36 protein-coding genes, 2 tRNA genes and 2 pseudogenes (2 of these 40 running past the window's edge) are annotated in these 57,671 nt (G+C 66.4%); 18 read left to right on the forward strand and 22 right to left on the reverse strand.

The features are described from left to right. From HXX10_RS06055 to HXX10_RS06070, 4 genes are all read right to left on the reverse strand, one after another. Positions 1-2,011: the 5' end (the start) of a filamentous haemagglutinin family protein gene (locus tag HXX10_RS06055; protein ID WP_296520704.1), read on the reverse strand. It extends 11,456 nt beyond the left edge of the window; only the first 2,011 of its 13,467 coding nucleotides appear in the window; the start codon lies at positions 2,009-2,011; its stop codon lies off the left edge, out of view. 196 nt (positions 2,012-2,207) lie between these two features. After that, positions 2,208-3,203: a FecR domain-containing protein gene (locus tag HXX10_RS06060; protein ID WP_296520706.1), complete on the reverse strand. Its 996-nt coding sequence runs from the start codon at positions 3,201-3,203 to the stop codon at positions 2,208-2,210. Between the two features lie 55 nt (positions 3,204-3,258). Continuing rightward, positions 3,259-3,786, reverse strand: a complete 528-nt coding sequence (locus HXX10_RS06065; RefSeq protein WP_296520708.1) for an RNA polymerase sigma factor — start codon at positions 3,784-3,786, stop codon at positions 3,259-3,261. Further along, positions 3,783-4,415, reverse strand: coding sequence for an STN domain-containing protein (locus HXX10_RS06070; RefSeq protein ID WP_296520709.1), 633 nt, complete (start codon positions 4,413-4,415; stop codon positions 3,783-3,785). Before HXX10_RS06070 ends, HXX10_RS06065 begins: the two co-directional genes overlap by 4 nt. Before the next feature lie 1,648 nt (positions 4,416-6,063). Here HXX10_RS06070 and HXX10_RS06075 point away from each other — a divergent pair. From HXX10_RS06075 to HXX10_RS06090, 4 genes are all read left to right on the forward strand, one after another. Beyond that, complete coding sequence (locus HXX10_RS06075) at positions 6,064-6,801, forward strand: STN domain-containing protein (RefSeq protein WP_296520711.1); 738 nt, start codon at positions 6,064-6,066, stop codon at positions 6,799-6,801. Beyond that, on the forward strand, positions 6,792-7,313 hold the full coding sequence (locus HXX10_RS06080; RefSeq protein WP_296520713.1) for an RNA polymerase sigma factor: 522 nt from the start codon (positions 6,792-6,794) through the stop codon (positions 7,311-7,313). The genes HXX10_RS06075 and HXX10_RS06080 overlap by 10 nt, the downstream gene beginning before the upstream one ends. A gap of 99 nt (positions 7,314-7,412) precedes the next feature. Then, on the forward strand, positions 7,413-8,414 hold the full coding sequence (locus tag HXX10_RS06085) for a FecR domain-containing protein (protein ID WP_296520715.1): 1,002 nt from the start codon (positions 7,413-7,415) through the stop codon (positions 8,412-8,414). Positions 8,415-8,580: 166 nt separating this feature from the next. Next, positions 8,581-20,784, forward strand: coding sequence for a filamentous haemagglutinin family protein (locus HXX10_RS06090; protein ID WP_296520718.1), 12,204 nt, complete (start codon positions 8,581-8,583; stop codon positions 20,782-20,784). A gap of 22 nt (positions 20,785-20,806) precedes the next feature. On the opposite strand, the pseudogene HXX10_RS06095 reads toward HXX10_RS06090, so the two are convergent. Together HXX10_RS06095 and HXX10_RS06100 are read right to left on the reverse strand one after the other, a co-directional pair. Further along, positions 20,807-21,154 (reverse strand): annotated as a pseudogene (locus HXX10_RS06095) (IS481 family transposase); the annotation flags it as partial. A 251-nt stretch (positions 21,155-21,405) separates the two neighbouring features. Beyond that, positions 21,406-22,323 carry an NUDIX domain-containing protein gene (locus HXX10_RS06100; protein WP_296520720.1) on the reverse strand — a complete coding sequence of 306 codons (918 nt, stop codon included), beginning with the start codon at positions 22,321-22,323 and terminating at the stop codon, positions 21,406-21,408. Here HXX10_RS06100 and HXX10_RS06105 point away from each other — a divergent pair. Together HXX10_RS06105 and HXX10_RS06110 are read left to right on the forward strand one after the other, a co-directional pair. After that, positions 22,289-23,305: a radical SAM protein gene (locus HXX10_RS06105; protein WP_296520722.1), complete on the forward strand. Its 1,017-nt coding sequence runs from the start codon at positions 22,289-22,291 to the stop codon at positions 23,303-23,305. The genes HXX10_RS06100 and HXX10_RS06105 overlap by 35 nt on opposite strands. Positions 23,306-24,261: 956 nt before the next feature. Next, positions 24,262-25,950, forward strand: a complete 1,689-nt coding sequence (locus HXX10_RS06110; RefSeq protein WP_296520723.1) for a recombinase family protein — start codon at positions 24,262-24,264, stop codon at positions 25,948-25,950. 280 nt (positions 25,951-26,230) lie between these two features. On the opposite strand, the gene HXX10_RS06115 is transcribed toward HXX10_RS06110, so the two are convergent. Continuing rightward, positions 26,231-26,988, reverse strand: a protein-coding gene (locus HXX10_RS06115) for an IS5 family transposase (protein WP_367141933.1) whose coding sequence is annotated in 2 segments (ribosomal slippage) — positions 26,231-26,649 and positions 26,649-26,988 — 759 coding nt in all. Because the reading frame shifts where the segments join, the coding sequence is not laid out codon by codon here. A gap of 141 nt (positions 26,989-27,129) precedes the next feature. Between HXX10_RS06115 and HXX10_RS06125 the strand changes: the two genes are divergently transcribed. After that, positions 27,130-27,945: a TAXI family TRAP transporter solute-binding subunit gene (locus tag HXX10_RS06125; RefSeq protein WP_296520727.1), complete on the forward strand. Its 816-nt coding sequence runs from the start codon at positions 27,130-27,132 to the stop codon at positions 27,943-27,945. A gap of 61 nt (positions 27,946-28,006) precedes the next feature. Continuing rightward, complete coding sequence (locus tag HXX10_RS06130; protein WP_296520729.1) at positions 28,007-28,405, forward strand: hypothetical protein; 399 nt, start codon at positions 28,007-28,009, stop codon at positions 28,403-28,405. 132 nt (positions 28,406-28,537) lie between these two features. Here the strand turns inward: HXX10_RS06130 and HXX10_RS06135 are convergent, their stop codons facing one another. From HXX10_RS06135 to HXX10_RS06150, 4 genes are all read right to left on the reverse strand, one after another. Further along, positions 28,538-39,601, reverse strand: coding sequence for a filamentous haemagglutinin family protein (locus HXX10_RS06135; RefSeq protein ID WP_296520732.1), 11,064 nt, complete (start codon positions 39,599-39,601; stop codon positions 28,538-28,540). Between the two features lie 168 nt (positions 39,602-39,769). Further along, positions 39,770-40,759 carry a FecR domain-containing protein gene (locus HXX10_RS06140; protein WP_296520734.1) on the reverse strand — a complete coding sequence of 330 codons (990 nt, stop codon included), beginning with the start codon at positions 40,757-40,759 and terminating at the stop codon, positions 39,770-39,772. 62 nt (positions 40,760-40,821) lie between these two features. Further along, complete coding sequence (locus HXX10_RS06145; protein WP_296520736.1) at positions 40,822-41,379, reverse strand: RNA polymerase sigma factor; 558 nt, start codon at positions 41,377-41,379, stop codon at positions 40,822-40,824. After that, the gene (locus HXX10_RS06150) at positions 41,376-42,230 is read right to left on the reverse strand and encodes an STN domain-containing protein (RefSeq protein WP_296520737.1); all 855 of its coding nucleotides are present in this window, start codon (positions 42,228-42,230) and stop codon (positions 41,376-41,378) included. The genes HXX10_RS06145 and HXX10_RS06150 overlap by 4 nt, the downstream gene beginning before the upstream one ends. A gap of 429 nt (positions 42,231-42,659) precedes the next feature. Between HXX10_RS06150 and HXX10_RS06155 the strand changes: the two genes are divergently transcribed. Together HXX10_RS06155 and HXX10_RS06160 are read left to right on the forward strand one after the other, a co-directional pair. Beyond that, positions 42,660-43,598, forward strand: coding sequence for a vWA domain-containing protein (locus tag HXX10_RS06155; RefSeq protein ID WP_296520739.1), 939 nt, complete (start codon positions 42,660-42,662; stop codon positions 43,596-43,598). A 17-nt stretch (positions 43,599-43,615) separates the two neighbouring features. Continuing rightward, positions 43,616-44,155, forward strand: coding sequence for a hypothetical protein (locus tag HXX10_RS06160; protein WP_296520741.1), 540 nt, complete (start codon positions 43,616-43,618; stop codon positions 44,153-44,155). Positions 44,156-44,298: 143 nt separating this feature from the next. Here the strand turns inward: HXX10_RS06160 and HXX10_RS06165 are convergent. The 7 genes from HXX10_RS06165 to HXX10_RS06200 all read right to left on the reverse strand — a co-directional run bounded on the left by HXX10_RS06165 (position 44,299) and on the right by HXX10_RS06200 (position 50,399). Beyond that, positions 44,299-45,056, reverse strand: a protein-coding gene (locus tag HXX10_RS06165) for an IS5 family transposase (RefSeq protein ID WP_367141934.1) whose coding sequence is annotated in 2 segments (ribosomal slippage) — positions 44,299-44,717 and positions 44,717-45,056 — 759 coding nt in all. Because the reading frame shifts where the segments join, the coding sequence is not laid out codon by codon here. 298 nt (positions 45,057-45,354) lie between these two features. Further along, positions 45,355-45,750 carry an ISAs1 family transposase gene (locus HXX10_RS06175; RefSeq protein WP_296520745.1) on the reverse strand — a complete coding sequence of 132 codons (396 nt, stop codon included), beginning with the start codon at positions 45,748-45,750 and terminating at the stop codon, positions 45,355-45,357. A 241-nt stretch (positions 45,751-45,991) separates the two neighbouring features. Continuing rightward, positions 45,992-46,270, reverse strand: coding sequence for an ISAs1 family transposase (locus HXX10_RS06180; protein ID WP_367141935.1), 279 nt, complete (start codon positions 46,268-46,270; stop codon positions 45,992-45,994). Between the two features lie 16 nt (positions 46,271-46,286). Further along, on the reverse strand, positions 46,287-47,333 hold the full coding sequence (locus HXX10_RS06185) for a tyrosine-type recombinase/integrase (protein ID WP_296520748.1): 1,047 nt from the start codon (positions 47,331-47,333) through the stop codon (positions 46,287-46,289). Positions 47,334-47,388: 55 nt separating this feature from the next. Continuing rightward, positions 47,389-49,074, reverse strand: coding sequence for a site-specific integrase (locus tag HXX10_RS06190; RefSeq protein ID WP_296520751.1), 1,686 nt, complete (start codon positions 49,072-49,074; stop codon positions 47,389-47,391). A gap of 223 nt (positions 49,075-49,297) precedes the next feature. Next, positions 49,298-49,489 carry a helix-turn-helix domain-containing protein gene (locus HXX10_RS06195; protein ID WP_296520754.1) on the reverse strand — a complete coding sequence of 64 codons (192 nt, stop codon included), beginning with the start codon at positions 49,487-49,489 and terminating at the stop codon, positions 49,298-49,300. Between the two features lie 112 nt (positions 49,490-49,601). Continuing rightward, the gene (locus HXX10_RS06200; protein ID WP_296520755.1) at positions 49,602-50,399 is read right to left on the reverse strand and encodes a hypothetical protein; all 798 of its coding nucleotides are present in this window, start codon (positions 50,397-50,399) and stop codon (positions 49,602-49,604) included. 155 nt (positions 50,400-50,554) lie between these two features. Between HXX10_RS06200 and HXX10_RS06205 the strand changes: the two genes are divergently transcribed. After that, positions 50,555-50,947, forward strand: coding sequence for a hypothetical protein (locus HXX10_RS06205; protein WP_296520757.1), 393 nt, complete (start codon positions 50,555-50,557; stop codon positions 50,945-50,947). 77 nt (positions 50,948-51,024) lie between these two features. Beyond that, positions 51,025-52,086 (forward strand): annotated as a pseudogene (locus tag HXX10_RS06210) (recombinase family protein); the annotation flags it as partial. A 54-nt stretch (positions 52,087-52,140) separates the two neighbouring features. On the opposite strand, the gene HXX10_RS06215 reads toward HXX10_RS06210, so the two are convergent. The 3 genes from HXX10_RS06215 to HXX10_RS06225 all read right to left on the reverse strand — a co-directional run bounded on the left by HXX10_RS06215 (position 52,141) and on the right by HXX10_RS06225 (position 53,305). Next, the gene (locus HXX10_RS06215; RefSeq protein WP_296520759.1) at positions 52,141-52,503 is read right to left on the reverse strand and encodes a hypothetical protein; all 363 of its coding nucleotides are present in this window, start codon (positions 52,501-52,503) and stop codon (positions 52,141-52,143) included. A 93-nt stretch (positions 52,504-52,596) separates the two neighbouring features. Beyond that, positions 52,597-52,672, reverse strand: a tRNA-Glu gene (locus HXX10_RS06220). A gap of 174 nt (positions 52,673-52,846) precedes the next feature. Then, on the reverse strand, positions 52,847-53,305 hold the full coding sequence (locus tag HXX10_RS06225; protein ID WP_296520761.1) for a VOC family protein: 459 nt from the start codon (positions 53,303-53,305) through the stop codon (positions 52,847-52,849). Between the two features lie 63 nt (positions 53,306-53,368). Between HXX10_RS06225 and HXX10_RS06230 the strand changes: the two genes are divergently transcribed. From HXX10_RS06230 to HXX10_RS06255, 6 genes are all read left to right on the forward strand, one after another. Continuing rightward, positions 53,369-54,130 carry a Sir2 family NAD-dependent protein deacetylase gene (locus HXX10_RS06230; protein WP_296520763.1) on the forward strand — a complete coding sequence of 254 codons (762 nt, stop codon included), beginning with the start codon at positions 53,369-53,371 and terminating at the stop codon, positions 54,128-54,130. A gap of 216 nt (positions 54,131-54,346) precedes the next feature. Beyond that, positions 54,347-54,904, forward strand: a complete 558-nt coding sequence (locus tag HXX10_RS06235; RefSeq protein WP_296520764.1) for a cold-shock protein — start codon at positions 54,347-54,349, stop codon at positions 54,902-54,904. Between the two features lie 189 nt (positions 54,905-55,093). Then, the gene (locus tag HXX10_RS06240; RefSeq protein WP_296520766.1) at positions 55,094-55,564 is read left to right on the forward strand and encodes a DUF192 domain-containing protein; all 471 of its coding nucleotides are present in this window, start codon (positions 55,094-55,096) and stop codon (positions 55,562-55,564) included. Between the two features lie 71 nt (positions 55,565-55,635). Further along, positions 55,636-55,712 (forward strand) — tRNA-Pro (locus HXX10_RS06245). A gap of 30 nt (positions 55,713-55,742) precedes the next feature. Continuing rightward, positions 55,743-56,048 (forward strand): ETC complex I subunit, encoded by a 306-nt coding sequence (locus HXX10_RS06250; RefSeq protein ID WP_296520767.1) that lies wholly within the window; start codon positions 55,743-55,745, stop codon positions 56,046-56,048. 163 nt (positions 56,049-56,211) lie between these two features. Further along, positions 56,212-57,171, forward strand: a complete 960-nt coding sequence (locus HXX10_RS06255) for a zinc ABC transporter substrate-binding protein (RefSeq protein ID WP_296520769.1) — start codon at positions 56,212-56,214, stop codon at positions 57,169-57,171. A gap of 79 nt (positions 57,172-57,250) precedes the next feature. Here the strand turns inward: HXX10_RS06255 and HXX10_RS06260 are convergent, their stop codons facing one another. Beyond that, on the reverse strand, positions 57,251-57,671 hold the 3' portion of the coding sequence (locus HXX10_RS06260) for an HIT family protein (protein ID WP_296520771.1). The gene runs 5 nt beyond the window's last position; 421 of the gene's 426 nt are visible here — the last part of the coding sequence; its start codon lies off the right edge, out of view; it ends in the stop codon at positions 57,251-57,253.

Genomic DNA, 57,671 nt, shown 5'->3' on the forward strand with positions numbered 1-57,671 from the left:
AACCGCCGGCGACGTTGATCAGCGAACCCGGCAGCAGGACGACGTCTCGCAGGGTCGTTCCGGTGATTTCCGTGCCCAGGCTGACCGTGCCCCCCTTGGTCATCAGCACGTCGATGCCCTGCGGGACGGCGTTGACGAAGCCATTGGCGTTGCCGAGCGGCGTGCCGAGCCAGGTGGTTCCGTCGCCGCGCGTGCCCGACTGGCGGACGTCGATATACAGGGTCTTTCCGACCAGCACGCCGTCCCGCTGCAGCGGGGTGTCGGCGAACTCGGTCCCGCGCGGCGTGTATGCGATGAAATTATCGCTCGCCGGCCGCACGACGTTCTGCAACCCGGCCACGTCGATGACGGCGCCTGGCTGCATCAGCACCCGTTGCGGGACGGTGTTGATATCGAGATTGGGGGCCGCGGTGCCGAGATGCGCGCTGTTCGAGATTATGACGCCGCCGTCGCTCGTGTTGTAGGTGCGGTCGGTCCTGAGCGACACCGTGGCGCTCGGCGCCGAGATCAGCCCAGTCGAGGCCATCGTCACGTCATAGGCGCCCATAAAGACGAAGGCCGGGATGAACGCCTGCACATTGCTGGCCGTGGCGGCCGCGGCGGCGCCGTTGAGGAACGGTAGGCTTTCGCCGTTGAAGTACGGCTGGACGCTGATGGTGCCGCTGAGGTCGATGCCGGTGGCCGCGTCCATCAGAACGCTGCTGTTGCGCGTGACGCTGGTGTCGGCCGAGATCACGCCGCTCATGACGATCTTGTCGCCGGACAGGAGCGCCGTGCCGCGCGGAGTCTCGATCAGGCCGGCCTGCGTCACCACGCCGGTGACCAGCCCCGGGGTCTGAAGATATGACGAATTGGCTGTCGGGCTCCCGCTCGCCTGGTAGCTCGCTGCGTAATGCGTGATGGTGAAGCCGGTGCCGCGGAACGTGATGTCGTTGGCGCTGTTCAACGGGTCCTTGGGCAGGGTGTTGCCGATATACGCGCCCGGGTTCAAGGTGACGGTGCGCGCCGCCACCATCGCGACCTCGCCGGCCGGCGACGTGATCGTGCCCGCGTTGAACACGTTGGAACCGAACAGATAGACGAAGCCGGGCGAGTCCTGCGCGTTGAGCGCCGTGGTGATGCTTGCACCGGCTTCGACGCGGATTTCGCCGCCGACCACGGCCGTATTGGCGTCGCCGCCGTCCGCCGTGCTGCTGATCGAGAAGCCACCGGTGGTCGTGATTCCGTTGTTGATAAAGAACTGGTCCCGCTGCAGGCGCGTCGAGCCGAGTGGGCCGACGTCGAGACTGGACGCCACCAGAGCCGTGACGTTGACCTGGCTGCCGGCGCCGAACACGATCCCGTTGCGATTGATGATGTAGATCGCGCCGGGTGCGGTGATCTGGCCGAGGATCTGACTGGGCCGGCCAGTCGGGTCGTCGATCCGGTTGAGGGCGGTCCAGTCGGTGTGGACGCCGTTCGCGTCCTCCTGGTGGAAATTGACTGCGGTGTTGCTGCCGACGTTGAAGGTCTTCCAGTTGAGGATCGCCTTGGGCTGCGTCTGCGCGATATCGACGGTGATCTTTCCGCCGACCTGGCGCTGCCCCGGCGTGAGGGCGCCGGTCCAGCTCGTGACGGTGTTGGCCTGGCCGTTGCCCGAAAGCCCTGAATCGGGTTCCAATCCGCCGATAGCCAAACCGTTCGGGATCGCGCCCGGCGCCAGGGCCGCAGCGTTGCGCGCCTGCAATTGGTTCAGTCGGATATCCCGGATCGCCTGGCTCGCGCGATTGATCGACGTGGTCGCCTGCTGCGCGGCCTGCAAGGCCGCGGCCTGCGCCGCCGCCACGGCCGCCGCCGGGGCCGAACTCACCGAAGCAGAGGCACTGTCTCTGAGCGATCCCGCCTCGAGCCGCGGCATCGCCGCCATGACGGCCAAGACGCTGACGCCGGCCAGCATGAACGCCCTGCCTTTCGGCCTCGGACCGATGGCGCGGACAATTTCGGTGACCCGGACCGGCGAGCGCTTCGGCATGACAGCTCCCTGAAGGTGATCGCGGGGATTGCAGTCGATGCAAGCCGCGAACGAGAGCGTGCGACGTCCGCAAATTGCCCTCATCGTACTAGTCGGGAGGTCGCGGCAAAAACCCGCAAGAATTTTTGAAAATTGAAATGTGCTGGTGGTCTGAAGAGTTTTCGGCGATCGAGGCGCCGCTTCGCCGCCGTGCCGCTCAGGTCAGCAGCACCACCCCGCCGGGCAGCGACCGGGCCCGTGCGCCGATCGCCCGGCTGAGATAGTCGACGGCTTCGCCGATCTGATCGAGGCGGAAGCCGGCCACGACGGTCCGGTCCGCCAGGGCCTTGTTCAGCAGAACGATCCGTCCGGGCCGGTAACGGTTGATCTCTGCGATCACTTGGGCAAGCGGCACGTCGCGGAAAATGATCATGCCGCGTTTCCATGCCGTCACGACCGTCGGATCGATCGCGACCACCCGCGCCTGGGCGTCGCCGTCATAGGTCTGCTGCTGGCCAGCCGTCAGCACCGTGACAGACGAGGAGCGGGTCACCCGCACGACCCCTTCGGTGCAGGTCACGCAGACGAACGAACCATCACGCCGAACATCGAAATCCGCTCGATCGGCTTCGATCTGGACCTGCGCTGCCGCCACGCGCAGCGGTTGGGCGTCTGGCGCCTGGACCGAGACTGCGATCTGGCCGGAAACCAGCTCCAAGGCATGGCGCGTCCCGCCTGTGGCCGGTGCGACGAGGCTGGTCTGGGTATTCATGTCGACCGTGAGCCCCGGCCTGATTGCGAGTTGCCTCTGCTCTCCCGTCGCCGTCCGATAGTCGGCCCCGAGCTCGGCCAAAGACGGCCACAGCCCGAGCGGCGGCTGCACCACGACATACGCGATCGTCGCGGCCGCCGCCCCGGCCAGGAACGCCCGGCGTCCGATCCTGGTCCCGAACGCAAGCCGAGACGGCTCACCGGCATGACCGCGCGCTTTTGCCTCCCGCGCGACCTGTCCCAGTACATCCCAAAACAGGTTTGCTTCTGCAAACGCCCGCCGATGTCCCTCGCTCGCCATTCGCCAGCGATCCAACGCGTCAAGGTCCGCCCGGGTCATTTCGCCGGAACCGAGCCGCCGCATCCAAGTCAAGGCCTCGCGTTTGACGCGATCCAGCTCGGCGTCCCCGTCGGCGGACTCGTGATGGGGAGCGCTCACCATTCGCTGACTATTCCGTTTGGACGACGCAGCCCCATATCGCGGCTCCCCTCAACCCTCAAGACGGTTCACGAGAGCGATTTCCGCGGCGGGACGTAAGCGATTTCCCGAAACGCTCGGCAAGGAATTCAAAGGCCTGCTTCAACTCGCGGTCCACGGTATCGATGGAGATGCCGAACCGACTTGCGATCTCGCGATGGCGGAGCTCCTCCAGACGGGCGGCCAGAAAGATCGCCCGCCGCCGCGCCGGAAGCTGCTCGAGGGCCACGAGCAAGGCTTTCCATTCTTGCCGCGCCAGAACGATCTCCTCCGGATCGAGCTCATGGTCATCGCGGTGGCGCAGCGCTTCGATCGACACCTTGTCAACCCAACGGCGATCCGCCTCCCGGGAATCGGCCGCGACGTTCAGCGCTGCCCTGTAGAGATACGCATCCGGATTGTGGATTGTGGCCGCCGAGTCGGAGACGCCCAGGCGCAAATAGACTTCGTGCAAGACTTCGGTTGCGGCATCGGTCGACCCCAATCGCCGCACCAGCCGACTTTTCAGCTTGACATAATCCCGGATGAGAAGGTCGCGCAGCTTCACGGTACGCCGGGGGAGCTGTTGATGCGTCGGCTCCGAGCGGACGCATGGTCGGGGAAGCAGATGGTGTCGTCCGTCGTACGCGGGGTAATGGCCAACTTGATCGGCTGCGGAAGATTGGCCGGCACCGGCGTGTCGATCTCGATGCGCTGGAGCATGTCGGCGATGGCGATATCGCGGCCTGGACTGCCGGTCGAGACCGCAAGCTCCACCCGTTGCACGGTGCCCTCCGGTCGGAGCCAAAGACGTATCACGGTTCGGTAGTTCGTCGGGCGGGTGTCGTCCCGCCGGCATAGCGAGGCGACCGCGGCCCGCTGGACGGCGGCGGCGTAGTCCATGAAGCGTGGCAGCCGTTGCGCTTCGGCCGCGTGCGGCACCGGCACCAGCATGTAGGCGCTCGGGCCGATGGGCAGGCTGTTGAGCCCCGTTCCGGCCAGTAAGGATCTCAGCGCGTCATTTGGTGGAAATGCACCGCGGATGGCGTTGGACTTTCGGCTTCCGACGGTGACACTGTCGACCACGACCATGACATTGCTGAGAGTCATAAACCGTTCGAGCGCTGCGCCGAGAGGCTGTTCGGGAATGTCGAAATCGGTCGCAGCGGGCGATGCACTGTCCGAGTCTTTCGCCAATCCCGGCCTCGGCAGGGCGACAAGGGCTCCGTGTAGAAGCAGGAAGAGCAGGACTTTCGCGGCGTACAAGCCAGCCGGACTATGGCCCCTTCCAGCCCACGTCACGTCTCGACCCCTGGTCAAACAGAAAGTCACCGGGCCTGTGGGCAACTGCCTCCGCAGGTCGGCTCGAAATGCCTCGGTTTCCGGCCCAAACCCTCGCACGGTCAAGGTAGGTCGGTCGCATGACAATGATATGTCTGCGCGGCGATGCGTGGCGTCTGCTGCTTGGCCGATAACTCAACCCGGTTCGGCTGGCCCTTGCGGTCGAGCAGGAGATCGTCGAGGACTTTGAGTGAGGCGCTCAGGCGCGGAGGCTCAGTCGCGCAACATCCATGAGGTCGAGTCTTCGTCGGACCGCATCAGCACACCCTGCGGTTATTTGACGTACTGTATCGCTAAGCAAGGTTGTGGCGATTGCAGGCAAGGTGGGGCCGGTATTGGTACGTCAGCCGGCACGCGTCGCGGTGTCCGGATGGTCACGCAACCGGTCTATCCAGCAACGTAGGCTTGATCGTTACGCTTAAACGGCGAGTAAGCTGTCGTGATACGTCTGGTCGGCGGGCGCGCGGAAGATCTGGTCGACGCGGAGGGCTGGTCGGATCGGCCTTGGAGCCTCGGCGTCGTTCTCTGATCGAGCTCGTCGCGCGATCGCACGCCGCGGTGGAGTGCGCTTCGGTGGCACGTCACAGCGGTGTGCGGCACGGTGGCGCGCCAGCCCGAACAAAACTGCGAACACGTATATCATTGAAATTACAATATAAAATCCAGGTGCTGCACGGCGGGAGGGCTCGATTTACCGAGGCGGCTTTCGGGCGGAGCCATTTCTGAGTTTGTTCAAAGTCCTGGTGGCAGGGACGCCCGGCTGCCGACCGAAGCTGTGCGGTTGAAGAACGGGTGCTGGCTCGCCGTGCGGCATGGTCCCGTGGGATAAACTTTTCCGCCTCGGAAGGGTGCCCTCCGTGCCGTGGGTGCCTGAGCGAGCGCCACGGCTTTCTCTATTGTTGATGGGGGGCGGCGGAAGGTCATCCAGGGCTCCAGATTGCGTGTTCTCGCTGCAAGACGCCCAACGACATTCCAACTGGCCGCGCTGCGCCGTCTGCCAACGACGCTTTGGCTGGCTAGACCGCATCGACCGCAATATTCAGCGGCCGGGGCGCGATCTCGGCACCTATAACGACGAAGCCTTCGCTATTCATCCGCTTGTGGCTGACCTCGACTGCCCCCTTGCGCGAGGCCGCGTATGCCTCGGCCCGCGCCAAGAGCGGCGAACGCTGCGACAGGTCCCTCGCAGCGCCGGGGCGGCGGCTCAACTTAGGACCATAGCTCAGGCAGGAAATCAGCAAGGATGTTCAAGCGTCTGCCCAACACGAATGAGCAATGAGCCGCCACGAAGCGCCACGAAGCGCCATGAAGCGCATGCGTGCTGCAGTACGGGCAGGGCGAGCGACGGCGCCGGTTGTCGTCAAACCGTAATGTTGCCTCAATAGCCTAAGATCAGCGTTGGCTTGAGAGGTGCGCTGGCGCGTAATTCGGGTCGGCGGTGGGCAGATCGTGGCGCTTGGAGGCTGAACCCTGTCCTGATCTGCGTGCGCGGGCAGAGTGGTAAATGCTTCGAGCGGCTGGAGCCGACTTCAAACCAGATCGCGCCTGGTTCATTGTGCCTGAACCAGTCATTCGGCGGTGGGCGTCTCTATTGATTTCATGGACATGCGCCTTTGCCGCGACAGGCCTGGTAACTTCGACCCATCTGGCCACGGCTCAAACAGCGCCGACCAGCGCGCCGATCGCGTTCAACATCCCCTCGCAGCCGCTCGGTGACGCGCTCAATCGCTACGTCGAAGCGACCGGTCTTGACGCCCTCTATGACACGAGCCTTGCGGCGGGCCGGGTTTCCGGTGATGTCCGGGGCGTGTTTGCAGCGGACGAAGCGCTCAAGAAGCTGCTGTCCGGCACCGGTCTGACGGTCGAGTTCGTCGCCGCGACGACCTTTGTTCTGCTGCCGGCTCCGGCCGATCAGCAGGCCGTCCAGCAAGCACGCTCCCCGGAGCACCGGCGTTACTACGGACTGATCCAGGCCGGGATTACGGACGCCCTTTGCCGGTCCCGCGGCGCGCGGCCGGGACGCTATCGCTTCACCGCCGTGCTATGGATCGCTTCGGACGGCGCCGTCCGCAGGTCGCGGCGCATCGGGTCCACCGGCACGCCGGACGCCGATCAGCGGATTGACGCGGCCTTGCGCAACGTGAGGTTCAACGAGCCGCCGCCGACAGGTTTCTTGCAGCCGGTCCTGATCTTGATCGTGCCGCAAGGGCCCGAGGTGGTGCGAGGGTGCGAATGGCCATGACCGAGAACGCCCTTGCCATCATCCGCCGACTGTTTGTCGATCGCTATGACGACCTGAAAGCGCGATTAACCAGACGGCTCGGCTCGGCCGATCTCGCCGGCGATGCCATGCAGGAAACGTGGTTGCGCCTGGCGCGCACGGAATCGGTGGGTGTCGTCCAAAGCCCCAACAGCTATCTGTTCAGGATTGCTTTGAACGCTGCGGAGGATCGCTCCCGGACCGAGCGGCGGCAGCGTTTATTGCCCGTCGAGATCGAAAGCCTGCTTGAGCTGCCCGATCCCGCTCCTTCACCTGAGCGGATCATGTCGGCACGATCCGAGCTCGAGGCGTTCAATGCGATCGTCCGCGAACTGCCCGAACGGCGGCGGGAGATATTTTTGGCGGCGCGGGTCGGCAATGTCCCCCGCCAGGAAATCGCCGAGCGGCTCGGCATCTCCCGGCAGCTCGTCACGAAAGAGCTCCGGTTGGCCCTCGAACACTGCCTGGCGCGCTTCAAAGAATTGAAGGATTGAGCGTGTTCTTTGGGTCGCCGAAAACCGTCTTAGAAGTGAAACTCCTGCAATCGCCGTCTGTCTCCTCACGGAAGCGGCGGCGAAGGGTAAAATATTGAGATGAGGAACGCACATCCTGTCCTGGACCCCGTCGAGCGCGAAGCGGTCGACTGGCTGGAGAGGCTTACATCCGGAGAGATGACGCCAGAGGACGTTGCGACGCTGAAGCGCTGGCTGGCACGGAGTCGCCAGCATGAAGCCGCATTCTTGGACGCGAAGCGTCTCTGGCATACGGCCGGCGTCGCGGGCCATGCCTTGTTCGAACCGGATGCAAGCTTCGCGGGCAGGCTTGATGTGTTGGGACGGCGCCGTAAAAGGACGAGCCGTCGTGCGGTGTTATGCGGCGGCGGCGCGGTTCTTACTTCCGCATGCGTCTACGGCATGCTCGATCCGCCGTTTAGACTTTGGTCGTCTCTATCGGAACTCAGGGCCGATTACCGCACCGGCACGGGCGAGCAGCGCAACGTCATCTTCGTCGGCGACGTGACGATCAACCTGAACACGCAGACGAGCCTGGCCGTTCGGCCAACGGAAGGCGCGGAAGACCGGATTGAGTTGATCGCAGGCGAGGCGTCGTTCGCGACGCCGGCGCGCGCGGCGCGATCGCTCGTGGTGCTGGCGGCGGACGGCAGGACGATCGTCCAATCCGGCCGGTTCGATGTGCGCTTTACAGCAGGCGTTGCGCGCTCGCCCGTCAGCGTGACCTGCTTCGAGGGCGCGGTGCGGATCGAACGTGGACCCGACGTGACGGATCTGCAGCCCGGACAACGCGTGCGCTACGATCGCTCCGGACTAAGTGAGATTGCGGCGGTCGATCCGCAGGTCGCCTCCGAATGGCAGCGCGGCATCGTAGAGTTCCGTGGGACGCCACTCGGTGAAGCCGTGGACGAGATCAACCGGTATCGGCCTGGTCGCATCATTCTCATGAATGCGACCCTTGGCCAGAAGCAGCTCAGCGGGCGCTTTCGCATCGACCAGATGAACGAAGCCTTGTTGGGATTGGAGCGCGCATTCGGCGCCAAACTCCAGCGTTTGCCGGGCGGAATCGTGCTGCTGAGCTGATTCGAAACGCAGCACCAGAGAATCTCTTAAAATGCACTTGCGAATGTGTAGTCATCCGCCCCTCTGGATTCCGTCTTAGCGGTGAGACCTCTCTTGACCCCGAGGCGGCGGCGACATCTGGCCGCAACTTGGGGGAGGGGGGACCGTCGCTTGAAGGATCCACCCGATGCCCACCGATCTTCCCTCGCCGACCACTGGTTCAACGCGACGCATAGTGCGTCATGTGGCGCTGCTGGCCGGCGTCAGCTTGGCTGCGTTGTTGACGGCCACGCCGGACGCCTCTGCGGGATCGCTGCGTGTATCGGCGCCATCGCCACCGCAAGCCGCAATCAATGCATTGCAGTCAGCTGCTGCTGGTGCGGCGCAAGCCGGGCTCCAGGCGCAAATCTCCATGAGCCGCGCCGCCAGCTCCGTTCAGGCCCTGCAGGCCCTGCAATCGGCCGCGCGCAATGCCGCCGCGTCCTCGCTGCAAGCGGCCCCGAGCGGCATTCCGAATGGATTGCAGACCGGCGGACTGGACCGGGCGACCGACGCCAGCGCGGCCTGGATCGGCGCCGACTTGCCGACGCAGTTGCTGCAGGGCATCCGCACCCAGGTTAACATCGTTCAAACGCAGAAAAACGCGGTGCTGACCTGGCGCACCTTCAATATCAGCGAGACGACCGATCTGAGCTACAATCAGCAGGGCAACCGCGACTGGGTCGTTCTCAACCGCGTGATTGATCCGAACGCGGCGCCGAGCAAAATACTCGGCACCATCAAGGCCGACGGCACCGTGCTGGTGATCAACCAGAACGGGATCATCTTCGGTGGCACGGCGCAGGTGAACGTCGGCACGCTGGTGGCATCCGCGCTACCGATCAACGATGCCCTGTTGAACGCCAATATCCTCTATGGCAACCCGGACTACAAGTTCACCTTTTCTGCCTATAGCGAGGCGGCAGGCGAGAAGGGACCAACCGGCGCCTTCGATGCGCCGGCGGCGACCGAGCAATCCCAGAGAAGCAAGGTTGTCGTGGAAGCCGGGGCCCTGATCTCCACACCGACGACGTCTAACCATTACGGCGGACGTGTCGCGCTGATCGGTCCGGAAGTGATCAACCGGGGCACGATTCTCACGCCGGATGGTCAGACAATTCTGGCCGCCGGCCAGCAGGTGCAGCTTCGGTCGCATGATTCCAGCGATCCGAGCCTACGCGGGCTCGATGTCTATATCGGCTCGATCAATGCGCCGCGCCTCAAGGTCGCATCACCGTCGCTCGCGGCCCAGGATGGCGACGTCGTCACCGGCGTAGCGACCAACTCCGGATTGATCGAGGCGGAGCGGGGCAACATCACGATTGCCGGCCAATCCGTCAACCAACTCGGAGTGCTGGTGGCGACCACCTCCGCCTCGCTCAACGGTCGGATCGATCTACAGGCGGTCTACAATGTCGAGTTCGACAAGTCCGGCAACAAATATCCGCGCAGTACCGGGCTGGTCACGCTCGGGGCCGGAAGCCTCACTCGAATTATGCCCGAGTATCTCAACACCGAGAAAGTGATAGGAACCAAACTCGCACTGAACTCGCAGGTCAACATCACCGGGCTTGCCGCCTATCTCGGCGAGAATGCGCAAATCCTGGCGCCGAGTGGCGACGTGAAGATCCAGGCAGGAACCTACGACAGCCTCGGAAGGCTGCAATACACCGACGGGCAGATCTACCTCGACACCAACGCTGCGATCGACGTGTTCGGCTCGATCGTGAAGGGCAACGTCTCCGACAATATCATCGCCGTCGAGCTTCTCGGTGCCCAGCTTGCGGACTCTCCCCTTCAGCGTAACGGCTTTTTGCGCACCAAGACGATTTATGTCGATATTCGCCAGACCGGCGTCCGCGCGGATGGCTTGGCCTGGATCGGCACGCCGCTCGCGGATGTCTCGGGCCACGTAGGCCTCATCCAGCGCAATGTTGGCGAGCTGACCACCGCCGGTGGCTCCGTCACGCTGAATGCAGGCGCCTCAGTGGTTATGCAGCGAGGCTCGACACTCAACGTCTCGAACGGCTGGATCGACTATCAGGGCGGTGTCGTTCGGACGACGCGTCTTCTCGGCGCCGACGGTCGCACGTATGATATCAGCGAGGCGACGCCCGATCGTGTCTATATCGGCTTCGCCGGTGAAAGGACGCGCTTCCACGAGCGCTGGGGCGTCACCGAGACCTGGACATCGCCGTTCGCCAAGCGCGCCACTTATCAGGAGGGATATCTATACGGCGCTGCCGGCGGCAAGGTCGCCATGCAGACGCGTAGTGCCGCGCTCGATGGCCAATTCTTGGGGAACGTCATTTCCGGGATACGCCAGCGGACGGTACGGCCCGGCGCAAGCACGTTCTCGCTCGACGGCGTTCTCCCCATCAGCAGCGCCGAAATGCCCGCTCCCCTGTCTCAGGACGTGATTTTCCAGGCGGATTTCGTCCATCAGCCGGTGGCGCCGTTCGATCCAAAGGGACCGTTGCTGCTCTCCTCAGAGCCAATCCATCTCACGCCCGATCTGTTCCGCGAGAGGGGCTTCGGCAATGTGTCGATCAACAGCGGCAACGGCGACATCAAGGTGTTGTCGAAAATTTCGGGGCAGCCTGGAGGCTCGCTCACGCTCGCGGGCAGGAACATCGACATCGCCGCCAACATCGCGTTACCGGGCGGCAGCCTGAAATTCACAACCACCAATGTCGATCCCGGCGTCATTTCTCGCCCCGGTGAGGCTAAAGTCGCCGACGTCGCCGAACGGGGACGCTTAATCATCCGAGCGAACGTCGCGCTCGACACCGCCGGCCTGATCGTCGATCAAACCTTTCCAGATAGCCTCGCGCTACCGTTGGTGCTCAACGGCGGCTCGATCACCCTCGACGCGCTGCATCTCGACTTGCACCAGGGGAGCATCATCGACGTCTCGGGTGGTGCTGCCTTAGGCCGCGTCAGCAAGCTGATTAAGGGCAATGGCGGTAGCCTGACACTGCGCGGTGGTGTGGATCCCCTCATTCTCAGCGTCGCGGTCGGCCAGCTCAATCTCGGCGCAACTCTCAAGGGCTATGCGTTGGGCAAAGGCGGCGCGCTGGCCATCGAGGTTTTCCGGCGCATCCAGATCGGCGGAAGCGCCGCCGATGCCGACACGCTTCTGCTCTCGCCGGACTTCTTCAATACTGGCGGATTTGCAGGCTTCTCGCTGACCGGCAGCCTCGGCGTCGAGGTCGCTTCCGGCACGCTCATCGCGCCGCAGGTGGAAAGCTACACGCCCGTATTTGCTGATGGGGGGGTCATGCTCATGCCCACACTCCTCGATCCGGCCTTGCGCTCGGCGGTCTCGCTGTCGCTCAGCGCAGGAAAGCTCGAGCTCCAGCACACGGACGTCGTGATCGCGGAAGGGGCGACGATCCGGCTCGATCCGACGCTTTCCGGGGGCAGTGGCGTCAGCATCAAGGCGCCGTTCGGCTCGGCCAATATCTATGGATCGATCCTGGCGCCCGGCAGCAAGGTCACGATCATTGGCTCGCCCGGCTTGGATTTTCCTGGCCGCATATCGGTCGTTCTGGGTGCAGGCAGCGTGGTCTCGACGGCAGGCACAACAGTCCTTGCACCCGACGTGCTGGGCCTGCGCCAGGGCCGGGTCCTGAACGGCGGCTCCATTTCGGTTTCCGGCAATATCGACGCGCGCTTCGATGCGCACGCCACCACTCTTCTCGACGTGTCGGGGACGAGCGGCATCCTCGATGTTCCGTCCGGCGGCGCGCCGCTCTCCGGCCGTCGCTACGCACCACAGCAGATCGACAGCGACGCTGGCGCAATCGTCCTCGACGTTGGCGAGCAGTTCTCGATGTCTGGCATTGCCCTGCGCGGCGCCGCCGGTGGCCCGGCAGCCAATGGCGGTGCCCTTACAGTAAGGAGCACGAAGATAGGCGGAGTCGCGGTCAGTCAGGCTCCGTCCGGCAGCGGCATCTTCGCCGTCGGTGCCTTCCGCGATGGTGGGTTCGATGATCTGACGCTCGAAGGCAATATCAGTTTCCGGGGACCGCTCGTCGAGATTGCTACGCTCCGCAGCCTCACCATCGGCACGACGGGTCTCATCACGGCCGAGGGCGAGGTCCGCCTCGATGCGCCCCATGTCGCGATGGGATGGACCTACGAGACACAGCCGAAGGGGACCGATCCGAACACGGGCAAGCCTGCCCTCCTTCCCACGCTGATCCCCAAAACGGATTCCGGAGAAATGTCATTGGCGGAACCGACGTTCGGCGCGGGCTCGCTGAACGTCACCGCGTCGGTGATCGATATCGGCGGCCTGGCGCTGCGCGGCATCGGGCGGGTGAACCTGGACGCTTCGCGCGGCGACATCCGCGGCTACGGCACCTTCGCGGCGGTTGGCGACATCATGCTGACGGCGGGGCAGATTCATCCGGCGACGGCGACGATATTCACCGTCGCGGCGCTCGATCACGGCGGCACGCCGGGACGGGTCACCATCAATCCAGGCACCGTCGAGCGCACGCTGCCGCTTTCGGCCGGCGGCACACTGAACGTCTTTGCGAGTGAGATCCATCAAAACGGCGTGCTGCTCGCGCCGCTCGGGATCATCAATCTCGGCAGCACCACACCCCAGGTCGGCAAATTTGGGAATGCCCCGAACGTCCTCACGCAGACCTACGACACGACCAAGACCCTGACCCTTGGCGCGAGCAGCGTCACCTCGGTCTCGGCGGTCGATCCGCACACGGGGGTGGCGCTGACGCTCCCCTACGGCACCATGGTCAACGCCACCGCCTGGATCGATCCGAGCGGCAAAGACATCACCGCCGGCGGGGTGTCGGCCAAGGCCGTCACACTCGCGGGAAAGAGCGTCGAGATCGGTGCAGGAGCCACCATCGACCTGCGCGGCGGCGGCGATCTTTTCGCCTACAATTGGGTGAAGGGTCTGGGCGGCACCCGGGACATCCTGGCCACGTCCTCGAGCTTTGCCATCCTGCCCGGCTACGGCGCCGACTATGCGCCGCTCGCCTCGATCGCGGCTTCCGACAGCGGCTGGAGCACCGCGTCGCTATCCATCGGCGAGCGGGTCTGGTTGCCCGCGAGCAATGGCTTGGCGGCCGGCTACTACACGCTGCTACCGGCGCGCTATGCGCTGCTGGCGGGCGCCTTCCTCGTCACGCCCAAGGACGCGCCGATGACCAAGGCCGGCATCAGCGTCCGGCAGCTCGATGGGTCGAGCATCGTGACGGGCTATCTGGGCAACGCGCTGACGCAAACGCGCGCCTCGCTTCCGACCGCCTTCGAGGTGGTGCCGGCCGCCGTCGTGCACGAGCGTGCGCAATACGACCTCTATTCGGCCAATGTCGCGCTGCGCGATGGCGCTCTTGCGCGCGATGCGGTCGTGCCGCGCCTGCCGATCGACGCGGGCCAACTCGTCCTGTCGGCGACGCGATCCCTGAACATCCGAGGGCAGGCTTTGATGAGCGCTCCCGCCGGCGGCCTGGGTGGCATTGTGGACATCTCGACCACCGGCAACATCGTCGTCAACAGCACCGGAGAAGGCGCCGCGACCAACACGCTTTACATCGTTGGCGCCGGTCTCAACACCTTCGGCGCGGAAAGCCTGCTCATCGGCGGCATCCGCAGCAGCACGAAGGTGGGTACCACCGTCACGGTCGAGGCATCGAATATCGAGATCGACAATGGCGACGCAGATCCACTCTCCGGTCCGGACATCATCCTTGTCGCGAAAGGCGGTGTGATGCTGCGCGACGGCGCCGCCATAGCCCAGGCGGGTACGCTCTCCACTCGGGCCCAAACGCTCCGGATAGACGGCAACGGCGCCCTGCTGCGGGTCAGCAGCGACGCCTCGGCCGAGGTGATCCGCTCCGGCGTCAATCCGGTAGCGTCCGGCAGCCTGACGGTCGCGGCGAACGCCCGCATCTCCGGCGTCAGCGTTATCCTCGATTCGACGAACGTCACCACCTTGGATCGCTCAGCGAGCCTCACCGCCAACACCCTGACGCTGGGCGGCGGCCAAATCAGCCTTCTGTTCGACGGCGCCGGCACGCCGCCGAGGACCGGCCTCGTCCTGCCGAGCACATTGCTCGATGGCCTGCAGAACACGATTAACCGGCTGGCGCTGCTCAGCTATTCTTCGATCGACTTCTACGGGACGGGCGCAGTGGGCGCCCTGGACGCCGCCGGGCGTCCCACGCTCGACCGCCTGGCGCTGCATGCGCCGGCGCTGCGCGGCTTCAACGCAGGCAGCGGCGGCATGACCTTCAACGCCCGAAACGTGGTCATCGACAACAACTCAAATATCGCCGCGCCGGCGGCCGGCACGAGCGGTCCTTTGGGCGGCGCGCTGATCTTTAACTCTGAAACCCTCACCATCGGCGCGAACGCGGTTCGCGTGGATGGCTACGCCCGCCTCGACCTCCGGGCTACCGGCGGCGTGCTGCTGGACCGGACAGGCGGACTCACTGCGTCAGGCGATATCACCGTCACCGCGCCGGTCATCACCGCCAGCTCCGCCGCGAAGCAGGGGCTGACCGCCAGCGGCATACTGAGCATCTTCGCAGTGGCTGGTGAGACGGCCGTCACCGGCGGTCTCGGTGCCGACGTGACGCTGGCCGGCGCGCGCATCGACATGAACGGCGCTGTGCGCCTGCCGAGCGGTCGACTGACGCTGCACGCCACCGGCACGGCGGTTGGCTCGGATGTCGTGGTCGGCGGCACGCTCGATGCCGGCGGCAGCGAAAAAGCCATCAACGACAAGGTCCAGTATACGAGCGGAGGCGAGATTACGCTGAGGTCCGATTTCGGCTCGGTCGTTGTTGCGGAAACGGGCCGCATCGACGTCTCGGCGCGGCCGCAGGCCGGCAACGCCGGCGTCCTGACCATCGTCGCGACGAAGGGAACCTTCGCGGTGCTGGGCATGCTTAGCGGACGGGCCGGAAATGGCGGGCTCGGCGGCGCGCTCGGGCTCGACGTTGGCAGCTTGCCGACGCTCGGCAGCCTCAACGCGGCGCTCGATCGCGGCGGCTTCGATGAGAGCGGCATCCGCGTGCGCGGCGGCGACGTGCTGATCGACGGCAGCGCGCGGGCGCGGCGCTACCTCGCCGCAGCCGATAGCGGCGCTATCATTGTTGCGAGCGGCACGACCCTCGACGCCTCCGGCGAGACCGGCGGCTATATCGGGCTATACGGCTATAATGGGGTCACGCTGCAGGGCGGCTCGAATCTCACAGTCGCGGCGCAGAAGTTCAACGCCGCCGGCAAGGGGGGCGTCATCGCCCTCGAGGTCGGACAGGCCAAGGATGTCGGCGGCGTCTTGACACCGGGCGTCGGCTGGCTCGACGTGCAAGCGGGCGCGCTCATCGACCTGTCGGTGGCGGGCGGACCGGGCGGCACGCTGCAATTGCGCGCACCGCGCATCAGCGGCCTCGACGCGGCGGGCAAACCGATCCCGATCCCGGTGAACAGCGCCTCGGGCGGCAGCGATCTCGCCATCAAGCCGCTGGCGGGCACCATCCGCAGCGCCGGAAGCGTGGTCGCGGAAGGCTTCCAGGCGTTCGACCTCACCAGCACCGGCACGCTCACCGCGGCCCTACAGACCAGCGCCGATGCGCTCGCGCAGCAGTTCGCGGCCAACACCGCCGCCATCAGGGCCAGACTGCTCGCCGGCACGCCCAGCGCCGGGCTGGGCTCCGCCTTCCATCTGCGGCCGGGCGTCGAGTTCGTCAGCCGCGGCGATCTGCAATGGGGCAGCGGCAGCGGCGCGACGGCAGCGCTGGTGTGGGAATTGTCCAAACTGCGCTACGGCCCCGGCGTCGTCGCCGGCGTCGCCGGCTCGGGCGAACCCGGCATCCTGACGATGCGCGCGGCCGGCAACCTGATCTTCCAGGGTTCGCTCAGCGACGGCTTCATGCCGGGCGCGAGCAACACCACGATCACCAACACGCTGCTGCCAGCCGGGAGCCAATCCTGGTCCTATCGCTTGGTCGCGGGCGCCGATCTCGGCGGCGCGGAGTTCCGGCAGGTTCTGCCGCTGGACAAGCTCGGCGGCGATTCCGGTTCGTCGGGCTCGCTGCTTCTGGGGCGGCCAAACGGCAGCGGCGTTGCTCCGGACGCCACCCTCACCACCGCGGCGGCCAAGCTGGGCTACGACCAGTTGATCCGGACCGGCACCGGCGACATCGACATTGCGGCTGGCCGCGACGTGCAGATCCGCAGCCTTTTCTCCACCATCTACACGGCGGGCAGCCGGGTCATACCAGGCTACACCTCGACCGCGACCCTCAATCCGGGCGGCAGCGTCAGCATGAGGTCCGATGTGCCGCTGCTGTTTCCGAACGGCACGGGAACGGGGACCGTGACCGCCAATGTGGACAGCCTCGTCACCTATCTGAGCCCATCGGGCACCAACGTCACCCTCACGAACCCCGCAGGCACGATCTACGGTTTCTCTGAAGGCTACAGCACCGACGCTCTCACGGGCGGGATCAATTATGGGACGAACTATGTCAAGCTGTCCGGCCTGAGGGCGGTGATCGACACGAGATTCGTTGGGGCTGCCGTGTATGTGCCGTCGGGCGGCGAAATCGCCGGCTTCACGCCCGGCTCGCGAATCTACATCGGACACAGCGGCAACAACAGCAGTCTCGCTGCGGGCCGCGACATCCCCGCGGGTGGTCTGACCACCTCCGGTCCAGGCATAGCCTATATTCCGAGCGGCGGGGCTTACGAGGCGGTTGCCTTCAACGCCGGGGAGGCCTTGCCGCTTCTGACGGGCGACTTCAACGGCCGGGGCGCGTATATCGTTTTGACCGAGGGCGGTTCGGTGCGGACCACCGGCACGCTGATCCTACCTGCCGGCTCCCTGACGCTGACGGCACCGAACGCCAGCGCCTCTTTCCAGCTCCGCTATCTGCCGGCCGAAACCACTTTGAGGCTCGAGGATTCCGCCGGCGGGGGGATCAGCTATCGCGTCCCCACGAGTACTCAGGGGGCCGCCCTCAAGATGCCGACGCCGAGCTTTGTCGTTACCGAGCCGCTGCACGCGGGCCAGTCGGTGACGCTGCGGGCCGGAAGCTCCGTGACCGCGGCGGCAAACTGCACCGCAGCGGCGAACTGCACCCTGTCTCTGTCTCCGACCAGCACGGCCGCCACGGTGACCCTGCCGATCGCCGACGCGTCGGGCAACACCTACGTCTTCGACGTACCGAAACCGGGCAGCGACGGGCTGCGGTTGCAGGGCGGAGCATCGGACACGGCCAGTCAATTGCAGTTGTACACGCTTCCATTCACGACGCCCCAATACAGCTCCGGAGGCGGTGATGTCACCATCGCGGCCGGGCGCGACATCGTCCATCAGCAGGTATTGGGCTCCGGCCAGCTGGCTTCGTCGCAGCAGATGCCGATCAACTGGCTCTACCGCCGCAGCAGCGCCGAGAACGGCATCTTCGCGCAAGGCTATTACGGCGATATCGGCTCGACGACCTGGTGGATCGACTACAGCAACTTCTTCCAGGGCGTCGGAGCCCTCGGCGGCGGCAATCTCACCCTGGCCGCCGGCCGCGACGTCATCAACACGAGCGCCGTGATTCCGACCAATGCCTGGATGCCCTACAAGACCGTCCGGGCCGACGGCACCGTCGACAAGCTCGTCGCCAACCAGCCGTTGTTCGAATTTGGCGGCGGCGATCTGACGGTTCAGGCCGGCCGCAACATCGACGCCGGCGTCTACTATGTCGAGAAGGGCCACGGCGTATTGCAGGCAGGCGGCAACATCCAGACCAATGCGACGCGACGGACCATCATCGGCGACACCTCCGTGAGCCCGATCGAATGGCTGCCGACCACGCTGTTCCTCGGCAAAGGCGGGTTCGACGTCGCCGCGCGCGGCAACCTTCTGATGGGCCCGGTGGCCAATCCCTTTCTGTTGCCGCAGGGCGAATTGAACGGAACCTGGGCGCGGTCCTATTTCTCCACCTATGCGCCGGACAGCTACGTCTCGGCGTCCTCGCTCACCGGCGATGTCACCCTGAAAGGCGCGGGGGAAGCCGGGCTCGAACCCGGCACGCTCGCCCAGTGGTTCACCAACATCCTGGCCTGGGACAACAAACAGGGCATCGTCAGCAACAGCCACACGCGGCCCTGGCTCAGATTGACCGAGGCAGGACAAATCACAAATCTGCTCGAGTACCCGGTAAAGGTTTCCGGCCTTGCTTCAGACATAGTTGGGCAGGCCGTCGGCTCCGTCTATCGTGGACAGATCGGGTTGATGGCGCCGAACCTCGGGGTTGCCGCCTTCTCCGGCGACATCAACATCGTCAATAGGCTGGTCCTCGCGCCTTCCCCGAGCGGGACCGTCAGCCTGTTCGCCGACGGAACGATCGACGGTTTCCAGGCTTACGACTACCAATCCTACGGGTCGCGAACCTACTACAAGACCGGTACGATCAATCTCTCCGACGTCGATCCCAACCTCGTCCCGGGCATCCGCACGCCGATGACACTGCGCTACTCCGATTCATCACTGCCGATGTCGAGCTTCCACGTCTCTGCAAGGAGCCCGACCGTGTCGACGGAATTTTTCAACACTCTGTTCGACGAGACCGGCGCGACCAAGGGCACGCCCACTTTCGTGCGTCAGTCGCTGCACGATGCCGATGGGCTGCACCTGAACGATCCCGAGCCCGTTCAAATCTACGCGGGCCGCGGCGATGTTTCGGGGCTGAAATTGTTCTCGCCCAAGGTCACACAGGTCTTCGCCGGACATGACATTACCGACGTTGCCTTCTACATCCAGAACCTCAAGACGGACGATATCAGCCGAATCATCTCCGGCCGCGATATCCGGCCCTTTAACGAGACCTCGCCCGCGCGGATCGCCCACGGCATCATCGCTGGCGGGAATTCCAGCGCGGCCTTGGAAAAAATCGTCGATCCGGTCCCCGGCGATATTTCGATTGGCGGCCCGGGGACGCTGCAGATTCTGGCCGGCCGGAACCTCGACCTCGGCGGCGCGCCGATCAGCACGGCAACTGCCCAGCAATTCAGCGCCTTGGGCCTGGCGCGCGGCATCGTCAGCATCGGCGACGCACGCAACCCCTATCTGCCGCGCGCCGGCGGAGCCAGCATCATCGCTGTGGCAGGGCTGGGCGGCGGCGACCTCGACGTTCCCGCCTTCGTCGCGGATTTCCTGAATCCCGCGACGGCCGGTACGCGCGCCGCCCGCTATCTGCCCGAGCTCGGCAAGCGGCTCGGCCTTTCGGGTGGCGACGATAAGAAGGTCTGGGCGGCGTTCAACGCCTTGCCGGATAAGCAGAAGCAGATCCACGCGCTCGGCATCTTCTATCTCGTCCTGCGCGATGCGGGGCGCGATCACAATGACCCGGATGCGCCGGGCGGCAGCAGAAACTACGAGGCCGGATACAAGGCGATCGCCAGGCTGTTCCCCGGCGACAGCTGGAGCGGGGACATCTCGCTCACCGCGCGCGAAGTCAAGACCGAGACCGGCGGCGACATCAGCCTGCTCGCGCCGGGAGGTGGCCTGCTGGTCGGCTACGATCTCACCGGGAGCAAGCAGCCGCTCGATCAAGGCATCATGACGCTGCGCGGCGGCAATATCTCGATCTTCGCGCATGACAGCGTGACGGTCGGCACCTCGCGCATCTTCACCTTCAGCGGCGGCAATGAGATCATCTGGTCGAGCTTCGGCAACATCGCGGCCGGCAGCGCCTCCAAGACGCTGCAGGCGGCAGCGCCGGGCCGCTATCTGATCGACCCCGAAACCGGTGCTTCGATCCTCGATCTCGGCGGCCTTGCGACGGGCGGCGGCATCGGCGTGCTGCAGACGCGCGCGGACGCACCGCCGAGCGATGTCGATCTCATCGCGCCGTCCGGCTACATCGACGCCGGCGACGCCGGCATCCGCTCGTCGCGCAACGTGAACCTCGCCGCAATGCAAATTCTCAATGCGTTCAACATCCAGGCGCAGGGGACGACGACGGGCGTGCCGACCGTCCAGGCGCCCAACATCGGCAGTTTGGCGGATACGTCCAATACTGCGGGATCTGCCGCTCGACAGGCCGCTCAGCCTGCAACCAATTCCGGCGGTGCACAGGCTTCGGTCATCATCGTCGAGATTATCGGTTACGGTGGGGGAAGCGGAGACGAGCAGCCTGATGACGGTCAACGCCGTGGCCAAGGGCGACAAAGCAGCAATATCAATTATGAATCGAACGGTATGGTCCGCGTCCTCGGCAATGGCAGGTTCACCGCGGAAGACATCACGCAGTTGACAGCGGACGAACGCAATAGACTGACCAGCGAGGCCTTTGCGCCAAATTCCCCGTGAGGTCGGCAGGCGTGCGGGCTTCTGCCGGCCGCCGCGAGATGCCGTGCCGCTCGAGGCAACGATGGAGGCTCGAACGGGTCAGCCGCGGAATGCTCTCGCGCAGGCAGCCGAAGACGTCATCGAGTGGCAGCAGAGTTCGTCTGCGAAACTCGACGATCATGGCCTCCTCGACCTGCGTGAGGACCGTGCTGCGGGGATTGCGAGGCCCCATCGGGGCGTCCGACGTTGTGGTTCTCACCCGCCATTTCGCCACCGTCGTGCGGCTGAGGTCGTATTGTCGGGCGAGGGTGCTGGTCTTCTCTTGCGACGCTTGGAGCTCGGCTCGAACTCGCGGCGTTGTGCGGGCGCTCCCGTGAAGAACGTCTGCCATAGCGAATCTTCCCCTTCTCGGGTCAAGAATACGCCACGACTCTCCGGGACTGAACACCTAGTTGGCGCGCCGCGGTCGATGAAGATGGGCACTACTCGTTCGCCGTTGCGCAATGATGCAGCGAGCCGTCACCCGTTCCAATCTGAAAATCCGCGACGACCTGCGATTTTCTTGGTGCGTCGAGCCGACCCAAAATCGCATTCACGATGTAAGATGGTTCCCGTTTAAGGGCCCGAGCCTTATGCCGGCGCTCACAGAGTCCGGTCGAACTCCGCAATCCCCGCAGCGGCCAGCCGATAGAGCTGCGCCGGACGGTCGGTGACGATGCTCTTTGCGCCTTCGACCGGCGCAACGATGCGCAACTCGCCGAGCTTGCGCCGAAAGGCGCTGTCGTTCAGCGCGCGTCCGAGCACGACCTCGTAGGCAGCACGCAGCTCCGGCAGCGTGAACTGCGGCGGCAGCAGGAAAGCCGGCAGCGTCGAATAGGCCGCGCGGCGGCGCCAGCGATCGGCCGCCTTTGCCACGATGGCATCATGATCGAACGGCAGGCCCTTGGCCTCGCGCAACGGCACGCTCGCCAATCGGCCGCCGTCGAACGCGGAGCTGTCCGGCGACGGCATCAGCGCATAATAGGCGACCGAGGCCGACCATCCGCGCGGATCCCTGTCGTTCCCCGAGAACGTCATCAGCTGCTCGAGCAGCCGCACCTTCAGGCCAGTCTTTTCCCGGATGACGCGGGCGGCCGCATCCGACGTCGATTCATCCTGCTCTGCCCGCACGTAACCTCCGACCAAGGCGAGGCGGCCCGCATGCGGCTGGTGCTCGCGTCGAAGCAGCACAACGTGCATCCGCCCCTCCTGCAGCGTGAGAAGCACGACGTCGACGGTGAGGATGGGGCGGATCAGGTCCGGTTTCATACGCGAAATAGTAACAAGCAAATTGCGTGTTGCAAATAGCGTGAAGGCTGCGATGCTGCGATCGGCGGGCGGTACGGCGGATTTTCGCGAGTGTTTGCGAAAGCCGGACGATCGTCGCGAATGGTCAAGGATTTTTGCGGACCCTAGCGGTTTCCTCTCGTGGTTTCCTGGCATCCGCTTGGCCGTCGCGTTGAATGTGTCGATGAAGGAGAGGCAGATGATCGTCGTGTGGCGTGTGGTCGACAGCTGCAACTTGGCCTGCCCGTTCTGTGCGTTCGATCGGCGACTGGAATTTCCCCGTCACGCGGCCGACGTCGTGGACGTGATAGGATTTGCGCGCGCGCTCGCGGCCTATCAGGCGCAAACCGGCGAAGGTGTCTTGCTCAGTTGGCTCGGCGGCGAGCCGTTGGTATGGAAGCCGCTGGAAAGCCTGACGAATGCGGTCCGCGCGCTCGGGCTGAAGATCAGCGCTACCACCAACGGGACCTCGCTCGGAAGCGCGAGGTTGCGCGAGCATATTTGCGCGGCCTATGAGGAGCTCACGATCAGCATCGATGGCTTTTCCGGCTTTCACGATCCGATGCGGGATTGGAAGAACGGCTTCGAAAAACTGCAGTTGTGGATTCCGCTGCTGGCCGCGCGGGCGCGCGCGGTCGGGTCGCCGCTGAAGCTTCGGGTCAATGTTGTGTTGATGCGGCAGAATGTCGAGCACTTTGCCGCGCTGTGCGCCGAGGTCGCGACCTGGGGCGTCCGCGAGATCACGTTCAATCAGCTCGGCGGACGCGATCGGCCCGAGTTCTATCCGTCGCACCGGCTGAGAAGCGCGGATGTCGACCGGATCGAGACGGAGCTGCCGATCATCCGCCGAACCATCGCGCGCCACGGCGTCACGCTGGTCGGTGGCACCGCCTATCTGTCGCGCATTCGCGCCAGCGCCCTGGATCAGCGCAATCCTGTCTACGACTGCGGCCCAGGCGAGCGCTTCCTTTTTATCGACGAACGGGGGCGCGTGACGCCCTGCAGCTTTACGACGCCCGACTACGCCGTCGACGTCCGCAGTCTGCGCAGCGGCGACGACATCGCGGCGCTGCCGACGCGGTTTCGCGCCATGCGCTGCGCCCGGCGTTCAACTCAGTGTGACGACTGCCTGAGCACGCAGGTATGCGACAAGTTCAGGTCGCCGCCGGACGCTGCAACAACACAGGTCGTGCACCGCGAGCCGGCCGTGGCATGAGAGGTGATCACCTATGTCTTCGCTGATCGTAATCGCTCGTCTCGACGCGTGGGTCCTCTCGAAACGAGTATCGTGCCCGTCTGCTCGTCGCCTTCCTGTGTCCGATCCGCAAACAACGAGCAAGGCGCAGCAGATCGTGCGCCTGGCTTCGCTTGATCTGACGACACGTGACGCACGCGCGGCCATTCGGTGTATCGCCGCAACGAACTTGCGTGGAATTTGTTGCCGAGGTGCTTGGTCGGGTTTCCTGTCCGATCGCAGCTTGGCGATGCAGCGCGCGGGAACGGCGGGCTTCCGACCGCCGACCGAGCGATGGCAAGATAAAAGGCGCAAGGTGCGCTGCGGTCGACGAGTGGAAGAAGGCAATAGGATCAGCTTGCTGCAATGAGGTGCATTTTTAGCTCGCAGCCTGCGACCTTGCGCAAGGCTTTACAAAATCATTGAGGCTCGCACCTCGTCGACCGCGCCGAGCCATGATCGCTTGGAGTGAGCCGTTGCCGGGCAGCCGCAAGCCCGTCAAGGCTCGCGCTGCGCGCGCCCGGCTCCGCCGGCTTGCGGCCTTGACCGACTCGCGACTGCCCAGCTCTTTGGCCTCCAAGCGATCATGGCTTCCCGTGAGCGAGGTCGCTCCCGTGGCGAAGCGAGTGGAGATGCCGGCGTAGCGCGGCGTGGACTTCGGCCGTTCTGCGGAATGGCAACGGGTGCCACACTCGCGCCATGGCTCGCTCCCAGAAATCACGGCGACAGTGCTCGGCCTTTTCGGCCGCCGCGCTCGGCGATCTGTACGACTATGCGCGCCGCCCGGCTCGCCGCTCCAGGCGATCGCGGAAGGCCGATCCGATCGCCTGGATGGCGACCGATGACTGGCCCGAGGACGTACCGGTGACCGACGCCGAGGTCGACGCGTTCGAGGCTTGGTTCGGCGACCTGTTCGACGAGCTGTTCTCGACAGGCGATTGAGGGGAGATGACCATCATGACGCACCGGTTCGCGCCGCCCTCTACCTGCGGGTCTCGACCGGCCGGCAGGCGGACAGCGATCTCTCCATTCCGGACCAGCGCCGTCAGGCGAAAGGCTACTGCGCCTCGCATGGGTGGGGGATCGCCGCCGACTACGTCGAGTCCGGCGCGTCGGCGACCGATGACAGGCGTCCCGAATTCCAGCGCATGATCGACGCCGCGACCGCCAAGCCGCCGGCGTTCGACGTGATTTTGGTTCACAGCTTCAGCCGCTTCTTCCGCGACCAGGTCCAGCTCGAGTTCTACGTTCGCCGGTTGGCCAAAATTGGCGTGCGGCTGGTGTCGATCACCCAGGAACTGGGCGGCGACCCGATGAGCAACATGATCCGCCAGATCATGGCGCTGTTCGACGAATACCAGTCGAGGGAGAACGCCAAGCACACGTTGCGGGCCATGAAGGAGAACGCCCGCCAAGGCTTCTGGAACGGCGCGCTGCCGCCGATCGGCTACCGCATCGCCGAGGCCCCCGAGCAGCGCGGGCATCGCGTCAAGAAGACCCTTGAGATCGACCCCATCCAGGCAGAGACCGTGCGGCTGATCTTTCGCCTCGCGTGCGAGGGCGACGGTAGCTCGGGGCCGATGGGCGTCAAGTCGATCACCACGCACCTCAACGCCGCCGGCATCCGCACGCGCGACGGCGGTCGCTGGGGGATCGGCGCCGTGCACAAGGTGCTCACCCGCACGACTTACGTCGGCCGCCACCGGTTCAACACCAAGCTGTGGAAGACGCGCGAGCGCAAGCCCGAGGCCGAGGTGGTCGAGATGGCCGTGCCGCCGATCATCGGTTCATCGGAGTTCGAGGCCGTGCAGACACTGCTCAAGACCCGCAGCCAGGCACTGACCGCGCCGCGCATCGTGAGCGGTCCGACCCTCTTCACGGGCATCTGCTTCTGCGCCGCCTGCGGCGGAGCCATGACGCTGCGGACCGGGAAGGGAGGGCGCTACCGGTACCACACCTGCTCGACCAAGGCCCGCCAGGGCGAGACCGGGTGTGCGGGCCACACGGTGCCAATGAACAAGCTGGACACCCTCGTAGCCGAGCACATCGAACGCCGGCTGCTGCAGCCTGCCCGGCTCGAGCAGATCCTGTCGTCGGTCCTCGAACGCCGCCACGAGCGCGTCGAGCGCCGAACCTCGCATATCGCCGACTTGCGCAAGCGTGCGGTCGAGGCGGACGCCAAGCTCAAGGGGCTTTACGACGCCATCGAGAACGGAGTCGCCGACGTCTCCGACCCGATGCTCAAGGACCGAGTAAGCGAGCTGAGGGCCGTCCGCGACCAGGCCCGCGCGGACGCCGAGCGGGCCGAGGGGGCGCTCGATCGGCTCGGGCCGAGCATCACGCCGCAGGCGTTCAAGACCTTCGCCCGGCAGGCCCGCAAGGGCATGCGGGCCGAGGGCGGCGGCTACCGTCGCGACCAACTCCGCGCGCTCGCCCAGCGCATCGAAGTGGACGAGAAAGAAGTTCGCATCATGGGGTCGAAAAGCGCGCTGCTGCGCACCCTCGTCGCCGTGTCGAGCGCAAAAACGGCAGGTTTTGGAGTGCCCAGTTCTGTACCGAAGTGGCGCGCCAGCCCGAATAAAACTGCGAACACGTATGTCATTGAAATAGCGTTGTGTTCTCAGTGACGATATTCCGCAACAGGCCGTCTCCAAAGCCGCCGATGTGATGACGTGCCTCCTAAACCACCGCCGTGAGAGCCTTCTCGGCTATCCGAGGCTCACGGCGCGCACGGTTTCCAACTCCATCAGCCCCTGGGCTGCGAAGCCGATCATCTCCCGCATTACATTGGCGTCGGCGGCATTCTCCACGCGGCGTCTCGACCCGCTCTGTCGATAACTTGGTCAAGGGATGGGGATGAACGCCATCTCCAAGAGCTGGATCAGCCGCCTGTGCTAGGGTCCGGACTCATAACCAGTAGCTGATGGTTGCGGCGATGTGGACCGTAGCGAGGAAATTGACCGCGAGGCGGTCGTATCGGGTTGCTACACGGCGGAAGTCCTTCAGCCGGCAGAACATGCGTTCGATGGCGTTTCGGTTGCGGTAGAGGACTCGCGAGAACGTGCTTTTCCAGCGCCGGTTCACCTTGGGCGGGATGTTCGGCATGGTGCCGTTGGCCTCGACCTGCGCTCGGATCGCGTTCGAGTCGTAGCCCTTGTCGGCGTGCAGAATGCGCGCGTCCGGCAACTGCTTCAGGAGGTCGTGCCCGGCCGTGCAATCGGCGACGTTGCCGCCGGTGAGCAGGAAGGCGATCAGTCGGCAATGCCGGTCGGTCAGCGCGTGGATCTTGGTTGTGCGGCCACCGCGCGAACGGCCGATCGCCTGCGTCTGCGCCCCCCTTTCCCGCCGGCCGCCGAGCGATGGGCCTTCACGGCGGAACTGTCGATCAGAACTTGCTCGGGCGGTCCGCCGGCGCTGGCCAAAGCGTGGAAGAGTTTCTGCCAAACGCCTTTCTCGGCCCACCGGACGAAGCGGTTGTAGAGCGTCTTTCGGGGGCCGTAGACGGCCGGAGCATCGACCCAGCAGCCGCCGGACTTCAGGACGTGCACGATGCCGCTGATCACACGGCGATCGTCCACTCGCGCCTTGCCCCGCGTGTCGGTCGGCAGGTGCGGACGGATGCGATCAAACTGCGCCTCTGTCAGCCAGAAGAAATCTTGGGTCATCACGGCTCCTCCCGGAAACCGTGAATCACAACCCTCTCACGCTGCCAACACTTTTATGGGTCCGGACCCTACGGGGCGGCCTCCAATCTGGAGGATCTGCTCTATCTCCAGGGCGTCGACGCCGCCGTCACCCAGGCCGACGTGTTCGAGTATTTCCGCGTCGAGCGGCGCACCCCGAACCTGGCGACACGGGTCAACTACATCCTGTCGCTGCCGATCTCCGAACTGCACGTTCTGGCTCGCGACGACATCCGCACCATCCAGGATCTCAAGGGCAAGAAGGTGAATTTCGGCCCGGCCGGCAGCGGCTCGAGCCTCACCGGCACGATCGTCTTCCAGCGGCTCGGCATCCCGGTCCAGCAGGTGATGATCGACCAGTCGAGCGCGCTGCAGCAGCTCCGCGCCGGCGAGGTTTCGGCGCTGGTGCGGGTGGTGACCAAGCCGGTCGACTTCTTCGCCAAGATCCCGGCGGGCTCGGGGCTGCATCTCCTGTCGGTGCCGTACTCGAAGTCGATGGCCGACTATTACGGAATCGGCGAGTTCACCGACAAGGAGTATCCGGGCCTGGTGCCGGCGGGCCGCACCGTCGACACGATCGGGGTGCCGGCCGTGCTGGCCGTCTACAACTGGGCGCCCAACACGCCGCGCTACGCCAAGGTCGAGCGGCTGGTGACGCGCCTGTTCGAGAACTGGGACAAGCTGCAGAAGCCGCCCTTCCACCCGAAATGGCGCGAGATCAATCCGGCCGCCACGGTGCCGGGCTGGACCCGCTTCGCCGTTGCCGACCGCATGGTGCAGAAGATGCGGGCGGACGGCGCGGCCCGCCAGCAGAAATCGCTGCGCACCGATTTCCAGGAGTTTCTGGCGAGCTCCGGCCCAAACCCGGAGAGCGACCGCGAGGCGCTGTTCCGCCAGTTCCTGCAGTGGCAGCAGACCCGAACCGCAAAGCCCCAATAGACCGTTCGGCGCCGGGGCCGCGGCGGGCTCCGGGAGCCAGCTCGCACCAGCGAGGACCACCATGCCGATCACACCGGGACGCCTGCTGATCGCCGCGGGGCTCATGCTCTGCGCCGGCGGCGCGGGCGCCCAGACCCGCACCGCCACGCCGGCGCCGCCGGAGCGCTACGCGCCGTCGTCGGTGTCCTATGTCTGCGATCGCGCGCTGGCCGAGGCCGAGGTGAAGCGGCTGACCGGCACGGGCGTCATCGCCGAGCTCAGCCAGTTTCCGCCCAATGTCTCGGTCATCGTCGACAAGCGCCAGTGGGACAGGACGGCCGCGCCGCTGCGCCGGCGCTGGGCCCAGGACGTCGCCTGCGCGACCGGCGAAGGCCAGGGCAGCATGCTCCGGACCGTGACGTCCCGGGCCAGGGACACGAGCTGCCTCGGCAGCTTCTCGGACGCCGACCTCAAGGACTGACGAAGGAGCGACACACCGGCGTCCGCCGCCGCGAACCGGTGACGCGGCGGAACGTTGTCGAAAAAGACTGCGGACGAGATGCCTCGCGGCGGTCCGAGTGCTCGTAGCCCGCGACGTCACCCGGCCCCCGCATCATCGGGAAAGCTTGCGTTTTTCCTCGTCGGTGAGGCGCTCCAGGTCCGAACGGCTGAGCGGTCCGAAGCCGACGATCTGGATCGGATCGGCGGGGTCGTAGCTGCTGCGCTTGTCCGGCGGCTTGCGACGGCCCCCCTCGTCGCCCGGCGCGCCGTCCTCGCCGCTCGCTCCGCCATAGCCGAGGATCTCGACGATGATCACGCTCGGCCGCTCGGCCGCACTCGTCTGCCGGGTGGCGTTCGCCACGGCATCGGCGGCGGCCTTGTCTTTGGTCTGGACGGTGAGGACCGCGACGGCCTCGGGCGCCTTCGGCACGCCCTTGGTCTGGCCGCCGACCTGGATGTTGTCGATGTTCAAGACGAAACGCGCCGCCACCGTGAAATCGCCCGAGACGCGGATGCCGCCGTCGCCGGCATTGACCGTGCCTTGCGGGGCGATCAGGTGGACATCGCCTTCGGCGACGCCGTTGTAGCCGATCACCGTCCCGATGCCGCTGCCGGTGATGTCCGGGGATTCGGTGACCTTGGTGTTGGCATCGACGTCGGTGGCGACGGTCGGCTTGGACACCGAGCGGGCCGTCTTGGCGCCGCGGCCGGCATCGATGTCGCCCCGCGTCGACCAGATGACCTCGTCGCCGCCCGCGAAGGTGAGAATGCGCGACTGGTTCACCGCCACGTCGCGATCGGCGAAGATGCCGATATTGCCGCCGCCGAGCGTCACCACACCGTATTTGTCCGACACGACGGCGCTGACGGCGGCCGCCTGGAAGATGCCGCCGGGCGCCAGAATATCGATATCGCCGCCGGCCTTGGTCTGCAGCATGAGGTTGCCGAACTTGGCGTCGCCCTTCCAGCCGGCGCCCGGAAACAGCGTGGCGATCGCCGCATAGCCGCGGTTGTAGCCGCCATTGAGGGGGTTGCCCTTGGCGTCGAGCGTGTTCTGGTCGTTGTCGGCTTCGCGCAGCTCCTCGATATAGACCTCGCGCAGGAAGCGCTGCTGCGTCAGCGTCGGCAGCGACTTGAACCGCGCGAAGGCGTCGAGCGGCGCCAGCGTCTGCCCGGTGATCCTGGCGACGAAGCCGACCACGCCCTCGCGCAGCACATGGATATTGCCGCTCTTGCGGGTCTCCTGGCTGGTCACGAGATAGATCGGCAGCGTGATCCCGCCGACATCGACTTTGAGATAGTCCGGCATCGCCGCGACATTGGCGGGGTCCAGATAGGCGGCGATCAGCGCGTCATAGGCCGGCTGCTTGCCGCCCATGCCGGCGAGAACGGAAATGCCGGCGCCGCCGGCCGGCAGGCCCGCCACGACCTGATAGAGATTCAAGCGATTGTTGAAATAGAGATTGCCTAAGCTCTGAATCTGGGCGCTGGGGCTGTAGACGTCGCGGCCGGCGGACAATTCGAGCGCCCCCGGGCCGAGGATCGTGATGGTCCCCGGGATGATGTCGTTGCCCGCCTCGAGCAGCGACACGTCCGTGCGATTGACGTTGCGAAGCTGGAAGCTGTCGTTGCGGATGTCGGTGCCGGCGCGGAACCAGGTCTGCTCGCTGGTGGTGACCGCGCCCCTGATCTCGGACGACATCGAAGCCGCCGGCAGAGCCGCGATGATCGACCCGGTGCGCGCATAGATCCGGCTCGGCTCGGTGTCGACGATGCCGAGGCTCGTCCCGTTCGCGAGCAGCTTGATGGCGAGATCGCTGTTCTGGGTGGCTCCGGACGTCGGCAGCAACGGCGACGGCAACATGTCGGCGGTCGCCCATGACATCACGATCGGGCCGTTGAGCAGGACATTGCCCTCGGCGAGGATCTGCAGCTCCGGCTCACGGCCCGGCATCGTCATCAGGCGGTTGAACATCATGTTGGAGGACGGGCCGGTCATCGGCGGAATCTGCACATTGCCGTTGAGCGCCGTGATGCTCGTCCTCGACGGATAGAGATTGGCGGCACTGGTGGTGAACCACTGATAGCTCTCCTCGGACGTCACGCAGCAATGGTCGAAGATGCTCACCGAGACGAAGCGCGACAGATACTTGCCCTGGTCGACCAGGATGACATTGCCGCCGACCGAGGTGAGATCGAGCGCGGTGCGTTCGGTATAGCCGCTCATCGAGACGGTACCGGCCATCAGCGGATCGAGCACCGTCTGCAGCCGCAGATCGCCCGCCGTCGTCACCGACATCGTGGCGTCGCCGAGCGCCAGCACCGGCGCCAGGACATAGCTGGTGGTCGAGCCGGGGGCCGTGGTGACGATCACGCCGGCGGTGCGCCCGGTCGCGAACTCGCCGGCCACGATGGTGCCGGCCCCGCGCCCGACATAGAGCTGGCCGCCGCGGATCGCCCCGCCGACATCGACGTCGAGGGCGCCGCCGTTGCGAATCGCGAGGGATTTGGCCGGCACCGCCGCGGTGCCGCCGCTGACCCGGCCGTTGGTCGCCAATGCGACCACGAGATTGGCGAGATCACCGCCGGCGACGAGCGAGACATTGCCGCCGCCGAGCGCGCCGACGCCGTTGGAGAAGGCGGTGTAATCGACCCACCAGGACGATTGCACGGTGAAGATCCCGCCGGCGCCGGTCGTGCCTTGATGCTGCAACCAGTCGGCGATGATCTGGCCGTTCAGCGAGCCGACCGGCTCGGTGGGCGCGGCGACGCTGCCCTGCGCCGCGATGCTGAGATTGCCGCCGTTGACGCCGTAGCTCGCCGCGGCCGGCTTGGCGAAATTCGCCACGTCGGCATCCTTCTGTCCGGCCGTGTAGACGACGGACTTGTAGTTGGCGAGAGAGACGTCGCGCCCGGCGCGCACGGCGAGATCGCCGGTGCCGGTGCGCACCAGCTTGCCGGCCGCCGCGCTGCCGATCGTGACCGAGCCGCTCGCCGCCGGCAACCCCGCCGAGGGCACCGTGGCCAACATGCCGGCGGAGGTCAGATCGGCCCCGGCCACCAGCCGCAGATCCCACGACGCGCCGCTCGAGAGGGTGCCGCTGCTCAGCGCCGTCGAGAAGCCGTCGCTGAGATTGCCGAGAATGGCGAGATTGCCGGCGGCGCGCAGCGTCAGCCCGCCCTGGCGCAGGCTGGCGTCGAACCGGCTGTTCAGATCGAGATCCGAGGCCAGCGTGAGATCGCCGCTGCTGCGGATCTCGATCCCCGCCATGATGCCGAAGCCCTTGCCGGCGAGCCGTCCGGGCCTGGCGGCCATGAAGGTCGCGGCATCCGTCGCCGCGGTCGCCATCGCGGTGTCGACCGACGTGTCGGTGTAGACGCCGACCGCCTCCAGCACGGCCGCGCTGCCGCCGTTGACGACGCGTGCGCCCGTGATCGTGGCATCGAGACGATCGACCGCGACATCGACATGGTCGCCGGCGCCGCCGGTGTGACGAGACGCGCCGGCGAGGCCATTGGTCTGCAGCGCGCGCAGCCGCACGACGCCGCCCTGGCCGCCGCCGACGTCGATCGTGCCGCCCGCGAGATCCAATGTGCCGCCGGCGACACCGGCCAGCGTTCCGCCGACCGCATCGAGCAGCACCCGGCCGCCGCCGAGCTCGGCGGTGGCGTTGGCATTGAGGCGCGCGCCCGCGTTCATCGTGATGCCGTTGCCGGCGGAAATCGAGATGCTCCCGCCATAGGCCGATTTCGCGTCGACGAGGCCGTTGATCGTCACCGACCCCCGATCGGCGACCAGGCCGAAATTCGCCACCGTGGTGACGCCGTCGATCGACACATCGCCCGAGCGGATACGGAACTGGCGCGACGCATAGAAGCCGGCCTCGTTGAGGCGCCGATTGAGGCCGGCGAAATCCGGCAAGGCGTCGATGTCGAGACTGAACGAGCCGCCGACGCCGCGCCCGGCCTGCGCCCTGAGGCTGCCGTCGAGCGCGACCGTGCCGCCGCCGGTCGCCGTCACGGCCAGCGTGCCGGCATTGCCGCCATTGTCGTCGGCCTGCAGATCGATGGTCGCCCCCGCCGCCACGCGCACGCTGCCGCCGATGGCGGTCAGCGATACGCGGCCGGCGTCGGCATAGGCCACGACATCGTAGAACCGCTTGCCGAAACCACCGACATCGACGATGGCGCCGTCCTCGACGACGACATCACCGCTGGTGGCGGTGAGGTCGACGGCGCCGCCCGGCGCCAGAATGCGGCCGTCGACCGTGACATGGCCGCCCGTGAAGGCGAGACGCGCGCCGAGGCTTTGCCCGCTGTCGGTGAGGTCGCCCAACCCGCCGCCGGACACCGACAGGGCGCCGAGCGTCGTCACGCTCTGATAGGCCCCGCCCCGTCCGGTGACCACCGGCGCCACCAGGGCGACCGCGGCCGCGGCCGCATCGAGGGCGCCGTTGCCCTCGCCGACGATCCGTCGCGTGCCGCTCAGCATGACTGCATTGAAGCCGCGGATCGCCTTGTTTCCCACTCCCAGCACCAGTTCTCCGGCGTGGAAGGCCAGTGTGCCGCTTCCCGTGCCGGTCGGCTCGACCAGGGTCGCGCTCGAGTTCTTCAGCGTGATCTTGTCGGCCGCGATGGCGACGCTGTTGCTGCCGTAGCCGACCAGCCCGGCGGCATCCAGCACCACATCGCCGACGCCGCTGTCGCCGAAATTCAGCGACGCGAACAGATCGATGGTCGAATAGCTCCGCAGCGTCAGGGTCCGGGTGCTGGACAATTGCGCGAGGTTCTGGGCCGACAGGACCAGCCCGCCGCCGCCGCCGCCGAGCCCGATCCGGCCGCTCGACAGCGTCAAGGCGTCGCCCGACACCTGCGCCGAGCTCGACAGCGCGGTGTTGCGGGTGGCATCGATCAGGAGCGCCTTGCCGCCGGCCAACCTGGCGCCGGCGCCGATCGTCACCAGGCCGCCGGTCGAGGTGACGACGTTCTGGCGGATCACATTGATGGCGCCGCCGTTCGACACCCGAATCAAGGCGCCGTAGTCGCTGCTGGCGCTGACCGGGGCGATCACCAGGTCGCCGGCGCGAGCGGCGATGTCGCCCTGTGCGACGACCGCGCTGCCGGCATCGACCGCGATCGAGCCGGTCGCGGCGAGCATGATTTCCGGTCCGCTCAGCGGCGCGCCGCCGTCGTTGCGCACGATGATGCTGCCGGCCATCACGGTGATGCGGGTGCCCGCCGGATCGACCGCACGGGTGCCGCCGATCAGCAGGCTGGCGGCGTGGTAGTTCGACAGCGCCGCCGAGTCGACGACCAGATAGCCCGCGAGGTCGGCGTCGTTTCGATGATCGCCGTTCACCACCGCGATCTTGGTCCCGGCGATGTCGACCAGGCCACCGATCCCGCCCGCCACCGCCTGCGATCTCAGTTGGCCGTCCAGGATCAGCGTCTGGGTCGCCTGCAGCACGACGGCGCCGCCGTCCATCGGCAGCCGCGGCGTCACCACGTTCACTCCGGTCAGGCGGTACTGGCCGAGCTTGAAGGCGTCGGAGGCGAAGAAGTCGTCGGCGAGCGCCTCGTTGTACTCGCTGTATCGGCGAAGCGTCGATCCCGACATCACCCGCCAGGACGACGCGAGCGGCTGGGCCGCGCCGCTCACCACATTGGCGCGATAGCCCGCCACCACCATGGCGCCGTCGTTCAAGGTCACGCTGCGGGTCAGGGCCTTGCCGGTCGAGCCCGTCACCATCTGCACCGTATAGGCGCCGGGCAGCAGCGCATATTGGGCCGGCAGCAGCGTGTACCAGCCGGCCGCCAGGCCGTCGCCGCCGGCGAGCCAGATGCGGTCGCCGACCGCCAGCGAGGCCGTGGTGTTGCGCGGCGCGATGGCCGAGCTGTAGGACGGAATGATCGCGTACACGCCGGCCATCGCCAGCACATCGTGCGAGCCGCCCGGCCCGGCGACGAATTCCGATGCGTAGAGATCGCCGCCGCCGCTGATGTCGACGACCGCGCCCGACCTCTGGTTCACGGTCGGGGCCGACAGCGTCACCTTCTTGTCCGGCAGCGAGGCCAGGACGTTGACGGTGGTACTGCCGAGCGGCGTCTGGGTCCAACTGTCGCCGTTGCTGAGATTGCCGTAGGGCAGGATCAGCCCGTTGCCGGACACCGAGGTCAGGCTGCCGGCGCCGAGCGTCAGGCTGGTGGTCGCCGACAGCGTGATGGTGCCGAACGGCGCCAGCAGCGTGCCGTCCTGCTCGATGACGGGCGCCGACACGGTGAGCGATCCGGCCACCGAGTAGGGCAGGGTCGCCGCGCCGTTCTGCAGCACCGTGATGCTGCCGTTGGACTTGATGGTCGCCGCCACGCCCGACACCGGATAGACGTCCGCCGCCTTGATGGTCAGCTTGCCCTCGGCGTCGAGCCGGCCGCCGACCTTTTGGGCGGCGGAGGCACTGGCCGCGGAAATCGCGTCGATGCGCAGCTCGCCGGTCTCCAGCGAGGTCTCGCCGTAGCCGCGGATATTGTTGGCGCCGAGAACCTCGATCAGTGGTGCCGCGAGCGTCAGCTTGCCGGTCGTCGCGCTCGAATAGGCCGACGAATAGGCCGCCAGATTGCCGGCACTGTTGAAGACGATGTCGTTCGCCCGCAACGTCGCATTGCTGCCGGCCACGACGCTGCTGAGCCGCGACATGTTGCCGGACAGGTTGAGCGTCAGGGTTCCCGGAACGCCGACGACGACGTTGCTGCCGAGCCGGATGCCGCTCGGCGTGGTGATCGAGACGTTGCCGAAGCCGCCGTTGGAGAGCGAACTCGCCGCCACCCGCGTCACGCCGACCGCGGTCGTCGCCTGCATGTCGGGGATGGTGATTTTGGTCGTCAGTGCCGACGAGGTGTAGAAATATTTGCTGAGAAGTTCGACAAAGGGCTGGGAGATGGCGGTGTTGTACTCCCACGCCTTGACCGATGCGGTGGCGCCGCCGGCATCCGCCGCGCGTCCGTCGACCACCAGCACGCCGTATTGCAACTGCGTGCGCAACTGGTTGAGCGCGGTCCGCATGCTGGTGCTCGTCGCGACTGTCCCACTGTACTCGTCGTAGATATCGAGATCGCAGGTCGTGCAATTCACCAAGATCGATTTGGCGACTCCGGTCGCCGGGTCTTTGTACCAAACTGTCGTCGGCAGGGTGGGCGACATGAGCAACGGCGAGGTGGACACGACCGTCGCCGGCGACGTCTCGGTGATCGACAGCGTGCCGCCGGCAGCGCCGGGGCCGCCGGCATAGCCGAGCAGCGTGGCGTCGATGGTCGAGGTGCCGACGCCGGTGTCGGTCAATGCGATCGAGCCGCCATTGCTGACCAGGCGGATGCGTTGCTCGCCCGGTAGGACGCCGCGCACCGGCGGCCGATCGATATCGGCGGCGGCGCCGGAGACGTCGAGCAGCGATCCCGCCGTCAACGTGATGGTGCCGGTGCTGTAGTTGGCGGGATTGCCGGCCGCGATCGCGATCGACCCGCCTTGCAGCACGCTGCCGCCGAGATATCCGCGCGCATCGGCGGCGATCAGCGGCACGCCGCGCGCCAGCAGCCGCGCCGTCGCGGCCAGGGTGACGTTTCCCCCGGCCGTCACGCCGATGGACCCGGCCGGCGCGATCAGCGTGCCGCGCACGATCGCATCGCCCGAGACCGCGAGGCCGATGCTGCCGCCGATGTCGGTCCGCACCACGGCGCCGGTTCCGACCGTCACGACGGAGCCCGAGAGCGACAATGACGCCGGCAACCGGGCGGCCCGGTCGATGTCCCGCAAGGCCCGCAACGGTCCGAGGTCGGTGATCTTCGCCCCCGAGGCGACGCGGGACAGATCGATGCCGACGAGATCGATGTTGAGCGGTGCCTGATCGACGACCGCCCCGTCCGGCACGAGGATGGTCAAGGGCGCCACCGTCAAATCCGGCAGAGCGACGCTCAGGGATCGAAAGCCGCGATCGCTGAACACCGTGCCGGGCAGATAGAGAGTCGCGGGGTCGGCCGGCGCCGCGCCACCGAGCTGAACGGCAGCCGTCGTGCGGATGTTGAGGGCGCCGCCCGATCCCGCCGCGTAGGCCCGCATGTCGAGGCGGGCGATCTGCGCGGCGGTCCGCGCGTAGATGTCGATGCTGCCGGCATTGCCGGCCTTGAGCCTGGTCTTGCCGCCGGACGAGCTCAACCGCCCGCCGCCGGACACGTCGAGAACCGGGGTGCCGGTGCCGGACAGGTAGGCCGCCAAGGTGATCTTGCCGCCGTCGATGGCGGGCGCCCGCGCGCCCGCGCCGTCGATGAGCTCGTTGACCCATTCGCCGCCGACATCGATGACCGAGCCCGACTCGAGGACAATCGAGTTGGCCGCGCCCAGCGACACCGTTCCGCCGGCGATGCGGATGGTGCCGCCGATGGTGAAATCGCCGACCCCGGGCCCGGCGCCGCTCACCGAGAACGCCGTCTTGGGCGTCAGCTCGAGCGTCTCGCCGGCCGCCAGGCCGAGGCTCTTGGTGACGTAGAACTTGAACGCCCCCATGCCCGATGCGGCCAGAATGTCGGAGTCGAGATAGGTCGTCTTCTTCTGGTACGAGTTCACGTCGGTGGCGCTGCCGCCGAACCAAGTCGCGCCCAGGACGGATCTCGAGTCGAACCCGGCCGGCAGCATCGTCGGGTGGGACGAGATGATCAGATTGCCGATCTGCCACTGGGTCTCCTCGGCGGCGCTGCCGCCGACCGTGAACGTGCCGGCCGTCGCCGGCGTGCCGATGCCCGCGCTCTGTCGTCGCCCGGCGATCACGCCGCCGAAGAAATCGCCCTCCAGCACGATCCCTTCCGCGCCATAGAGCTGGATCGCGCCGGCGTTGCGCCCTTCCGTGTAGCCGGCCTCGAAGCGCCGGCTGTTGGCGCGGCTCAGCCGGTTGACATAGGTGTCGGTGACGCTCCAGCGGGAGTGCGAAATGGTGGAGTCGCCGACAAGACCGACATAGACCCGGTCGGGCGTCGCCTCGCCGATATCGTAGATGCGGCCGTCCGCCCCGAGCAGCTTGGTGGTGGTGATCCAGCCGTCGGCATAGCGCACGGAGCCGCCGGACACGTCGAGACTCGAGCCGGCCCGGGTGATCAGCGCGCCGCTCGACTTGACGAGGATCGACCCGCCCACGGTGGACAGCTCGGCCAGTGTCGTCTTGCCGGTGCCGATCCAGGCGCTGACATCGGCGAGCGGCGTGCCCGTCCATTTGCCCGCGACGTCGCCCCACGACACGCCGGCCATCGGGCCGTCGGCAAAGGTGCCGCTCACCCGCCGATCGACCAGCACCGTCAACCCATGCAGCCATGACTCGCGGTAGAGCGGGGAATCCCGCAGCTCGTTGATGCGCAGCTCCGCCTTCACGACATTGCTTTCCATCGCCAGGGCGATGTCCTTGAGCCCGGCGACGCTGAGATAGGCGTTTTCGGCGATATAGACCTCGCTGCCGTCGCGGAGGCCGGTCTCGCCCGGCACCGGCTTTTCGCCGGCTTGCGGCCAGGTGCTGGCGACGAGGCTGATCTTGCCGGCCGGCGCGATGATGCTCGCCTGCGATTCGATGTCGATCGTCTTGCCGCGAATGGCGACCTGCCCGGCGGTGTAACGATTGGCCAGAGCGGTGAGCTCGATCTCGCTGGTGTCGCCGGCGTCCGGCAGGACGCTGACGACGCTGCCGCCGCCGAGCGTGACCTTGCCGGCCGACCAGTAGAACAGCTCGGCCATCCCGCTCGCATAGGCCATCAAGCCCTGGTCCCAGGCGAGCAGGCGGACGGTGCCGTCGCGGTTGTTGAGCGCCGTGGTGACGCCGAGCCAGCCGTTCTGGGTGATGTCGCGTCCCGCCAGGGTGATGTTGCCGCGGTCGGCGAGGACCACGCCGTCGTTGACGACGCTGTAGCCGACCGTCGCGGCGCGCGCCGCCATCTGCGGCAGGATGACGTCGCGCATCGACTTGTTGAAATTACTGAGCGGGGTGCCGGCGGACATGAGCCCCGAGGTCAGTTGATCGTAATAGAACGCATAGGGCGACGGCGCCGACACCGCGACGTCGAGGCCGCGCACCAGGACGTTGGGCGTCAGCGTGGTGCCGGTCAGGACCGGGCTTGTCGCCAGCCAGACCTGCTCGCCCGCCGCCAGGATGACCTGGCCGTCCGGCGCCGAAATCTGGCCCCGGTTGGCCACATGCGGCGCGAACAGCAACGCCTTGCCGCCGCTCGCGACGTTGATCGTGGCGCCGGCCTGGACGACGACGTCGCCCGGCACGCGGTCCGGCACATAAGGCGCCACCTGGCGCGGGTCGCCGACCTCCACGAGGAGCGGCATCACGTCGGCGTAATCGCCGAACTGCGGCCGCGCCGTGGTCCAGTTTCCGTTGCCGTCCAGAAAGACGTAGAGCGGGGCGTCGATGCCGGCCTGGAACTGGTCGTTCTTCAGGTTCAGGCTCGACGCCACGAACGTGTTGGCGTTGATCTGGCTCGAGCCGCCGAAGATGATGCCGTTCTTGTTGATGACATAGACCTGTCCGTCGGCCCGGATGGTGCCGAGGATGCGGCTCGGCGCCAGGCTCGGATCGATGACGCGGTTGAGCGCGATCCACTGGCTGGCATTGCTGCCGCCGGCGGTCTGATTGAAATAGAGATCCGTCTCGCGCCCGACATTGAAGCTCGACCAGGTCAGGATCGCTTTGGACGTGGTCTGCTTGATCTCCACCTGGGTGCGGCCGGTCGCACCCGTGGACGAGGTGGGCAGATCGGCGCCCTGCCACAGGCCGGAGCCGAAATCCGTGGCGCTCGGCACCGCACCCGGGGCGACCACCAGACCGCCGGGCGCGAGACCGTTGCGAACGCCACCGGCCGCGGCCGATGCCGCGGCCCGCGCCGCCGCCTGGACGTCGCGCATGGCGCGCAGCGAATCATTGACCCGGATCAGCGCCTGGGCCGAGGCCGCGGCCGCCGCCTGCGAGGCCGCCGTCGAGGCCGCGGCTGCTCCCGCCGCCTGATTGACGACGCTGTCGCGCAGGCCGCCGGCTTCGGCCGGGACCGGCATGGTCGCCGTCAACGCGGCGAGGCTGGTCCCCGCCAGAAGGGCCCGTCGTGTGTGGCGGCAGAGGCGATTCAAGCTGGTACGGAGCGGCATGGTTGTGTTCCGGCACGACGACGGGGCTCGGCCCCGGCGGCGGCTGCCGTGGGGGTCACGGCGAAGACGGACCGCGATGCTGAAATCCACCGAGCCGGCGGAAAAATACTTTGCCGGCGTGCCGTCGATGTCCGGGCTTGCGAGGCTGGCCGGCGCGCCGGCCCGCGGTCAGCCGACCAGGACGATGCCGCCCGGCAATGATCGTGTCGGCAGGTTCATGGCCTTGGCCATGAAGTCGATGACGTCGTTGATGCGATCGAGCCGGAAGGTGGCGACCACCTGACGACGGCCGAGCTGGCGGTCGACCAGCACGATCCGCCCGGACCGATAGCGGTTGACCTCGTCGATGACGGAGGACAGCGGCTCGCGCTGGAAGATCAGCAGGCCGCGCTGCCAGGCCGTGACGACCTCGGCGTCGGCCGCCGCGACGGGCCTCAGCCCGCGATCGTCATAGGCCACCTGCTGGCCGGTGCGCAGCGCCGCGGCCGCGGCCGCGCAACGCACCTCCACCTCGCCGGCGACACACGTCACCCGCACCAGCGGGCCATCCTTGCGGATATTGAAGGACGCCTTGGCGGCCCGGGCGGTGCCGGGGCCGACCGATACGACGAGGTCCGGACCCGCGGCCTCCGCCTTGGCGAAGGCCGCCTCGCCGTTGAGCAGAGCGACCTCGGTGACGCCGTCGGCGGCGGCGCGCAGGTCGAGGCTGCTTCGGGTGTTCATCTCGACCGAAACCCGGCGGGCGAGCTCGATCGTGTGGCGCTGGCCGGTGCCGGTGCGGTAGTCGGCGCTCAACTCGGCCAGCGACGGCCACAGGTCCGCGGGCGGGCGAACCAAGAGCCCACCCGCGACCGAGGCCGCCAGGGCGCCGCCGCCGACCAGGAACGCCCGCCGCGGCAGGCGCCGAGCCGCGTGCATTCCGGCCGGGGACGGAAGCGTCGCGCCGGCTTGCGCCGCGGCAGCCGCTTCCGCCGACAGCGTCCACAGCATCGCCGCCTCGGCGAATTCGCGGGCATGCGCCGGGCTCTCGGCGCGCCAGGCCGACAGAGCCGCGAGATCGTCGCCGGTCGCTTCGCCGCTGTTGAGGCGCCGCAGCCAGCCGAGGGCCTTGTCCCGCGCCGTCTCGCGTTCGGGATCGCTGTCGTCGGATGTCGTCATGGCCGGCGCTTCACTCGACATCGCTGGTGTGGCTCGAAACGTCTCGGCATCGTGTCTCGTCGTCATGATGACGGTTCCGGACCACCGCTTCCGCCCTCCGACGGCGGATTCTTGTTCAGAATTTCGCTCAGTTGATCGAGCGCCAGCTTCATGTCGCGATCGACCACCCGAACCGTCACGCCCAGGCGCTCGGCGATGAGCTTGTAGGGCAGCCCCTCCAGGCGCGCCGCCGTGAACACCGCCCGCCGGCGCGGCGGCAATCCTCGAATTGCCTTGGCGAGCGCCGCGAGCTCGGAGCGGGCCTCGGCAATGCGAGCGGGATCGAGATCGTTCCGGGCCGTCCGATACAGAGCGTCGAGCTGGGCCGCGGTCAACCGTGCCTTTTCGGCGCGTTGGCGATCGGTCGCGACATTGAGGGCGACGCGGTAGAGATACGCCCTGGGATTGTCCAGCGCGGCCGCCGACGGACCGGCGTCGACGCGATTGAGCCGCAGCCATGCCTCGTGCAGAACCTCGCTGGCGAAGTCGCTCGAGCCATAGCGGCGGGCGAGCCGCTCTTTCAGGTCACGATAATCGTCCACCAGCAGACGCCGCAGCATGGACATGAGGGCGGTCGTCATTGGGCCGCCTCGCGTGCGGGACCGGCGCTCCGGACCTCGGCCCGATCGCTGTGGCAAGAGCCGGCCGAAGAGTTCCCCGCGGCGATCAGCAGGGTGACGGGCTGCGGCAGCCCGGGCGGCGGCGGGTCGATCCTCAGGCCGCGCAGGGCGTCCGACAGCAAGGCATCGCGCGCGCGGTCCCCGGTCGACGTCACGGCGTCCGCCCGACCCACGGCACCCGACGGCGAGATCCACAGGCGCACGAGAAACCGATAGGAGCCGGGCGCCGTCGCCTCGTTGCTGCACAAGACGCCCCGCAAGCCGGCCTGGAGGCTCGCCGAGAAATCGCGGAACCGAAGGACGGACGCCGGGATGGTCGCGGGTCTCGATGCCGACGGCCGTCCGTCCGCCCCGCCCGGCGGCAAAACCACGAGCGTGAACCCTTGCCCGTCGACCGCACGGGCTGCCAAGCCGGACCCGGACAACAGGGTCCGCAGGGCGTCGGCCGGCATCAGTACCCCTTTGACGGCCGACGCGCTCCGGCCGCTGACGAGATCGGCATCGACAAAAATCTGCACCCGGGCGACGGCGCCGAATGCTCTCAGCGCATCCTCGAGCGGTTGGGCCGGAAGATCGAGCACCACCGGCCGGCTGCCGTCATGACCCGGGCCGTCACGACTCGGGCCGTCGTCGCTCGCGCGGTCGCGGCTCGGGTCGATGTAGCGCGGGGCGGTGTGGGCAGGGTCGGTGTGGGCAGGGGCGACGTGGACAGGGGCGACGGGGACAGGGTCGATCTGACCGAGCTCGGTGGGCGGCGAGGCCTGACCGAACGCCGGAGGCGCCGAGCAGGACGCACCCGCGAGGATCAGCAATACGGCCAGAGAGGATCGATCCACGCTCGCACCGCTTGATCGACCGGTCACCCGCCGAGGCGCCGAGACGGAGCGCCGACTGGTTCTCCACACGGGCGGAACGTGAATGCCGAAAGACGGCCCCGCGTCCCGCGCCCGACCTGCTCTTGCCGAAACACCAGCGTCTTACGCCGATGGGCTAGGCTATCCAGGCCAAATGACAATTGTATTACGGCAACCTCTCGCCGGCCGACGTCCCGGGGCTCGTCCGGCCGGATGCCGGGCCGAGCGCGGCGCGCCCGCCCGCCACGGTGCGCGATCACGTCGCGGCGATCCGTCGATTTACTCTCTGGAAATGGCGGGCGGGACGGTATCATGGGCGGGCGCTACGGTATCATGGGCGGCCGCTACGGTCCTTTATGATCGGCCACACCCCTTGCGAGACTGACCATGCCCTATGACGCCGAGATCAGCCGGAACAATCCGGCCGCATTCATTTTCCTGCTCGACCAGTCCTCCTCGATGAACGAGACGCTGCACGGTACCCGGAAGACCTTGGCGAGCTTCCTGGCGAACTGCGTCAACGAGGCTCTTCGCGAGCTCGTCAACCAGTGCACGCGCGGCGACGAATCCGTCCGCGATTACTTTCATGTCGCCGCGCTGTCCTATTCCGACGGCGCGGTGAAGAGCGTCTGGACCGACACCGACGCGTTCTTCCACCCGATCTCGACGATCGCCGATTCGCCCGCCCGGCTGGAGGTCACCACCTTCAAATATCCGGACGAGTTCGGCATCACCCGCATCGAGCAGGTCGAATCCGAGGTCTGGTTCGAGGCCGCGGCGGTCGGCGACACGCCGATGGTGCAAGCCCTGGAAAAGACGCGCGACATCGTCAAGGCGTGGGTGAAGGAGCATCCGGCATCGTTCCCGCCGATCGTCTTCCATGTCACCGACGGCGAGCCGACCGACAGCGATCCGGAGCCCGCCGCAATGGAGATCAAGGCGATCACCACCTGGGACGGCGCTTGCCTCTTGTTCAATCTCCATGTCAGCCGCGACCCCGCCGCCGAGGTGATCTTCCCGGCCACCGAGGAGCAGCTTCCGGACGACTACGCCAAAAAACTGTTCCGGATGTCGAGCGTCATCCCGGCGCCGCTGCGGCCGGCCGCCCAGGAGGCCTATCCGATCGCTCCGGCCTCGCGGTTCTTCGGCTTCAAGGCCGGCGCCGAGACGATCACCAAGTTCTTCCAGATCGGCACCAGGCCGGCCAACGCGCCGGTGGTCCAGCCGACCGGGACGACGGTGGCGGAGCCCGTCTCGACCGCATCCGGGACGGCTCCCGCGATGGCGCCCGTCGGGGCGGCACCAGCGGAGACGCCGCCGGCCTGACCGCGCGCGGCGCCACGATGTGCCGGCTGCGCGCCTGGAGCGTCCCGAAGCGGTTCGACGCGCCCGGCGAGAACGAGGACGCGTTCGTCGTGAGTCCGGACGCGAAGCGGTTCGTCGTGTGCGACGGCGCCACCGCGTCCTTCGCGTCGGGCCGCTGGGCCCGGCTGCTGGCGGCTGCCTTTGTCGGGCATCCGCCGCTCGACGGCGAACGCCTCGCCGGCGCCCGCCACGACTACGAGCGCTCGTTCGATCAGCGGGCGTGGCCGCCCTATCGCCGCAACGCCTACCGGCGGGGCAGCTACGCCGCCTTCACCGGGCTGCTGATCTGGCCGCGGGAGCGGCTCTATGCCGTGCAGGCGGTCGGTGACTCGATCTGCGTCCTGGCCGACGGCGCCGAGCTGGTGAGCGCGTTTCCGCTCGCCGATCCGGCCGCCTTCGGCCAGCACCCCGTCCTGCTCTCGACCAACGAGCACGCTGGATGCGCGAACGCTCTTTGTCGGCGGCTTGAATCCGCTCTTTGTCGGAATTCCGCACCGAGCGATGTGCTAAGCCATTGATAAATCTAATGATTGAATGAGCGGGGAGGGTCCGAACCTTTCGCCACCCGAATATGGCGCGATTGTGTCCGACACGGAATGTTGGATTGTGGCCTAAGTCATTGAAACTGAATAACACGGTGGCGAAAGCCTAGGGTCCGGACTCATAACCAGTAGCTGATGGTTGCGGCGATGTGGACCGCAGCGAGGAAATTGACCGCGAGGCGGTCGTATCGGGTTGCTACACGGCGGAAGTCCTTCAGCCGGCAGAACATGCGTTCGATGGCGTTTCGGTTGCGGTAGAGGACTCGCGAGAACGTGCTTTTCCAGCGCCGGTTCACCTTGGGCGGGATGTTCGGCATGGTGCCGTTGGCCTCGACCTGCGCTCGGATCGCGTTCGAGTCGTAGCCCTTGTCGGCGTGCAGAATGCGCGCGTCCGGCAACTGCTTCAGGAGGTCGTGCCCGGCCGTGCAATCGGCGACGTTGCCGCCGGTGAGCAGGAAGGCGATCAGTCGGCAATGCCGGTCGGTCAGCGCGTGGATCTTGGTTGTGCGGCCACCGCGCGAACGGCCGATCGCCTGCGTCTGCGCCCCCCTTTCCCGCCGGCCGCCGAGCGATGGGCCTTCACGGCGGAACTGTCGATCAGAACTTGCTCGGGCGGTCCGCCGGCGCTGGCCAAAGCGTGGAAGAGTTTCTGCCAAACGCCTTTCTCGGCCCACCGGACGAAGCGGTTGTAGAGCGTCTTTCGGGGGCCGTAGACGGCCGGAGCATCGACCCAGCAGCCGCCGGACTTCAGGACGTGCACGATGCCGCTGATCACACGGCGATCGTCCACTCGCGCCTTGCCCCGCGTGTCGGTCGGCAGGTGCGGACGGATGCGATCAAACTGCGCCTCTGTCAGCCAGAAGAAATCTTGGGTCATCACGGCTCCTCCCGGAAACCGTGAATCACAACCCTCTCACGCTGCCAACACTTTTATGGGTCCGGACCCTAGGACTGCCGATTATCGTCGCAAATCTTAACAACAAAACGCGGCTGGATATAGATCGATGCCCTGCTATTTTGCGGGATGCTTGTGCAGTACATATCCCGTTTAAAAAAGATGCAATAAAACTCGCGCTCTCTAGTTGGCCAGCAGAAGTCCGCCGCTTGGACGCGAACGCAAAATCCTCAGGAGCGCGGCACTACGATCGGCCCGATTGGTACAAAGGCATGGGACTTTAGCTTTGACGTTGCTGGTCGGGTGAGAGCGCTTTGGTAGTCGCCGAGATCTCCGGCGCCGACAACGAGCCGCGCGCCGGGTCTTGGTGCGACCGTGGCCCACGCTCGGTCGTCTCGTCGGTGGGGTGGGCCTTTTTCTTCACGGACAGAAAGCACTCGTCGGCATAGCTTCGCGGGGATTCCTGGTTCCCCTTCACGGCGAGACTGTAATCGCCGACACGGGCGACGACGCAGTGCGCCATGCGACGATGGCAGTGCAGCGCATCGGCCGTGACGATCTTGTCGGCGAGGTCGACGAGACCGAGCAGTTCGAGGGCGGCGGAAACCTCGTCTCCGTCCTTCGCGGCCGGACTCGAGAGCGTCATTCGCATCTCGGTCGTGAAGGCCGACACCATCCATCTTGGGTGCGTGCGCCTTGCCGGCTTCATAGGCCCGCCGCAGGGCCTTGCCGTCGATCTGCAATCCCCACTCGGTGTCGGCGAGGGCCGATCCGAGCATGAAGACCGCGGGTGCCGATCCTGGCGGTTTCGACCGAGCGTGCTGCTGGCGTCGACCGCGACCTGCACCGTGATGGCGGCGATGTTTTCGATACCGTGCAGCAGGGTCGGCTGGTTGTCCTTGACCTGGACGACCAGTTCATTGCCGGTCGCGCGACCTCGAAAGTCTTTTTTGACAGTGCATGGCATCGAGCGTGACCACGCGACCGCTCAGCCCCGGGGTGGTGATCTGGGTCTGGGCGGCCGGGATCTCGTTCGATTTCTCGTTGACCACCTTGTGGGCGAGGACGACGCGGTGATCGACGGCGAAGGCGCCGAGGACGTGCGCCGCCATGCGATCCGCGAAGGCATCGAAGTTCTGCCGCAAGGTCCTCCCGTCAATCGCGACGCATCGCGACGAAAAGCTGTGTTTGCGCAACCGTAACTCCTGCGGGTCAGGCTGAGCCGCTACTCACTTGGCGAAGAAGTGCGCCGAACGCCTGAGCGGCGCTGCTGCTTTTTGCTCGATTGTAATGCTCTTCAGTGACCGTGGCACTGGTGTGGTGGAGGAGCGAGGCGGCCAAGCCCGGCAAGTCCGGAGCCGAAGTCGCCACCGTTGAGGCCGCGGCTGTCCGGAACAGGTGGGGACATACATCAACGCCGATGGTCTCCAACGTCGTTGCCTTGATCACCTTTTCGATGGAGGCGTACGTCATCGCATCGCCGTTGGATGAAGACCAAAGGAAATGGTGCAGGCGATCCTCGCGGGTGAGGGTGGGCCGATAGAACTCGACATAGAGGTCGATCCACCTTTGAAGGCAGGGATCGACCTTGCGCTCATCGTGACGGGCTTCCTTGGTTTCACGGTCGGGCAAAACGATCCACCAATCGTCCGCGACCTTGCGGATCGTTCGTCCGAGTTCGAGGCCGGCGAAATTCTTCAGTCGAATGGGGTGACAGGCGAGGAGGGCGATCATCAGCCCGTTGCGGACTTGGCGTGCGCGCTTCAGCTCCGTGCAGACCATGATCGAATGTGCCTCGGCCATGAGCGTGAGGCCAGCTTCCAGCAGCACGTTGCTGTAAACGAGGCGGCCAAATTTGGAATGCGGCTGAACCTCCAGGGCGAGGTCTTTTTCGAGATCGCACAGCCACCGGACGTCGCCGGCGGGGTTGAGGAGTTGGGCGGTGCGACGCAGCTTGTAGATGCTGCCCTGGACCGTGACCGAACCCACGCGCTTCTGGAGTTCGGCCACGTAGCACGCAACCCGATGGGGCGTCACGTAAGCTGCAACGGATCCTTGCGCATCGAGGCCTTCGGACCATTCGACGAAGCTCAGGAAATAGCCGTAACGGCGAGCCAGATCCTTGCGGGTAACCTCTTTGAGGTGCGCCGCGGCTCCGCCCCGCTTCAATCGCGCGCCGGGTTGGCAGGCGGCGTCCCACGCGAGCCGATCAGCGGTGGGCCATTTCGCGATCGGCAACGAGGTGAAGCCTGCCGTCATACGCTCCTTTTGACCTGACGGTTGCGGCTGAAGGTCTTGCATTGGATTGTTCTCGTCACGCGCCCGTAAGTTCGGGGCGCATGAGACCGCGGATCATGTCGCCGAACATGGCATTGGCCTGGATCGTCTCCAGGCCGCAGTAGAAGCGGATCGTGGTCTGGATATTGCGGTGCCCCAGCACGCGCCGGACGGTCTCGTAATCGCCCGGGTGGTGTTTGAGCCAGATGGCCGCGGCAGCATGGCGGAACTGATGAGCGGTCAGGCGCAGGCCGGTCGCGGATTCGACCCGGTCCATGATCTGCTCGCTGAACGTACTGCCGCTCTTGTGGCCTCCGGCCTCCCCGGGGAACAGCCAGGATTCATTGGAGCCCCGGAGCAGGGCGGGTCGGTAGTCGTAGACGTACTCGTCGATCAGCGACGTCAGCTCGTCGTCGAGCGGGTATTCGAGGTCCACCCGGTTCTTCACGTCGTAGTGCGGGAACACGAGCCGGTAGGGCGACTGGGGCCCCCCGGGCTTGATCAAGTTCTCGTCGAGCTTGATGCCGCTCAGGTTGGCAAGGCGCACCGGGGCAAACAGCAGGATGCCGATCCCGACCGCGAGTTGTGCGGTGACGGCCGCCTTCACTTGAGCTTGCTCTCGGAGCAGGCGCGCCTGCTTCATGAGCATGCCGGGCAGCCCGCAGACCCGCGCCCAGACACCCTCGCTGAGGACCTGGCGGACCAGGGTCAGGTTCTTTTCGGTCATCCCGCCGCGGCGCCACAGCTCCAGGGTCTCCCGGACCTCATTCAGCCGATCCAGTTCCTCCTCGGTGAAGGTCCCGAGCTCGCGCGCGATCGACAGGACCTTCCAACCGAGGTCGATCGTGTAGACGCGGGGCTCCGTCCCGTCCTCCTCCCAGTAGGCCTCGATGACGCGGGACGAGACGTCGGGGTGGAGCAGCGCGCACAGCGAGGTCAGGCTCTCGATCGGGATACCGAGCCGCACCGCCGTGCGCGCGGCGGCCAGCAGTTCGGCGCGCCGGGTGCGCACCGTGGAGGCCTTGCACGGGCGCCGACGCTTGCCGTTGAGGCTGCGCTTCTTGGCGGTCATCCGATCGAGATGCGCCGTGATGTCGTTTCGCAGACCTTCCGGAAACTCCTCCCAGGCGGGACCGCGCGCTGCCGTGATGGGCGGCTCCAGCAGCCGCTGCGCCGGCCAGCCCTCGATCGTCTCGGGGGCGGCATTCCAGGCCCGGGCGATGGCGCGTCGGGCGGCCGCGTTGGTCGCCAGCGCCGTCGTCTCGCCGCGATAGCGCATGAACTGGTCCAAGACCGGCTCGTCGACCGCCTCCGGCGCGATGCCCTTGGCCGAGCAGTAGCGCATCAGCCCGGATAACTTCGCGCGCTGCCGGTCGTCCGGCAGCTTGTCACGGAGGGCTTGCCAAGCCGGCGTCAACGGAGCGCCCCGACTGGGGACGGCGGCCTCGTCGGCGAACCAGCGCAGGGCGGCCTTCACGTTCGACTTCTGGTTCGCCAAGGTCTTGGAGTTGGCGCCCACCACGGCGTGGTGGAGGCGTTCGATGCTGAACGTCACCGCCGTCCACCGCGCGGGCAGCGTCTCCATCGGCTTGTCGAGCGCCTTCGCGATCTGCCGCAGCGCGGATGCCCATTGGGCCCGCTTCTGCGGCGCCAGGTCGGTCGACTGCTCGATCGCCCGCAGGGCGTCGGCGAAGGAGGGCTCGATGAGGGCGGTTTCGGTCATTGGGAAGGCATCCTTGGCGCCGGGAGATGACCAGGATAGCGGCTGACGTATTCTGGTGTTTTTTGGGAAAGTGTCAACAGCATATCGGCTACATATACTGAGGCTGTCATTCCCAATATTTTGGTCAATCGACTATCCTGATGTATGGCGATGTATTTATGATCGCGCTGTACTGGACTTAAGCCTGAGAGGCGGCCCGTTGCTGTCTCTCAGGCGAATACCATCATTCCGGATTGTGAAGCGGGAAGTAGCGGATCGAGCGGCCGAGCTGGATGAACGGCGGGCCCTCGCCGCGTTGGCGCGCCTTGGCGAGCCACGAGACGCTGACCTTGAGGAGCCTCGCGAACTCCTTCGGGGTCATCAACGCCGTGAACTCGGGGGCGTCGGTAGTGGAGAGGGGCGACTGGTCGGTCATGACGGGGTCTCCTGTGCATCCGAGAGGGCGATCGACAGCAGCGTCGTCTGGACGCGCGTGCGCTGCCATTGCGGATCAGGAGTAACAGGGGCCGATAAGCGGCCAATCAGTGCTAGCCAGAAACTGGAGTAGTCTTGCGCTGGGCGCTACCCCGGTTGCCTGCGCGCCGGTCGTTGAGGACCGCGAGGTCCTGCCGTCCAAGCTCCCAAACGGGGAGGGAGACGGGCACCACGTTCATGTCTGGCCGTATGCGCCATAGCGTCTCGGGATCGAGCGCGGGTTCCTCACGCGTCTCGGACGCGAGGCTGAGGCCCAGACGCTCGAACGTCATGCCTGCAGCGAGAACAAGGTCCGGCAGGAGCAATGATATCTCGAAGGGACCAATTCGGGTCAGGTCCAGTCCGAGTTGCCCAAATGACGTCTCCGGAAACCTGTGTCGCACCTCGACTGTGATCATCGTGGCGGCGGTGACGAGGTGCGCGACGTCCTTGTATTTCGCCCAAAGCTTCCAAAGCGTGGCGGCCACGGTGCCGCGGCTTCTTGCCTTCGCTTCGACCAGCGTAATGGCCTTGCCGATGCTCGGTCCGCCACGACGTTCCTGGTGCTGTCCGTCGAGCAGGATGCGATAACGGTCGAAGACATCAGCGACCCGCAGCCACTCGTGCTGTATCCGGCCAAGCTTGAGCGGAATGGTGGGACGCCTCGCTCCTGAATCTTCCGACCATTCCCAAAGCGTGCCGTAGAGATCGTCTCGCGGCTCGAGGTCGTTCGGATGGCACATGTACCCGAGCAGCGGTATTGCGTGCTCCGGCCACATGACGATGCCGAGATCAAACCGACTGCGCAGCAAGTGATCTACATCGAGAATCTCTATTTTACGAGGGAAGTCCGGGAGATTCATAAACCGCATGGCGCCGCCTCAATGAAATACGTGCGGATGCCCAGTCCGACGCTTCGATAAGCCGCAGCAGCATTATTGCACAAGACTACTCCAGTTTCCGGGCCCTCTCGGGCTGCCCTTCCGCTTGTCTTGTTAGACAGCCTTGATCCCGCGCGTTCGCAGTCATGCGCGCGGGCCTGGGTGTCGGGGAAGTGCGGCTTGCAATGAGGCAGAAATCCCGGTTGGCGCAGCAGGCTTCGGTCGGGGTGGATGACCACCGCGGCGGCGAAGGCCCCGCGCTTGCTGATGTCAACCGCCAAGCAGCCGATGCAGAGCGCCTGCGTCCCCGAATGGCCAAACCCCAGCCTTGCCAAGCTGGTTGCCGACCGGTGATGACGGCCGGGAGGGTCCCTGACATAGTCGACGACTTCCCGGACATCATCCCGGTGACCTCCGGCGAGTTGGACGCCATCGACACGTACCTCGGTGCGGCCCTCGATGGCCTGTTTGCGCAGTGGAAACTCAGCGGAGACGCGCTTGGCGAAGGTCGGCGTCGCTGCAACAGTCAATACGGATGAGGACGTCTCTGATGGCAAGTCGGAAGCTTGGGCTATTTACGTCGGAAACAAGCTCCGCACCGCGTGCCGCGCTCTATATGCGGGTCTCGACCGGCCGGCAGGCCGAGCACGACCTCTCGATTCCGGATCAGCTCCGTCAGTTGACCAACTGGTGCCGGGTCCAGGGCTGCACGGTGGCCGCCGAGTTCATCGAGGCCGGCGCCTCCGGCGGTGACGATCGCCGGCCCGCCTTCCAGCAGATGATCGAGCGCGCGTGCGACGGAGAGCGGGCCTTCGATCTGATCGTCGTGCACAGCTACAGCCGGTTTTTTCGCGAGGCGTTCGAGCAGGAGTTTTATCTCCGCAAATTGTCCAAACACGGGGTCAAGGTCGTTTCCATCACGCAGCCGGTTGGCGACGAGAGCGAGCCGGTGCATGCGATGATGCGCAAGGTCATCGCGCTGTTCGACGAGTACCAGTCCAAGGAGAACGGCAAGCACGTCATTCGCTCGATGAAGGAGAATGCGCGCCAGGGGTTCTGGAACGGCGCCACCCCTCCGCTCGGCTACACCGTGGTCGAGGCCGAAAAGCGTGGCACACAGATCAAGAAGAAGCTTGCCATCGATCCGGTCGAAGCGGAAACGGTGCGGCTCATCTTCAACCTCTATTTGCACGGGGACGGCACCTCGGGTGCACTCGGTGTCAAGGAGGTCGTCAAGTGGCTCAATGCGCGCGGTCACCGCACGCGCAAAGGCATGACGTTCAGCGTCAGCACCGTGCATAAGCTGCTGACGAACACCGTCTACATCGGCCGGTGGCGATTCAACGTGGCCTCGTCCAAGACCAAGGAACGCAAGCCAGCCGACGAGGTCATTGAGATTCCCGTTCCGCCCATCATCGAGACCGATCTGTTCGAGCAGGTCCAGCGGCAATTGCGGGCCCGCAACCCGAAAACGGTGGCGCCGCGGGTCACCACCGGGCCGATCCTTCTGACCGGACTCGCCGTGTGTGCAAGCTGTGGCGGCGGGATGACGTTGCGCACCGGCACCTCGGCAGGAGGCAGCGTCTACCGCTACTATACCTGCTCGACCTGCGCGACCAAGGGCAAGACTGTCTGCAAGGGACGATCAATCCCCATGCAGAAGCTTGATGGGCTGGTGACCTCGCATCTGCTGGAGCGGCTCTTCCCGCCCGAGCGGGTCGCCGCCATCCTGTCATCCCTCTCGGCACGGCGCGCCGAAAAGGCGGAAAGCCTCGACGGCCGATTGATTGCGCTGCAGCGGGAAGTCACCGACGCAGAAGACAAGCTCAAACGGCTCTATCGGCTGGTCGAGGACGGCCTCGCGGAGATCGATACCGTCCTCAAGGACCGGCTCGAGGCGCTCAAAGCAGATCGTGACCGGGCCAAGGCGGCGCTCGATCGTGCCAAGCAGCAGGCGGTCTCCCCGATCGTCATCGATCCGGCGCTGATCGAGCAGTTCAGCCGGACCATGCGCGAGAAATTTACCAGCGGGTCGGTGCCGTTCCGCAAGGCCTATTTGCAGTCGCTGATCGATGCCGTGGAAGTCGATGACCACCAGATCCGGATCAAAGGCAGAACCGATGTGCTTGAAAAAGCCGTTCTGGCGAGCCGGAACGCCGATTCCGTGTGTTCAGAGATGAGTACTAAGTGGCGCGCCCAAGGGGAATCGAACCCCTGTTTTCGCCGTGAAAGGGCGACGTCCTGGACCGCTAGACGATGGGCGCGAGGTCGACCCGCGAGACGCGGCGACGTTGTCGAGCGGCGACATATAGAGGCGTTTCGGTGTTGCGGCAAGCGACCGCGCGGGCGTCCCGGCGGGGCGGCCGCACGCTCCTCCGACCGCCCCGATGTCGCGTCGCCCGTGGCGCCCGCATCCCCCGAAAAGCGACGAGCGCGGCTCACCAGTGGCCGGTGTTCGGCATCGAGGCCCAGGGCTCCTGGCGGGGCAGGGCCTCGCCCTTCTGCAGGAGCTCGATCGAATGGAGGTCGGGCGAGCGCACGAACGCCATCTGACCGTCGCGCGGCGGCCGGTTGATGGTCACGCCGGCCGCCTGCAGGCGCGCACAGGTAGCATAGATGTCGTCGACCTCGAAGGCGAGATGGCCGAAATAGCGGGCCTCGCCGTAGTCCTCGTCGCCGTCCCAGTTGTAGGTGAGCTCGACCAGTGGAGCAGGGCGGCCCTGCGTCCGGCTCGCGGCGACACCGTCGCGGTCGTCGGGGGCGGCGAGGAATATCAAGGTAAAGCGTCCCTTGTCGTCGACGCGCCGGCTCGTCTCCACGAGGCCGAGCTTGCCGCAGTAGAAATCGAGCGCGGCGTCGAGGTTGCGGACGCGAAGCATCGTGTGCAGATATCGCATGGAGTCCTCTTGGAGCAGTCGGCGGCCGTGACCCTCAGCGGCCGGCCATCCGCGGGTGAATATATGATCGCGTCCGACGTGGAGACAGCCCGCCGGCGGCTCGCCGCACTGATCGAGGCGGCGAGCGTCGTGCTGCCGTTCACCGGGGCCGGAATCTCCACCGAATGTGGAATCCCGGACTTCCGCTCGCCCGGCGGTGTATGGACCAAGAACGCCCCGATCCCGTTCGACGAGTTCGTGGCCAGCCGCGAGAGGCGCGACGAGGCGTGGCGTCGCCGCTTCGCCATGGAGACGGAGTTCGCGGCCGCCAGGCCCGGGCGCGGACATCTGGCGCTGGCGAGCCTCTACCGCGCCGGCAAGGCGCCGGCCGTCGTCACCCAGAACATCGACAATCTCCACCAGGCGTCGGGCGTCGCCGCCGAGGACGTCGTCGAGTTGCACGGCAACACCACCTACGCGCTCTGTCTCGGCTGCGGCCTTCGCTATGAGCTCGCCTGGGTGAAGCAGCGCTTCACCGCGAGCGGCCATGCGCCCGATTGTCCGGACTGCGGCGGCGCCGTGAAGACGGCCACGGTCTCGTTCGGCCAGGCGATGCCGGAGGCGGCGATGCGCCGCGCCGAGGCGCTGACGCGGCGCTGCGATCTGTTTCTCGCGATCGGCTCGTCACTGGTGGTGTGGCCCGCCGCCGGCTTCCCGCTGCTCGCCAAACGCGGCGGTGCCAAGCTCGTCATCCTCAATCGCGAGCCGACCGAGTTCGACGACGCCGCCGATTTGGTGGTGCATGCCGACATCGGCAGCGTGCTGGCGCCCTTCGTGGCGCATTGATTCGACTCGCGTTCCGTCGAGGAACCGCCAAGTCATGCACAGATTTAGCGCAGAGATTGCGGCAAGTTCATTTTCCTGTTTCCCATTGAGGTCGGCGTCGATATCTTTTGCAGCAAGAGATTCGGTCAAGCGCTCTACAAGAGGCGCCCAAAGCGGCGGCGTACGTCCATGGCCACGGACGATTTTGGGTCGAAAGGGCCGAGCGAGAGCTACGGCTTGACGGATGCCCTCGGTGAATTCGCCGATGACGCGGGTACCGCGGTCGTCGAGATCACCGGCATGATCAAATGGTTCGATGTCGCCAAGGGATACGGCTTCATCGTCCCCGACAACGGCATGCCGGACGTTCTGCTCCACGTGACATGCCTGCGGCGCGACGGCTATCAGACGGCGTATGAAGGCGCTCGCATCGTGTGCGAGGCGCTGGCGCGCCCGAAAGGTTTTCAGGCCTTCCGCATCGTTTCGATGGATGAAACCACGGCCGTGCATCCGGCCCAGATGCCGCCGCCCCGCACCCACGTCACGATCGTTCCCACCAGCGGGCTCGAGCGGGCCGTGGTGAAGTGGTTCAACCGCCTGCGCGGATTCGGCTTCCTCACGCGCGGCGACGGCACGCCCGACATCTTCGTGCACATGGAGACGCTGCGGCGCTATGGCCTCGCCGAGCTTCGGCCTGGCCAGACCGTGCTGGTGCGTTTCGGTCCGGGACCCAAGGGCCTGATGGCCGCCGAGGTGCGTCCCGACGGCGGTACGCACGCGCTCGCCTCGCATTGACGTGAGGTCCCAGGAACGGCGGCGTCCGCGTTGCGCGGGCGGCCGGGAGCAGCTTTATCCGCAGTCCTGTGACGCGTCCCGCAGCCGTCATCGGGATGGCGGAAACACCTCCCATCATGAGGCAAATCGTTTAGGGTGGCGTGCGCCGCCCGCCGGGGCCGTGGCCCGGCGCAACCCGCAAGGTTCCGCATGACCCGTCGCTTCGCGTTGTTCGCTGCCCTCGGGGCGCTCGCTGTCCTCCTTGCCGCCGGCCTCGCACCGGCACCGACCATCGCGGCCGAGCGCGGGGTGCTGGAGATCGCCACCCGCACCGGTGTCCACGTCTTCTCGATCGAGCTCGCCGTCACGGATGCCGAACGGGCGCAGGGGCTGATGTACCGCAAGCAGCTTCCCGAAGGGGAGGGCATGCTGTTCGACTTCAAGCGCGACGACAGCATCGCGATGTGGATGAAGAACACCTACGTGTCGCTCGACATGATCTTCATCACGGCGGACGGGCGTATCCATCGCATCGCCGAGAACACCGAGCCGCTGTCGGAGCGCGTCATCCCGTCGGGCGGGCCGGTGCGGGCAGTCCTGGAGGTGGTCGGCGGCACCGCCAAGAAGCTCGGCATCGCGCCGGGTGACCGGGTCGGCCATCCGGTCTTCTCGGGCCGGTAGGCCGGCATGGCCGTGCCGGCGTTGCTGCCGCCCGACGAAGCGTGTATCGAGAACCAGCATGGTCCCTGCGGCGGGGTATAGCGCAGCCTGGTAGCGCGGGAGTTTTGGGTACTCCAGGTCGCAGGTTCGAATCCTGCTGCCCCGACCAGCCCTGCGGTTGACGTTCATCGAGGCGCCTATGATCGCACGCATCTACAAGCCGGCCCGCAACGCCATGCAGTCGGGAACCGCCAAGACCAAGCATTGGATGCTCGACTACGAGCCCGACGAGCCGCGCCGCGTCGAACCGCTGATGGGCTGGACCAGCTCCGGCGACACCCGTCAGCAGGTGCGGCTGCGCTTCGATTCGAGGGAAGAGGCGATCGTCTACTGCGAAAGCCGCGGCATCGCCTACCAGGTGCTGGAGCCGAAGGTGCCGAGCCGCCGCACCATCGCCTATTCGGACAATTTCGCCTACACGCGGCGCGGCCTCTGGACCCACTGAGCCGGCCTTCTGCGGCACCCGGCGCGGGCGCCTGCGGATCGACCACATTTCGCGACCTTGACGGCCGTCGTTCCTCCGGAGCGGCGGCTTCGTCGTTGACAGGGCCGCGGAAGCGGATAGAACGGCTTCTGAACTGTAATGTTATTACATGGAGGTTGCGGCCATGGACGCTCGGCTCGGGGAGATGCGGTTGTCGCGGCGGTGCCTGCTCGGTGCCGTCGCCGGAGGAGCCGGGGCGTTGGGTGTGCTCGCGGCGTCGTTTGCCGTTCTGCCGGCGCGGGCGGCGGAGCCGGTCAAGGTGGTGGCGACCTTCTCGGTGCTCGGCGACCTGGTGAAGGAGGTCGGCGGGGCGCTGGCGGTGGTCGATCTTCTGGTCGGGCCGAACGCCGACATGCACGCCTTCCAGCCGACGCCGGCGGAGTCGCGAAAGCTTTTGGGAGCCAAGCTCGTGGTGGTGAACGGTCTCGGCCTCGAGGGCTGGTCCGACCGCCTGATCAAGGCCTCGGGCTATGCCGGGCCGATCGCGGTCGCCAGCAACGGCGTCAAGGCGATGGCCAAGCCGGACGACGACCACGACCATGATCATGGGCACGGCCATGACGATCCGCACGCCTGGCAGTCGGTCGCCGGCGCCAAGGTCTATGTCGCCAACATCCGCGACGCGCTCGCCGCCGCCGATCCGGGCAACAAGGCCGCCTATGCCAGGAACGCCGACGACTATCTGGCGCGGCTCGACGCGCTCGACCGCGAGATCGTCGCGGCCTATGCGGACATTCCGAAGGACAAGCGGCGCGTCATCACGGCCCACCAGGCGTTCCGCTATTACGGCGCCGCCTACGGGCTCGACTTCCGCGGCGCCAAGGGCGTCGGCGACGAGGCCGAGCCGACCGCGCGCGACATCGCCGAATTGATCCGGCAGATCAAGAAGGACAAGATCCGCGCGCTGTTCGTCGAGAACATCTCGGGCCACCGCCTGCTCGATCGCATCGCCAAGGAAACCGACGCCAAGGTCGGCGGCACGCTCTACTCGGACGCGCTTTCCGACGCGGCTGGTCCGGCGCCGACCTATATCGAGATGATGCGCACCAACACCAAAGCGATCGCGGCGGCGCTGCGCGGCTGACGCGTCCTTCGGCGAAGCGGGAGCCGCTTCGCCTCGGCCGTGCGATCCTGTCGGCGGACCGTCGGGATTCGCCGGTGCGTCAGCCCTTGAGGGCGGCGCCGAGTGTCAGGGCCTGGTTGGAGAGCACCGAGGCCTCCTCCTTGAAGGTGGCGGGCGGCTTCAGCGGCACGCCGTCCCGGCGCGGCAGCACATGGACGTGCAGGTGGAACACCACCTGGCCGCCAGCCGGCTCGTTGAACTGCTGGATGGTGACGCCGTCGGCCTTGAACACCGCGGTCGCCACCTTGGCGATCATCTGCGCGACCTTGTGCACATGGGCGAGGTCGTCCGGGGCGATGTCGTAGATGTTGCGGGCCGCCGCCTTCGGGATCACCAGCGTGTGGCCGGGGCAGCGCGGCATGATGTCGAGGAACGCGAAGGCGCGGTCGTCCTCGTACACCTTGTGGCAGGGGAGCTCCCCACGCAGGATCTTCGCGAACACGTTCGACGGGTCGTAGCTC

It is taken from the genome of Rhodoplanes sp. (genome assembly GCF_013377085.1).
Taxonomy (GTDB): Bacteria; Pseudomonadota; Alphaproteobacteria; order Rhizobiales; family Xanthobacteraceae; genus Rhodoplanes.

Excerpts from the sequence above, each read along its gene's own strand:
- HXX10_RS06060 (WP_296520706.1), bottom strand. The coding sequence starts at position 3,203 with ATGGTGAGCGCTCCCCATCACGAGTCCGCCGACGGGGACGCCGAGCTG.
- HXX10_RS06075 (WP_296520711.1), top strand. The coding sequence starts at position 6,064 with ATGCTTCGAGCGGCTGGAGCCGACTTCAAACCAGATCGCGCCTGGTTC.
- HXX10_RS06080 (WP_296520713.1), top strand. The coding sequence starts at position 6,792 with ATGGCCATGACCGAGAACGCCCTTGCCATCATCCGCCGACTGTTTGTC.
- HXX10_RS06085 (WP_296520715.1), top strand. The coding sequence starts at position 7,413 with ATGAGGAACGCACATCCTGTCCTGGACCCCGTCGAGCGCGAAGCGGTC.
- HXX10_RS06090 (WP_296520718.1), top strand. The coding sequence starts at position 8,581 with ATGCCCACCGATCTTCCCTCGCCGACCACTGGTTCAACGCGACGCATA.
- HXX10_RS06105 (WP_296520722.1), top strand. The coding sequence starts at position 22,289 with ATGATCGTCGTGTGGCGTGTGGTCGACAGCTGCAACTTGGCCTGCCCG.
- HXX10_RS06130 (WP_296520729.1), top strand. The coding sequence starts at position 28,007 with ATGCCGATCACACCGGGACGCCTGCTGATCGCCGCGGGGCTCATGCTC.
- HXX10_RS06135 (WP_296520732.1), bottom strand. The coding sequence starts at position 39,601 with ATGCCGCTCCGTACCAGCTTGAATCGCCTCTGCCGCCACACACGACGG.
- HXX10_RS06140 (WP_296520734.1), bottom strand. The coding sequence starts at position 40,759 with ATGACGACATCCGACGACAGCGATCCCGAACGCGAGACGGCGCGGGAC.
- HXX10_RS06145 (WP_296520736.1), bottom strand. The coding sequence starts at position 41,379 with ATGACGACCGCCCTCATGTCCATGCTGCGGCGTCTGCTGGTGGACGAT.
- HXX10_RS06155 (WP_296520739.1), top strand. The coding sequence starts at position 42,660 with ATGCCCTATGACGCCGAGATCAGCCGGAACAATCCGGCCGCATTCATT.
- HXX10_RS06160 (WP_296520741.1), top strand. The coding sequence starts at position 43,616 with ATGTGCCGGCTGCGCGCCTGGAGCGTCCCGAAGCGGTTCGACGCGCCC.
- HXX10_RS06175 (WP_296520745.1), bottom strand. The coding sequence starts at position 45,750 with ATGGTGTCGGCCTTCACGACCGAGATGCGAATGACGCTCTCGAGTCCG.
- HXX10_RS06185 (WP_296520748.1), bottom strand. The coding sequence starts at position 47,333 with ATGACGGCAGGCTTCACCTCGTTGCCGATCGCGAAATGGCCCACCGCT.
- HXX10_RS06190 (WP_296520751.1), bottom strand. The coding sequence starts at position 49,074 with ATGACCGAAACCGCCCTCATCGAGCCCTCCTTCGCCGACGCCCTGCGG.
- HXX10_RS06195 (WP_296520754.1), bottom strand. The coding sequence starts at position 49,489 with ATGACCGACCAGTCGCCCCTCTCCACTACCGACGCCCCCGAGTTCACG.
- HXX10_RS06200 (WP_296520755.1), bottom strand. The coding sequence starts at position 50,399 with ATGCGGTTTATGAATCTCCCGGACTTCCCTCGTAAAATAGAGATTCTC.
- HXX10_RS06205 (WP_296520757.1), top strand. The coding sequence starts at position 50,555 with ATGCGCGCGGGCCTGGGTGTCGGGGAAGTGCGGCTTGCAATGAGGCAG.
- HXX10_RS06225 (WP_296520761.1), bottom strand. The coding sequence starts at position 53,305 with ATGCGATATCTGCACACGATGCTTCGCGTCCGCAACCTCGACGCCGCG.
- HXX10_RS06230 (WP_296520763.1), top strand. The coding sequence starts at position 53,369 with ATGATCGCGTCCGACGTGGAGACAGCCCGCCGGCGGCTCGCCGCACTG.
- HXX10_RS06240 (WP_296520766.1), top strand. The coding sequence starts at position 55,094 with ATGACCCGTCGCTTCGCGTTGTTCGCTGCCCTCGGGGCGCTCGCTGTC.
- HXX10_RS06250 (WP_296520767.1), top strand. The coding sequence starts at position 55,743 with ATGATCGCACGCATCTACAAGCCGGCCCGCAACGCCATGCAGTCGGGA.
- HXX10_RS06255 (WP_296520769.1), top strand. The coding sequence starts at position 56,212 with ATGGACGCTCGGCTCGGGGAGATGCGGTTGTCGCGGCGGTGCCTGCTC.